At 67.4% G+C, this 57,671-nt stretch carries 46 protein-coding genes and 4 tRNA genes (1 of these 50 only partly in view); 24 read left to right on the plus strand and 26 right to left on the minus strand.

Annotated features, from left to right (window positions below; all coding sequences use genetic code 11):
- Together F4554_RS29095 and F4554_RS29100 are read left to right on the plus strand one after the other, a co-directional pair.
- Positions 1 to 340, plus strand: partial view of a globin domain-containing protein gene (locus F4554_RS29095; RefSeq protein WP_238341435.1) — the end only. The gene continues 824 nt to the left of window position 1, outside the view; only the last 340 of its 1,164 coding nucleotides appear in the window; the start codon falls outside the window, past its left edge; it ends in the stop codon at positions 338 to 340.
- A 329-nt stretch (positions 341 to 669) separates the two neighbouring features.
- Positions 670 to 3,720 (plus strand): DEAD/DEAH box helicase, encoded by a 3,051-nt coding sequence (locus tag F4554_RS29100; protein ID WP_179791847.1) that lies wholly within the window; start codon positions 670 to 672, stop codon positions 3,718 to 3,720.
- An 80-nt stretch (positions 3,721 to 3,800) separates the two neighbouring features.
- On the opposite strand, the gene gdhA is transcribed toward F4554_RS29100, so the two are convergent.
- Positions 3,801 to 5,150, minus strand: coding sequence for an NADP-specific glutamate dehydrogenase (gdhA, locus tag F4554_RS29105; protein WP_179790804.1), 1,350 nt, complete (start codon positions 5,148 to 5,150; stop codon positions 3,801 to 3,803).
- A gap of 142 nt (positions 5,151 to 5,292) precedes the next feature.
- Positions 5,293 to 8,055, minus strand: a complete 2,763-nt coding sequence (locus F4554_RS29110; protein WP_179790805.1) for an MFS transporter — start codon at positions 8,053 to 8,055, stop codon at positions 5,293 to 5,295.
- Between the two features lie 385 nt (positions 8,056 to 8,440).
- On the opposite strand from F4554_RS29110, the gene F4554_RS29115 reads away from it, so the two are divergent.
- The gene (locus tag F4554_RS29115) at positions 8,441 to 9,706 is read left to right on the plus strand and encodes an FAD-dependent oxidoreductase (protein ID WP_202889506.1); all 1,266 of its coding nucleotides are present in this window, start codon (positions 8,441 to 8,443) and stop codon (positions 9,704 to 9,706) included.
- A gap of 44 nt (positions 9,707 to 9,750) precedes the next feature.
- Here the strand turns inward: F4554_RS29115 and F4554_RS34185 are convergent, their stop codons facing one another.
- Entirely contained in the window at positions 9,751 to 10,293 is a 543-nt protein-coding gene (locus F4554_RS34185; RefSeq protein ID WP_420360737.1) for a hypothetical protein, read from the minus strand.
- A gap of 26 nt (positions 10,294 to 10,319) precedes the next feature.
- Here F4554_RS34185 and F4554_RS29125 point away from each other — a divergent pair, with 26 nt between their 5' ends.
- Positions 10,320 to 11,549 (plus strand): hypothetical protein, encoded by a 1,230-nt coding sequence (locus F4554_RS29125; protein ID WP_179790808.1) that lies wholly within the window; start codon positions 10,320 to 10,322, stop codon positions 11,547 to 11,549.
- Between the two features lie 297 nt (positions 11,550 to 11,846).
- On the opposite strand, the gene F4554_RS29130 is transcribed toward F4554_RS29125, so the two are convergent.
- Positions 11,847 to 12,182 (minus strand): WhiB family transcriptional regulator, encoded by a 336-nt coding sequence (locus F4554_RS29130; protein ID WP_179790809.1) that lies wholly within the window; start codon positions 12,180 to 12,182, stop codon positions 11,847 to 11,849.
- 243 nt (positions 12,183 to 12,425) lie between these two features.
- Positions 12,426 to 12,776, minus strand: coding sequence for an STAS domain-containing protein (locus tag F4554_RS29135; protein ID WP_179790810.1), 351 nt, complete (start codon positions 12,774 to 12,776; stop codon positions 12,426 to 12,428).
- Positions 12,777 to 13,149: 373 nt separating this feature from the next.
- Here F4554_RS29135 and F4554_RS29140 point away from each other — a divergent pair, with 373 nt between their 5' ends.
- Both F4554_RS29140 and F4554_RS29145 read left to right on the plus strand, forming a co-directional pair.
- Entirely contained in the window at positions 13,150 to 13,476 is a 327-nt protein-coding gene (locus tag F4554_RS29140; RefSeq protein WP_179790811.1) for a plasmid stabilization protein, read from the plus strand.
- 116 nt (positions 13,477 to 13,592) lie between these two features.
- A complete protein-coding gene (locus F4554_RS29145) occupies positions 13,593 to 14,609 on the plus strand; it encodes an MASE1 domain-containing protein (protein WP_202889507.1) in 1,017 nt (338 codons plus the stop codon).
- Between the two features lie 80 nt (positions 14,610 to 14,689).
- Here the strand turns inward: F4554_RS29145 and F4554_RS29150 are convergent.
- Positions 14,690 to 14,765, minus strand: a tRNA-Lys gene (locus F4554_RS29150).
- A 220-nt stretch (positions 14,766 to 14,985) separates the two neighbouring features.
- Between F4554_RS29150 and F4554_RS29155 the strand changes: the two genes are divergently transcribed.
- Entirely contained in the window at positions 14,986 to 15,930 is a 945-nt protein-coding gene (locus F4554_RS29155; protein ID WP_179790812.1) for an alpha/beta fold hydrolase, read from the plus strand.
- Between the two features lie 22 nt (positions 15,931 to 15,952).
- Here the strand turns inward: F4554_RS29155 and F4554_RS29160 are convergent, their stop codons facing one another.
- Positions 15,953 to 19,504, minus strand: a complete 3,552-nt coding sequence (locus F4554_RS29160; RefSeq protein ID WP_179790813.1) for a BTAD domain-containing putative transcriptional regulator — start codon at positions 19,502 to 19,504, stop codon at positions 15,953 to 15,955.
- Positions 19,505 to 19,628: 124 nt separating this feature from the next.
- Between F4554_RS29160 and F4554_RS29165 the strand changes: the two genes are divergently transcribed.
- Positions 19,629 to 21,092 (plus strand): dihydrolipoyl dehydrogenase family protein, encoded by a 1,464-nt coding sequence (locus tag F4554_RS29165; protein ID WP_179790814.1) that lies wholly within the window; start codon positions 19,629 to 19,631, stop codon positions 21,090 to 21,092.
- A 53-nt stretch (positions 21,093 to 21,145) separates the two neighbouring features.
- Here the strand turns inward: F4554_RS29165 and F4554_RS29170 are convergent, their stop codons facing one another.
- Positions 21,146 to 21,679 (minus strand): flavin reductase family protein, encoded by a 534-nt coding sequence (locus tag F4554_RS29170; RefSeq protein WP_337796244.1) that lies wholly within the window; start codon positions 21,677 to 21,679, stop codon positions 21,146 to 21,148.
- A 259-nt stretch (positions 21,680 to 21,938) separates the two neighbouring features.
- Between F4554_RS29170 and F4554_RS33875 the strand changes: the two genes are divergently transcribed.
- The gene (locus F4554_RS33875) at positions 21,939 to 22,412 is read left to right on the plus strand and encodes a GreA/GreB family elongation factor (RefSeq protein ID WP_179790816.1); all 474 of its coding nucleotides are present in this window, start codon (positions 21,939 to 21,941) and stop codon (positions 22,410 to 22,412) included.
- Between the two features lie 126 nt (positions 22,413 to 22,538).
- On the opposite strand, the gene F4554_RS29180 is transcribed toward F4554_RS33875, so the two are convergent.
- Positions 22,539 to 22,940, minus strand: coding sequence for a metallopeptidase family protein (locus F4554_RS29180; protein WP_202889509.1), 402 nt, complete (start codon positions 22,938 to 22,940; stop codon positions 22,539 to 22,541).
- 101 nt (positions 22,941 to 23,041) lie between these two features.
- On the opposite strand from F4554_RS29180, the gene F4554_RS29185 reads away from it, so the two are divergent.
- The 4 genes from F4554_RS29185 to F4554_RS29200 all read left to right on the plus strand — a co-directional run bounded on the left by F4554_RS29185 (position 23,042) and on the right by F4554_RS29200 (position 25,406).
- Positions 23,042 to 24,907, plus strand: a complete 1,866-nt coding sequence (locus F4554_RS29185) for a metallophosphoesterase family protein (RefSeq protein ID WP_179790817.1) — start codon at positions 23,042 to 23,044, stop codon at positions 24,905 to 24,907.
- 186 nt (positions 24,908 to 25,093) lie between these two features.
- Positions 25,094 to 25,166 (plus strand) — tRNA-Glu (locus F4554_RS29190).
- Between the two features lie 54 nt (positions 25,167 to 25,220).
- Positions 25,221 to 25,294 (plus strand) — tRNA-Asp (locus F4554_RS29195).
- Between the two features lie 35 nt (positions 25,295 to 25,329).
- Positions 25,330 to 25,406, plus strand: a tRNA-Phe gene (locus F4554_RS29200).
- A 699-nt stretch (positions 25,407 to 26,105) separates the two neighbouring features.
- On the opposite strand, the gene F4554_RS29205 is transcribed toward F4554_RS29200, so the two are convergent.
- The 4 genes from F4554_RS29205 to F4554_RS29220 form a co-directional block, all read right to left on the minus strand.
- A complete protein-coding gene (locus F4554_RS29205) occupies positions 26,106 to 26,732 on the minus strand; it encodes an NAD(P)-dependent oxidoreductase (RefSeq protein ID WP_179790818.1) in 627 nt (208 codons plus the stop codon).
- Positions 26,729 to 27,949, minus strand: coding sequence for an FAD-dependent oxidoreductase (locus F4554_RS29210; RefSeq protein WP_179790819.1), 1,221 nt, complete (start codon positions 27,947 to 27,949; stop codon positions 26,729 to 26,731). Before F4554_RS29210 ends, F4554_RS29205 begins: the two co-directional genes overlap by 4 nt.
- Complete coding sequence (locus F4554_RS29215) at positions 27,946 to 28,593, minus strand: helix-turn-helix transcriptional regulator (protein ID WP_202889510.1); 648 nt, start codon at positions 28,591 to 28,593, stop codon at positions 27,946 to 27,948. The genes F4554_RS29210 and F4554_RS29215 overlap by 4 nt, the downstream gene beginning before the upstream one ends.
- A gap of 925 nt (positions 28,594 to 29,518) precedes the next feature.
- Positions 29,519 to 30,250, minus strand: a complete 732-nt coding sequence (locus F4554_RS29220) for a formylglycine-generating enzyme family protein (protein ID WP_179790820.1) — start codon at positions 30,248 to 30,250, stop codon at positions 29,519 to 29,521.
- Between the two features lie 1,062 nt (positions 30,251 to 31,312).
- Here F4554_RS29220 and F4554_RS29225 point away from each other — a divergent pair.
- The gene (locus tag F4554_RS29225) at positions 31,313 to 31,846 is read left to right on the plus strand and encodes a pyridoxamine 5'-phosphate oxidase family protein (protein ID WP_179790821.1); all 534 of its coding nucleotides are present in this window, start codon (positions 31,313 to 31,315) and stop codon (positions 31,844 to 31,846) included.
- 250 nt (positions 31,847 to 32,096) lie between these two features.
- Here the strand turns inward: F4554_RS29225 and F4554_RS29230 are convergent, their stop codons facing one another.
- Complete coding sequence (locus F4554_RS29230) at positions 32,097 to 32,324, minus strand: hypothetical protein (RefSeq protein WP_179790822.1); 228 nt, start codon at positions 32,322 to 32,324, stop codon at positions 32,097 to 32,099.
- A gap of 347 nt (positions 32,325 to 32,671) precedes the next feature.
- On the opposite strand from F4554_RS29230, the gene F4554_RS29235 reads away from it, so the two are divergent.
- Entirely contained in the window at positions 32,672 to 33,274 is a 603-nt protein-coding gene (locus tag F4554_RS29235; protein ID WP_179790823.1) for a hypothetical protein, read from the plus strand.
- A gap of 863 nt (positions 33,275 to 34,137) precedes the next feature.
- Here the strand turns inward: F4554_RS29235 and F4554_RS29240 are convergent.
- A complete protein-coding gene (locus F4554_RS29240) occupies positions 34,138 to 35,115 on the minus strand; it encodes an ROK family protein (protein WP_179790824.1) in 978 nt (325 codons plus the stop codon).
- A gap of 430 nt (positions 35,116 to 35,545) precedes the next feature.
- On the opposite strand from F4554_RS29240, the gene F4554_RS29245 reads away from it, so the two are divergent.
- Positions 35,546 to 38,542, plus strand: a complete 2,997-nt coding sequence (locus F4554_RS29245; protein ID WP_179790825.1) for a glycoside hydrolase domain-containing protein — start codon at positions 35,546 to 35,548, stop codon at positions 38,540 to 38,542.
- Positions 38,543 to 39,098: 556 nt separating this feature from the next.
- Here the strand turns inward: F4554_RS29245 and F4554_RS29250 are convergent.
- On the minus strand, positions 39,099 to 39,923 hold the full coding sequence (locus F4554_RS29250; protein ID WP_179790826.1) for a hypothetical protein: 825 nt from the start codon (positions 39,921 to 39,923) through the stop codon (positions 39,099 to 39,101).
- A complete protein-coding gene (locus F4554_RS29255) occupies positions 39,920 to 40,105 on the minus strand; it encodes a helix-turn-helix domain-containing protein (protein WP_179790827.1) in 186 nt (61 codons plus the stop codon). Before F4554_RS29255 ends, F4554_RS29250 begins: the two co-directional genes overlap by 4 nt.
- A gap of 61 nt (positions 40,106 to 40,166) precedes the next feature.
- On the opposite strand from F4554_RS29255, the gene F4554_RS29260 reads away from it, so the two are divergent.
- Positions 40,167 to 40,835, plus strand: a complete 669-nt coding sequence (locus F4554_RS29260; RefSeq protein ID WP_179790828.1) for a hypothetical protein — start codon at positions 40,167 to 40,169, stop codon at positions 40,833 to 40,835.
- 1,424 nt (positions 40,836 to 42,259) lie between these two features.
- Positions 42,260 to 42,607: a hypothetical protein gene (locus F4554_RS29265; protein ID WP_179790829.1), complete on the plus strand. Its 348-nt coding sequence runs from the start codon at positions 42,260 to 42,262 to the stop codon at positions 42,605 to 42,607.
- A gap of 108 nt (positions 42,608 to 42,715) precedes the next feature.
- Here F4554_RS29265 and F4554_RS29270 read toward each other — a convergent pair whose 3' ends face one another.
- On the minus strand, positions 42,716 to 44,182 hold the full coding sequence (locus F4554_RS29270) for an MFS transporter (RefSeq protein WP_179790830.1): 1,467 nt from the start codon (positions 44,180 to 44,182) through the stop codon (positions 42,716 to 42,718).
- A gap of 115 nt (positions 44,183 to 44,297) precedes the next feature.
- Here F4554_RS29270 and F4554_RS29275 point away from each other — a divergent pair, with 115 nt between their 5' ends.
- The 5 genes from F4554_RS29275 (at position 44,298) to F4554_RS29295 (ending at position 49,372) form a co-directional block, all read left to right on the plus strand.
- On the plus strand, positions 44,298 to 44,876 hold the full coding sequence (locus tag F4554_RS29275; RefSeq protein WP_238341436.1) for a TetR/AcrR family transcriptional regulator: 579 nt from the start codon (positions 44,298 to 44,300) through the stop codon (positions 44,874 to 44,876).
- A gap of 2,110 nt (positions 44,877 to 46,986) precedes the next feature.
- A complete protein-coding gene (locus tag F4554_RS29280) occupies positions 46,987 to 47,886 on the plus strand; it encodes an alpha/beta fold hydrolase (protein ID WP_179790832.1) in 900 nt (299 codons plus the stop codon).
- Entirely contained in the window at positions 47,883 to 48,386 is a 504-nt protein-coding gene (locus F4554_RS29285; RefSeq protein ID WP_337796245.1) for an RNA polymerase sigma factor, read from the plus strand. The genes F4554_RS29280 and F4554_RS29285 overlap by 4 nt, the downstream gene beginning before the upstream one ends.
- Positions 48,383 to 48,871: a hypothetical protein gene (locus tag F4554_RS29290; RefSeq protein WP_179790833.1), complete on the plus strand. Its 489-nt coding sequence runs from the start codon at positions 48,383 to 48,385 to the stop codon at positions 48,869 to 48,871. The genes F4554_RS29285 and F4554_RS29290 overlap by 4 nt, the downstream gene beginning before the upstream one ends.
- Before the next feature lie 147 nt (positions 48,872 to 49,018).
- The gene (locus F4554_RS29295; protein ID WP_179790834.1) at positions 49,019 to 49,372 is read left to right on the plus strand and encodes a DoxX family protein; all 354 of its coding nucleotides are present in this window, start codon (positions 49,019 to 49,021) and stop codon (positions 49,370 to 49,372) included.
- A 411-nt stretch (positions 49,373 to 49,783) separates the two neighbouring features.
- On the opposite strand, the gene F4554_RS29300 is transcribed toward F4554_RS29295, so the two are convergent.
- The 3 genes from F4554_RS29300 to F4554_RS29310 form a co-directional block, all read right to left on the minus strand.
- A complete protein-coding gene (locus F4554_RS29300; RefSeq protein WP_179790835.1) occupies positions 49,784 to 50,242 on the minus strand; it encodes a hypothetical protein in 459 nt (152 codons plus the stop codon).
- 76 nt (positions 50,243 to 50,318) lie between these two features.
- A complete protein-coding gene (locus F4554_RS29305; protein ID WP_179790836.1) occupies positions 50,319 to 50,816 on the minus strand; it encodes a hypothetical protein in 498 nt (165 codons plus the stop codon).
- Between the two features lie 883 nt (positions 50,817 to 51,699).
- A complete protein-coding gene (locus tag F4554_RS29310) occupies positions 51,700 to 52,128 on the minus strand; it encodes a YtxH domain-containing protein (RefSeq protein ID WP_179790837.1) in 429 nt (142 codons plus the stop codon).
- Positions 52,129 to 52,535: 407 nt separating this feature from the next.
- Between F4554_RS29310 and F4554_RS29315 the strand changes: the two genes are divergently transcribed.
- A complete protein-coding gene (locus F4554_RS29315; protein ID WP_179790838.1) occupies positions 52,536 to 53,594 on the plus strand; it encodes an AI-2E family transporter in 1,059 nt (352 codons plus the stop codon).
- 133 nt (positions 53,595 to 53,727) lie between these two features.
- Here F4554_RS29315 and F4554_RS29320 read toward each other — a convergent pair whose 3' ends face one another.
- The 5 genes from F4554_RS29320 to F4554_RS29340 all read right to left on the minus strand — a co-directional run bounded on the left by F4554_RS29320 (position 53,728) and on the right by F4554_RS29340 (position 57,670).
- A complete protein-coding gene (locus tag F4554_RS29320) occupies positions 53,728 to 54,072 on the minus strand; it encodes an HAD family hydrolase (RefSeq protein ID WP_179790839.1) in 345 nt (114 codons plus the stop codon).
- Positions 54,073 to 54,089: 17 nt separating this feature from the next.
- The gene (locus tag F4554_RS29325) at positions 54,090 to 54,524 is read right to left on the minus strand and encodes an NUDIX hydrolase (protein ID WP_179790840.1); all 435 of its coding nucleotides are present in this window, start codon (positions 54,522 to 54,524) and stop codon (positions 54,090 to 54,092) included.
- A gap of 338 nt (positions 54,525 to 54,862) precedes the next feature.
- A complete protein-coding gene (locus F4554_RS29330; RefSeq protein WP_202889511.1) occupies positions 54,863 to 55,888 on the minus strand; it encodes a zinc-binding alcohol dehydrogenase family protein in 1,026 nt (341 codons plus the stop codon).
- Between the two features lie 125 nt (positions 55,889 to 56,013).
- Entirely contained in the window at positions 56,014 to 56,466 is a 453-nt protein-coding gene (locus F4554_RS29335; RefSeq protein WP_337796313.1) for a winged helix-turn-helix transcriptional regulator, read from the minus strand.
- Between the two features lie 844 nt (positions 56,467 to 57,310).
- Positions 57,311 to 57,670: a nuclear transport factor 2 family protein gene (locus F4554_RS29340; protein WP_179790841.1), complete on the minus strand. Its 360-nt coding sequence runs from the start codon at positions 57,668 to 57,670 to the stop codon at positions 57,311 to 57,313.
- Between the last annotated feature and the right edge of the window lies 1 nt (position 57,671).

The raw sequence follows: 57,671 nt of genomic DNA on the forward strand, positions 1-57,671 counted from the left end.
CCTCGCCGCAACGAACTCCACCCGGCACGTCACCGTCGCCCACGGCGACTACTCCCCCGCGGCGCATGCGTTCCGGTCCGACCTGGAGCAGTTGGTCGTCAAGCTGGGGAACGCCCAGGCGGCGGTGTGGTACGAGGCGCCTGAGGGAGAGTGGCCGGTTGAGCGGACGGGGTTCGTCGACCTCGGCGGGTTGTCGATCCCGTCCGACGCGACCGCGTACCTCTGCGGGCCGCTGCCATTCCTGCGAGCCGTACGAGGCCAGCTGCTGGCTCTCGGACTCGCACCGGAAGCCATCCATTACGAAGTCTTCGGCCCCGACCTCTGGCTCGGCCAGCAGTAGTTGCATGGCACCGGCGCAGGGGGCCGTCCAGATCCCCTGCGCACGAGCCACTCGGGCAGACACCGCCCGGCAGACGAGCCGTCACCGTCGACTCTGCGGATCCTCGATGCGGTGATCTGGATGTGCCACAGCCAGTCCCGCGCGGTTCGTCGATATCGGAACGCCACCTGCCCATTAGATCCGGAGAACGCTGCCGCACTTGTCAGCGGCTGAACCACGAAACGACGGGCTGACTCGTGGTCCGACCAACCGGTTGTGATATCACCGGCACGGTGGACGAGGGGCTATTCGAAACACTGGTGACCACCGGGCTGCGAGCCAAGGTCGAGATGCTGGCTGCGGAGTTCAAGGCCAGCACTGCGGTGGTCGACAAGGCCGACCAGCCAGAGGTCCTTGCTCGCTACCTTCGCGAGGTGGCGACGCGAGTCCTCTCATCAAAGAGCGACTTGCAGGAACGCGTGCAGCTGCTGAACGAAGCTCTGCGGATCCTTGAGCCGGATGGCGCCGACCCAGTTGTCGAGCCGCCGCAGCAGCTCACCCGGGTTTCGAGACTCGCCGCCCCCGGGGTCTTAGCCCTGCCTGACACCAGACCGACGACGCCGCTGTCGGATGCAGCTTTGCTGACCAACTCCCCCGGCGAGCCGTCCCTGGGGTCAGAGCTTCGGTCTGAGATCGACACAGCGGATGGCGTCGACCTGTTGTGCGCCTTCGTGAAGTGGCACGGTCTGCGAGTGCTGGAGTCGCAGCTCGCCCTCTTGCGTGAGCGCGGCGTCCCGCTTCGGGTGATCACGACCGCGTATATGGGCGCGACTGACCGTCCCGCTCTCGACCGACTCGTTCGCCACTTCGGCGCAACGGTGAAGGTCCAGTACGACATCAAGCGCACCCGGCTACACGCCAAAGCGTGGCTGTTCCGCCGAAGGACGGGGTTCGATACCGCTTACGTAGGATCCTCGAACCTCTCACACGCAGCGCTGCTGGACGGCGTGGAGTGGAACGTACGGCTGTCCCAGGTCGCGACGCCGTCCCTGATGGCGAAGTTCGCGGCTACATTCGACACGTACTGGAACGACGCAACGTTCGAAGACTACGACCCGGACCGAGACCGGGATCGACTCGACGACGCGCTGGCTGAGGCGAGCGGACGTCGCACAACGGATCGCGTGACGGTATCGCTATCCGGGCTCGAGGTACGGCCCTACCCACACCAGGCCGAGATGCTCGAGGAGCTTGAAAGCGAGCGCGTCGTTCATGGCCGCCACCGCAACCTCGTCGTCGCGGCAACCGGCACTGGGAAGACCGTCGTGGCGGCGTTGGACTACCGACGCCTCAGCCTGGCCGCCGAGGCTGCGGGCAAGCCGCGACCCTCGCTGCTGTTTGTAGCGCACCGGCGAGAGATCCTTCAGCAATCGCTTCGCACCTACCGCGAGGTGCTCGCCGACGCATCCTTCGGAGAGCTTTACGTCGGTGATGCCCGCCCAGAGCGCTGGCGGCACGTGTTCGCTTCGATCCAGTCCTTGTCCGCATATGGTGTGGCCAACATCCCGCCTGATGCGTACGAGATCGTGGTCGTTGATGAGTTCCACCATGCCGAAGCACGGACCTACCGAACGCTCCTCAGCCATCTCGCACCCCGAGAACTCCTAGGGCTGACGGCTACTCCGGAGCGTACGGATGGCATCGACGTCCGCAGATACTTCGATGGACGGACCGCCGCGGAGTTGCGCCTGTGGGACGCTCTCGAGGCCGAACTGCTGTGTCCCTTCCACTACTTCGGCATTGCTGACAACACCAAGCTCACCGACATCACGTGGGCTAGGGGCCGCTATGACGAGGCCGCACTGTCCAACCTCTACACCGGCAACGACGCCCGTACCGCCATCGTGCTACGCGAGCTCCACGACAAGATTGCCGACATCTCATCTATGCGCGCGCTCGGCTTCTGCGTCTCGGTCGCTCACGCCGACTACATGGCCGACGCCTTCAACAAGGCCGGCATCCCGGCGCAGGCTGTCAGCGGTGCGACTGGGCAACGTGAACGCGAGAATGCTCTCAATGATCTTCGAGACCGACGCGTCAACGTCCTCTTCGCCGCCGATCTGTTCAACGAAGGCTTGGACATCCCTCAGGTCGACACGGTCCTCTTCCTGAGGCCGACGGAGAGCGCGACCATCTTCCTGCAGCAGCTTGGCCGAGGGCTTCGTCACGCCTCAGACAAGCCCGTTCTGACCGTGCTGGACTACGTCGGCCACCAGCACAAGAACTTCCGCTTCGACCAGCGGTACAGCGCTCTCACCGGCGCGACCCGCCGTGGCCTCAAGCATCAGATTGAGCGTGGCTTCCCCTTCCTTCCGTCTGGTTGCCAGATCGTGCTTGACGAGGAAGCTCAGGAAATCGTCCTCGACAACATCCGCGCTCAGGTGGACCAACGGTGGCGGTACCTGGTCCAGGACCTACGTCTGCTAGGTGACTGCGACCTCCAGACCTACCTCAGTGAGACTCAACTCGAACTCAGCGACGTACTCCGCAAAGGCAGCAAGTCTTGGACCCAACTGCGGCAGGATGCAGGTGCGCCAACGCGTCATGCTGGTCCGCGTCAGGCCCAACTCCTCAAGCGCATCCGGGCGCTTGCACACGTCGATGACCCCGACCGACGTCGCGCCTACGCAGATCTTCTGGCCGACGGCGCGCCGAACTACGACGACCTCGATGTACTGCGGCAGCGGTGGGCGAGAATGCTGTTCTTCTCACTGTGGCCGGACGGCGGAGGCTTCGCGTCCTATGCCGCCGGCCTGGCTGCCCTACGCGACGAGCCGGCCGTGCGAGACGAACTGCTCGCAGTTCTTGCGCTCAGCTTCGAACAAGCCCGACATGTTCCTGTCAGGCTTCGTGGCGGACTTGCTCAGCTCCCGCTGCGGGTCCATGCTCAATACCAGCGAGAAGAGATCCTTGCCGCCCTCGACTACGCGAATCTTCAACGAAGGCCAGCAAGCTTCCAAGCAGGCGTACTTAGGGCCCCAGACTGGAACGCTGACGCGTTCCTTGTGACTCTCCGCAAGTCTGAGAGCGACTTCTCCCCAACCACCATGTACCGCGACTACGCGATCAGCCCCACGTTGTTCCACTGGGAGTCGCAAAGCAGCACGTCCACCGCCTCACCCACGGGTCAGCGCTACCTCCAGCACAGCGCCCTCAATCACAACATTCTGCTCTTCACACGGGAACGGCAGAGCAACGACCTCGGAACTGCTCCCTACCTTCTCCTCGGCACCGCCCAGTACGTCAGTCACACTGGGGAACGCCCGATCGCCATTACCTGGCGGCTGGACCATGCCATGCCCACCGACGCATACACCCATGCGTCAGTCGCCGCTGGGTAGGCGTCGGACGCAGTAGGGACCTGACCGCGGGAAGGGTCCGGTCCCTACTGCGTCCGACGTACCACAGAACCAATTCTTGATCAGATGATGCCGAGGGCGAGCATGGCGTCGGCAACCCGGATGAAGCCCGCGATGTTCGCGCCCGCGATGTAGTTGCCGGGACTGCCGCACTCTTCGGCGGTCTCGGCACAGCGATCGTGGATGGCGCGCATGATCTCCTCGAGCCGCTCCTCGGTGTGCTCGAAGCTCCAGCTGTCGCGGGAGGCGTTCTGCTGCATCTCCAGCGCGCTGGTGGCGACACCGCCCGCGTTGGCGGCCTTTCCGGGAGCGAACCCGACCCCGGCGTCGTCGAAGACCTTGATCGCGTCCGGCGTGGAGGGCATGTTCGCGCCCTCACCCACGACCCGGCAGCCGTTCTTGACGAGCGTGAGCGCGTCGGCGCCGTTGAGCTCGTTCTGCGTCGCAGACGGCAGAGCGATGTCACAGGGAACGTCCCAGATCGTCCCGCCCGACACGTGGTCGACCGCGCTGCCGCGCGCCTCGGCGTAGTCACGGACGCGGCCCCGGCGTACGTCCTTGATCTCCTTGAGCAGCTCGACGTCGATGCCCTTCTCGTCGACGACGTAGCCGTCGGAGTCCGAGCACGCGACCACGATTCCGCCGAGCTGGTGCACCTTCTCGATCGCGTAGATGGCGACGTTGCCGGAGCCGGACACGACGACGTGCCTTCCGTCGTACGTCTCACCACGCGCTTTCAACATCTCGTTGACGAAGAAGACCGCCCCGTAGCCGGTGGCCTCCTGGCGTACCTGCGAGCCTCCCCAGGCCAGGCCCTTCCCGGTGAGTACGCCGGACTCATAGCGGTTGGTCAGCCGCTTGTACTGGCCGAACAGGTAACCGATCTCGCGCCTGCCGACGCCGATGTCACCGGCCGGAACGTCGACGTACTCACCGATGTGCCGGCACAACTCCGTCATGAACGACTGGCAGAAGCGCATGACCTCCGCGTCCGAACGACCCTTCGGGTCGAAGTCGGAGCCACCCTTGCCGCCGCCGATGGGCATCCCGGTGAGAGCGTTCTTGAAGATCTGCTCGAAGCCGAGGAACTTGACGATGCCGAGGTAGACGCTCGGGTGGAAGCGCAGGCCGCCCTTGAACGGACCGAGAGCGGAGTTGAACTGCACCCGGAAGCCGCGGTTGAGCTGTACCTGGCCGGCGTCGTCGACCCAGGGCACGCGGAAGATGACCTGCCGTTCCGGCTCGCACAGGCGGCGGATGACGGCCGAATCGGCGTACTCCGGATGCTTTGCGACCACCGGCCCGAGACTGCTCAGGACCTCTCGTACAGCCTGATGAAACTCCTGCTCGCCGGGGTTGCGGCGGAGTACTTCGGCGTAGATGTCGTGAAGCTTCTCGTCGAGGTCACTCACGGCGCATCCTCCAGGCACACGTCGTCCCGGCTGTGGACGCCAGCCGAGTGCGGATGTCGAGAACGACGGCGCCGGTGCCGTCGCCCGTCGAGGCTACCTGGCCCCCGCAGCCCGTCCGTGAGCGAGCCTGCACCGGATCAGATCAGGCGTCCGGGTAACCGAGTTCGACATCGTGCGTGCCGTGAGCCGCGGCGTCCACCCGGCCCGAGCTGGCCACCGGCGGGAAGCCGCTGGCGATGATGGTGTAGTCGCCGGCCGGCAAGTCCTCGAGGGTGTACGCGCCTTCGGCATCGGTCACCGTGGTCGTGAGCACCGCACCCGAAGCGTCGACGAAGGTGATCAGCGCCTCGCGTACCGGATGCCCGTCCCGCCCCGACCGCGCGACACCGGTCAACCGGCCACCGCCCTCCAGGTGCAGGTCCAACCGCTCCTCGCCACCCTGCGGCACCATGACGCTCGCCGCGATCGGGCGGTAGTTCGCGGCGCTGGCGACAACGGTGAAGTGGCCGCCGCCCAGACCGTCCATCGCATAGCTGCCGTCCTCGCCGGTGACCAGGGAGGTGACGACCTCGCCGCTCTGGTCGGTCAGGGTCACCGTGGCGCGGGGCACCGGGGCGCCGGAGCCGCTGACCGAGACCGTTCCGTACAGCCGGGTGCTCCCGGAGAGCACCAGGTCGAGCGTCACCGGGCCCCCGGTAGTGGTGATCGTCGACGCCTGCGGCTGGTAGGCGCCGGCCGAGGCGATCAGGACGTGCGCGCCGGCCTCCAGGACCGGAACGACGTACGCACCGGACTGGTCGGTGAGAGTACGTGCGACCTGGTGGCCGCCGAGGTCGATCAGGGTCAGAGCGGCGCCGGAAACGGGGCTGCCGTCCGGGCGGAGGACCTTGCCGCTGACTTGGTGGCCGTCGTGGCCGTCGCGGTCGTCGTGGTCGTCGCCGTTCGGCGTCGTGGATGATCCGTTGCTCGTCGGTGCGGCTTCCGGCTGGGTCCGCGGCATCCGAAGGAGCTGGGCGAAGTCCTCCCCCGCCGCCAAAGCGTGCCGACCGTTCGTGCCGGCGTGACCGTTGGCGCCGGCGTGGCCGTTGCTGGTCGCGTAGCCGTTGGCACCGACGTGACCGTTGGCGCCGACGTGCCCGTTGCCGAGCTCCGCCGCCGCCCGCAGTGACTTATCGGTCTCCGGGGCCTCCGGAGTATCCACCTCCGCTGCCGGACCCGCCTCCTCCGCGGCCCGTGCCGCCATGCCGGACTGCGTACGCAGCGGGATTTCCTTCATGAACACCAGCAGCAGGAACGCCACGATCGGAGCGACGGCGGCGGTCAGGAACACCAGGTCCATGGAGTCGGAGAACCCCATCCGGAACGGCACGGCGAGCCGCGGGTCGAGCCGCTGGATGAAGGAGGAGTCCTGGAGCACACCACCCGTACCGCCGCCACCGGAGCCGTGCAGCATCGCCAGCACCGGCTGGTTCGCCTTGTCGGCCAGCACCTTCGGGTCGTGCAGCGCGGCCTGGAAGGCCGGTGTCTGGCTGACCGTACGGAACGCGTCCGCGATCTTGTCACCGACCGTACTGAACAGCAGCGAGAGGAAGACGGCCGTCCCGAGCGTGCCGCCCATCTGGCGGAAGAAGATCGAGGACGAGGTGGCGACGCCCATGTCACGGGGCGGGACGGCGTTCTGGATGGCGAGGGTGAGGGTCTGCATGCACAGGCCGAGCCCGAGGCCTACCACCGCCATGTAGATGTCGGTCTGCCACAGCGGGGTGTCCCACGCGACCTGGTGGAACAGCACCAGGCCGGCGGTCATGAGGAGGGTGCCTATGAGGGGGAAGATCTTGTAGCGGCCGGTCTTGGCGGTGATCTGCCCCGAGGACAGCGAGCCCGTCATGATGCCGGCCATCAGCGGCAGCATCAGCAGTCCCGAATGCGTGGGCGTGGCGCCCTTCACGATCTGGAGGTACTGCGGCACGATCGCGATCGCCCCGAACATCGCCATGCCGATGAAGAAGCCACCCGACGAGATCAGCGAGAAGACCGGGGATCGGAACAGCCGCAACGGGATCAGTGCGTCGTCCTTCATCCGCTTCTCGGCGAAGATGAACGCGATCAGACCGACTCCACCGAGCACGTAACAGATCAGCGCGTCCCGGGACCCCCAACCCCAGTCCCGGCCCTGTTGGGCCACGATCAGCAGCGGTACGACGCACACCGCGATCGTGATCGCGCCGAGCCAGTCGATGCGGTGGTCGCGGCGGGTGTGTGGCACATGCAGCACCCGGCCGACCACGATCAGCGCGATGACGCCGATGGGCACGTTGACCAGGAACACCCACCGCCAGCCGGCCAGGCTGATCAGCTCGGACTGACCGGCGAAGAACCCGCCGATCACGGGGCCGAGGACGCTGGAGGTCGCGAACACGGCCATGAAGTAGCCCTGGTACCGAGACCGCTCGCGAGGCGGCACGATGTCGCCGACGATCGCGAACGCGAGCGACATCAGGCCGCCGGCGCCGAGTCCCTGGAACGCGCGGAACCCGGCGAGCTGCCACATCGACTGCGAAAAGGTGCAGGCGAGGGAGCCGATCACGAAGATGGTGATCGCGGTCAGGAAGAGTGGCCGCCGGCCCCAGAGGTCGGACAGCTTGCCGTAGAGCGGGGTACTCACGGTCGACGTGATCAGGTAGGCAGTCGTCGCCCAGGCCAGCATGTCCAGGCCCTTGAGATCATCGGCGATGGTGCGGATCGCCGTGGAGACGATCGTCTGGTCCAGTGCGGCGAGGAACATCCCGAGCATCAGGCCCGAGATGATGGTGACGATCTGGCCGTGACTCAGCTGGCCCGGTGACCGCTGCTCGGGCCCCGCGACCGCTCTCCGGGTCGCCGTACTCTGCACCGCGTTACTCATCGGTCCCTTCCGCCCCTGCCGCGCGCCTGCCGACCCACCCCGATGCGGCTGGTGTTCCTCCGCCATCGGCGTCGCTCCGGTAGTACGCCTACCCACTTTCTGTTGCTTGCTCCATGCAAGTTACGCCAGACCCAACTATGCGGGGCGGCCGTTGCTTAGACAACACAACTACTTGTGAACTGGCGCACAGTTAGGCAAAAGAACTCTTTACGTAACCCTGTGTCGGGCTACCCTCACCCATCCGGAGCAGGCGGGCGTTCCACCCCATCGGCCCGACGACATCCGCCCCAGCAGATCCGCTCGTTTCTACACCGCGAACCTGGAGATCCCGTCGGCCACCGGATCCGCTCCTGTCGGCTTCTGACCACGTGAGATGGTGTGCCGCATGACCTACGACGTTGTCGTGATCGGGGGTGGCCCGGCGGGGGCGACCGCGGCCATCCAGGCGGCCAGGCTGGGTGCGCGGACCCTGCTCGTGGAGAAGAACGCCATGCTCGGCGGCACCACCACCGCCGCGGCGATCGACATACCGGGGCTCTTCCACGCCTGGGGTACGCAGGTGATCGCCGGCATCGGGTGGGAGATCGTGAAGCGTGCCGTCGAGGTCGCAGGCGACGACCTGCCGGACTTCGCCGACTTCGACCGGCCGGCGTACAGGCTGAGCGTCCAGTTGCGTCGCGAGATCTACGCCGCGCTGCTGGACGAGGCCGTGCTCGACTCGGGTGCCACGCTGCGCTTCCACACCATGCTCGGCGCCGTGCGGCGCGACGACGCCGAGTGGCACATGACGCTGTGCGGCAAGGAAGGCCTGTTCGAGGAGCGAGCTCGCGTCCTGGTCGACTGCACCGGCGACGCCAACGCGGTCGCACTGGCCGGGTTCGAACGCGAACAGAACGTGGAACGCCAGCCCGCGACGTACAGCGCGTGCTTCAGCGGGTACGACGCCGGGTCACTGGACTACGACGCACTGCTGCAGGCCTGCGCCGAAGCCGTTACGCGCAAGGAGTTGCGGCCCACCGACCTGACGATGCACAAGGACGGCGTACGTGGATTCCTGAGGTTCCGCGGGCGGAACTCCATGCACATCCCCGGCGTCGACGGCAGCACGAGCCAGGGTCGCTCCGAGGCGGAGGTCGAGGGCCGAGCGGGCCTGATGCGGATCTTCCGTTTCCTGCGGGCCCAGCCAGGTCTCGAGGGCCTGACGATCGACTACTTCGCCTCCGAGTGTGGCATTCGGGAGACGTACACCATCGCGGGCAAGCGGAAGATCACCGTCGACGACTACGTGAGCGGACGGGTGTGGGACGACGCGGTCTGCTACAGCTTCTACCCGATCGACGTGCACAGGCCCAGCGGCCACGGCATCGACTACCGGGTCCTCAGCAAGGGCACGTTCCCGACCATCCCGCGCGGGGCGCTCCTGCCACGCGACAGCAGCTGGCTGATCGCTGCCGGGCGTTGCGCGTCGGGCGACCAGGAAGCCAACTCCGCCTACCGCGTCCAAGCATCCTGCATGGCCATGGGGCAGGCCGCCGGGGTGATGGCGGCACTGTCCGCCCAGTCCGACGTCGAGCCGGAAGACCTCGCCCTGGCCGACATCCACACGACGCTACGCGCGCACGCCGCGATCGTGCCGGGCGATATCGGCTGACCGCTGAGACCACGGCAAGCGCGAGAGTGCGCCGGTCGTGCCCGCTATGTGCTCGGATGCTCGTCGGCGGCCGTGTCGCGCACGTCGGCGGCCGTGTCGCGCACGTCGGCGGCCCGGTCACGCTCGTCTGCCGCCCGGTCGCGTTCCTCGGCCAGGCGCTCACGTTCCTCGGCCAGGCGCTCACGCTCGTCGGTAAGGCGTTCACGCTCGTCAGCGAGGCGATCACGTTCGTCGGCATCGGCTTCGCGTCGGTCGGCATGGGCTTCGCGTTGGTCGGCGTCCCTGTCGCGCTTGTCGACGACTCGCTGGTGTTCCTTGGGATCGATGGATCCCAGTTCGGCGAGTCGACGGTGGGACTCGGCGGCGAGACGCCGATATTGGGTTTTGAGAGACCGGTCGACCTGGGCCCGGTACGCTGCGGCGCGGTCGGGCCGCAGGTACGCCTGACCACCTTCCGCCAAACGGGCCGCGCGGCTCCGCTCGGCCTCAGCGCGTTGCCTCGCCGCCTGCGTACGCAACCGCGCGGCAAGCGCACGCTTCTCGGCGGCTCGCTCGCGCAGATTCTCCGCGGTTTGCTCCTGGGACATTTCGGGTCGAACTAGCGGTTGTCGGCGTGGCGTTTGCTGGTTGGTCGTTCTTGTTCGTCGGCGGCTCGTTCGCGCTCGTCGGCGGCTCGCTCACGCTGGTCGGCGGATCGTTCGCGCTCTGTGGCATCGCGGTCGCGGTGGTCCGCGTCGCGGTCGCGTTCGTTGGCCATCCGTTGGCGGTCGTCGGCGACCCGTTCGCGTTGGTCGGCTTCGCGGTTGCGTTGGTCTTCGATGCGGTCCCGCTCGTCGGCGCTCCGTTCGCGCTTGTCAGCAAGATGGTTGCGTTCGTCGGCCTCGTGGTCGCGTTGGTCGGCGAGGTTGTCGCGTTCTTCCGCGGCGCGCATCCGTTCGGTGCGTGCGACGAATCGCAGTTCCTCCAGCCGACCGCGAGCCTGGGCCGCGAGGCCGCGAAGATAGGCCGTCCGACTCCGTTCCTTGGCGGCATGTTCACGTTCACCGGCGGCGCGTGCTCGTTCGTCGGCGGCGCGAAGCCGCAGCGCAGCAGCCTCACCGGCATGGGCCGCGAGGAGCTTGCCTCTCTCCGCCGCTCCCCTGCGCAACCGCGTGGCGAGCGCACGTGTCTGGGCGGCTCGCTGCCGAAACTCCAGGGCGATTCGCTGCAGCCGGGGGATTTGGTCGGGTTCATGCTGCCACCCGTCTGTGGCGGGCATGTCATCGACTCTACGCCGCCCCCGCCGAACCATCCTGGCCAGCAGCCTGCCTCGACCGTCGCGCTTCTGCCGCGTCGTCGCCCCAGCTGTGGCGGCCCACGGTGCTCTGCCGGAAGCACGCGGACCGGCCCCGCGAGTAGGAACCGCACTATCCGAGGACTCGACAGGCCGTCAGCGGTCGGGGCCGGCGGCCTCGTCAGGTTCGTCGGCATTGGCTGGGCGGTGACGGTCGGCCGACCAGCAGTGCGGACCGCCCTGGAAGGGGTGGTCGGGGCCGATGTATCCCAGGTCCTCAAGCTGGCGGTGCGCCTGCGTGGCGAGGTGATGGGCGTGGGCCTTCAAGGCCTGGCCGAAGTCGGACGGCCGGGTGTCGTCGGTGACGTGTTCATGGTGCTGCTTTTCGGCGGCATGATTATTGTCTTGTGCCATTTTCGGGGCTCTGTTTCGGTATTCACCGGTTCAAATGGGAGACCTTCAAACTCTACGCGGACTGTTCAGTGGACGCATTTGCTGCTAAAGAATTCACTCGACACCCCGACGGCGACACCAAAGTCAACGCCGCATCACCGAACAGGCAGTGCGTAGCATCAAGGGACAGCGGCCGCGGACCGCCAGAACCCCAGGTTCCCAGGCGAAGCGTCAATCAGGTACTGACACAGATCCGTCAAGCACCTCCTGCGTCAAGACAAGGACGCAATGAGTCCGCTGTGGAAGGGTCAACGGTTCCCAGTCGCCGACTGCGTAAGCGGCTGGGCCGTGCTGAACCGCCGCACGGTCGTTATCGTCGACATCCGACGTGACAACCGGATCCCGGCCGAATCATGGTGGACATCCACGACGTTTGTCGACGCTGGTGCGCGTGTTGTGGCGCGTGGTGCGTGTTCACGATGCACGTGTGGTCTTGCCGTAAGCGGGAGCTACCACCCGGTGCCGGTGGTTCCTTCGGCTTGCTTCGGTGGTGCCGCCCCACACTCCGTAGGGCTCGGGCATGGTGACGGCGTGCGCTTCACACTGGCAGCGGACCGGGCACTGTTCGCACACTGCGGTGGCCGCTGCTTCTCTGGCGGCACGATCTGCAGAGTTTTCGGTCTCGTGTCCGTAGAACAGTTGGGAGGGCAGGTCGGCGCAGGCTGCGTCTTCGTGCCAGCGAGTCCACGCCTTCGGTGGTCGGGAGGTGTTGCCCCGTCCGCCAGGGATCGCTCTTCGGCGCTTGGGCATCGTGGTGTCTCCTCGTCTGAGGCGCACGTCGGGTCGAGATGACAACGGCGCGAGGTCCGACGTGCTGAGTGGATGGGATGTCGTTCTGCTACGTGAGGTCGCCGGGGGCGGGTGGGACGTCGAGCGGGGTGGAGCTTCGTCCTGAGGCGCGGGGTGGTGCGGGCAGGCGACGGGGCGGAATCGCCTGCCCGGTCAGGGTTTCGCGCTGGGTTCAGCAGCGGGATCTGTAAGGTCGTGGGGAGATCAGGACGTCAGCGGATGGCCTGGGTAGGTCATGTGGAGTACCCGGATGTCGCCGCTCGCGGGTGCTGCCACCCTCATGTCCACGCCCAGCTGGCCTGCACGCTTGTGCGCGGCAGCCAGGCACCGGACTCCCAGCGGGCTGACGAAGCGTGCCTGGTTCAGTTGCAGAAGCAGTACCGGCGGCTGGCTCAGCAGTAGCCATTGGAGCTGGCGCTTCAACTCCCACGCGTTGTCGTCGGTGACGTTCCCGGCGACGGATACCAGTGTGTGGCCTCGGGTGTCCGCGCTCCAGGTCACGTCGAGTGTCGAGGTGTTTTCCGGTCGTGGGCCTGCCACCAGCGGGTCATCCAAAGGCGGTTGCGAGGACCTGACTGTGTTGTGACCACCTGGCTCGCAGCGAAAGTACTGCCTGGGAAACGACCTGTCCAACGGGCCGAGGTTGGCAGGGGAGAAGGGGTGTCGGGTCATAGCTAGCCTCCCGGGGGACGATCGGCGACAATCCCCCGTAGGTGTCCAACCCGACCGGCCCCTACCCGTACTGATCAAGGCGAATCGTTTGTGACCGGATCAGGACTGCAAAGCGAGGTCCGCAAAGGCCGCCTCGTGTCGGATCTTCGAGGGGTTCGCGTTCCGCGTCTTGTCTGGTACGCCTCGTATGGGTCGTCGGCGCTAACGTGGAGAAGTCCGTCGATTGAGATGTGACGGTTCGCGAGGAGGCGTGCCCATGCCGCAGCGACAGTGGGGAAGCAAGCGGGAAAGGCAGTACGAGCACGTCAAGAGCAGCCAGAAAGCGCAGGGGCGCTCCGAAGAACGCGCCACCGAGATAGCTGCACGCACCGTGAACAAGGAGCGCGCTCGTTCCGGCGAGGCCAGCCAGAAAAGCTCCACCTCGACCAAGGACATCTCCTCCGGCCGGCGTGGAGGTCAACGGTCCGGAAGCGGCCCGGGCGGGCGCACGAAGGCGCAGCTGTACGCGGACGCGAAGCGGCAGGGAGTCCAGGGTCGTTCGAAGATGAGCAAGGCCCAGCTCGAAAGGGCCGTCGGCCGCTGAGGCGGCCGCCCTTCTCTGCCTTGAACGAGCCCATGGGACCGTTGGCGCTGCAGTAAGGGGTCTGATGGCCCCCGGGGTGGTGGACCTGTGCGGGGCCGGTCTAGCGTTGGGTTGTCGTGGAGCGCTATGAAGGGCTGCTCCGGCGACCGTTGATGGTTGTCCTGTTGAATGTGGGGTTGGCGGCCGCCTTCTACGGGTCTGCGCAGATCGGTTTGATGATCGGGCTGGCTCGCGGACATATCAGCCCGTTCTGGCCACCCACCGGGATCGCCGTGGCCGTCCTCCTCCTCCTGGGAATCGATATGTGGCCCGGGATCTTTCTGGGAGCCGGCGTCGTCAACCTGTCCACGGGTCCCGCCGTCATCGCGCTCCCTGTCGCAGCTGGTACGACTCTGGCATGCCTGGGCGCGTACTGGGCGCTGCGGAAGTTCGACTTCCGGATCGAACTGGACCGGCTGAAGGACGCACTGGCGCTGGTGTTCGTTGCCGCGCTGGGCGCGATGCTCATCAGCTCCACCACCGGGACCGTGCAGCTCCTGCTGACCGGTGTGGTACCGCTCAGTTCCTTCCTGCCGACCTGGCTGACCTGGTGGACCGGCGACGCCATGGGGGTGCTCGTCGTGGCGCCGCTGCTGCTGACTCTCGTAACGGTCCCCTGGCGCCGATACCGGTACGTCGACTCCGAACGGCTCGCGGAGATCGCGGCCGTGCTGGTTGGTTCGTTCGGAATCATCCTGATCGGCCAGAAAGTGTTCGGAGTGCTGTTCCTGGCGTTTCCGCTGGTGGTCTGGGCGGCCTGGCGTTTCCAGTTGCCGGGAGCGGCGCCGGTGGCGCTGCTCGCTTCGGCAGTGGCCATCCACGCCGCCATGCATGGATACGGCACGTTCGCCGGAAGGCACCTGTCCGAAACGATGGCGATTCTGCAGCTGTTCAATGGCTCGATCGCTCTGACCGGACTTCTGCTGTCGGTAGCCATCACCGAAAGCCAACGCACACGCGAGGAAATCGAACGCAGCTGCACCCAACTCGGAAACGTCATCGAGCACCTCGACCGCGCCATGCGACCGGACGACACGTCGTCGCTTCGACAGTGGGCAGAACACAAGCAGGACCGCTCACCCGGCGAACCCTGACTTGTTTCCGGGCTCGCGCTCGGGTTGAGTGTGGCGATGATCTCGGAGGGATCAGAAGCGATACCACTGACCTGCGGGGATGGTGGGCCGCCTGGGGATCGAACCCAGAACCCGCGGATTAAAAGTCCGCTGCTCTGCCAGTTGAGCTAACGGCCCGGTGATCCGGCAGCCTACCGGGCGCGACGGCTCGGATGCTGCCTGGGCACACGCTCGGCGCCGCCGCGTCCGGACCGACGCCGATCACCTCGCCGGTGCCCCGCTGACGGCGTACCGGACGTGATCGTCAGCGGGCGTCAGCCGGTTGTACGGGGTTTCTCAGCGACTCCGGCCACCGTTGGGCTCGGACGTCGTCCACCCACGCCCGAGAGGAACCCGGATGACCAGCCAGAACGCCGGCCCCGTCGCGACCCGCCCACGCAGGACGGCCGGCACGCTCGAGGTGCCCGGCGCGCACCTCTACTACGAGACCTGGGGTTTCGAACGCCGTGACGCCCCGCTTCTCCTGATGATCCCCGGCGGTCTCGGCGACGCCGGCTTCTTCAGCTCGGTAGGCCCGGCGCTCGCGAACGACTACCGCGTCGCGACGTACGACCGGCGCGGCAACTCCCGCAGCACCGTCGCCACCCCCTACCCCGAGGCCCGGATCGACGAACAGACCGCGGACGCGCTGGCTCTCCTGGACCTCCTCGGCGACCCCGGCCACGACGACCGATCCCGCGCCGAGGACGAAGGTGAGCGAGAACCCGCCCCGGCGTACGTCTTCGGCGGCAGCGGCGGCGCGATCATCGGCCTTGACCTCGTGGCTCGGCACCCGCACCGCGTACACACCCTCGTCGCGCACGAGCCGCCGGTCGTCACCGTGCTCCCGGACGCGGCGGAGCACCTGGCCCGCTTCGAGGAGATCCGCGGCCTGCATCGCACCGAGGGCACCGAGAAGGCGATGGCCGCGTTCGTCGCGGACTACGCGGGCGGCGACGAGCAGGACTTCGAATACGACCCCGAGCTTCCGCCCGACCGCGACATCGAGCGACGGTTCGCCGGCAACTTCGACACGTTCATGGGTACGGAGCTGCTGCCGTTCGTACGCTTCGAGCCCGACCTCGCGGCGCTGCGAACCGCGGCGAACGCCGGCACAAGACTTGTCCTCGCCGGCGGCGAACGCAGCAGCGCGCACTACCCCTACCGCGCGAGCGCGACGCTGGCCGAACGCCTCGGACCGGAGTACGCGGAGTTCGTGGAGTTCCCCGGCGACCACTCGGGATACCTCGGCAGGCCGCGCGCGTTCGCCGAGAAGCTCCGGGCAGTGCTCCGCGCCGGCTGAGCTCGAGCACGGGTCCAGCGGCTCAGGAAGGAGACTCCTCCGGCCCGATCAGCTCGACGATCTCCTCCTCCGACATCCCCGCACCCCGCGCGTACGCCGCGTCGTAGGCCTCCGGTCCCAGCAAGGACCGGACGCCCTCCGCCGTACGACCCGGGTCGTCACCGCTGCGGTCAGGACCGCCACGCACCGCCTCGGCGACCCCCAGCAGCAAGGCGGCCCGCGAGGGATCATCCGACCGGTACGCCACCGCCGCCAGCGCGTGGACGACCATCGCCCGCATCGGCCGGTCGTGACCGGTGGCGGCGAAGCCTCTCGCCCCCTCCAGGACCTCCGCCGCCGCGCCGACCTCACCAGCCGCGGCCAGCACCAACCCCAGCCCGGCCGTGATGACGATCTTCATCGGCAGCGGCATGGGCCCATGTCCGGCCAGCTCGGCGCGCGCCAGGTCGGCCTGCCGCCGAGCCTCGACAAGATCGCCGCTACGGGCCGCGAACTCCGCCTCGCCCAGGCGTACCCACACCGCCAGCTCCGGCGTCTGCCCGGCGTCCACCAGGGCACGAGCGCGGCCGAGGTCGGCTCGCGCGCCGGCGAGGTCGCCGGAGCGGGCGCGGTCGCCGGCGATCTGGGTGAGCGCGATCGGAAGGTCGGCGTCGCTGCCGAGCTCCCGCAGCAGCGCGAGCGCCTCCTCCCGCGCACCGAGCGCCCGGGCGTGCCCGCCGGCCCGCCCCCACAACCCGGCCAGGCTGCGCAACGCGGACGCCCGCCCCCACCGGTCGCCGAGTTCGGTGAACCGGTCCAGGGCGCTGCGCAGGTGCGCCTCGGCGGCCTCGGTGTCGCCGGCGTTGTCCTCGATGTTGCCGAGGAACAGCTTCGCCATCCCCTGCCCCCAGGGCCGCAGCGCGGGGAACACCGCCTCCAACCGGCGCCGGCCGGCCTCGCCGTCGCCCTCGAACGTCAGCGCCATCGACTCCAGCAACCCGAGTTCGGGGAACTCGTCCCGGATCCTCGACCCGGGCGCGTCGACGAGCGCGAGCGCCTCCTGCAGCGACCGCTTGCAGGCGTCGGGCTCACCGGTCGCGAGGTAGCCGAACCCGGCGAGCATCAGCAGCAGGGCGCGCGGCCCGGGCGGCGCCTCCCCGGGTACGGCGAGCGCGGCGCGGGTCCAGTTCGTGGCGGCCGCTCGGTGGCCTTCGAGGAACCAGAACCACGAGAACCCCGTGACCAGGCGTACCGCGAAATCGGCGTTTCCGGAGTCCACGGCCGTACGCATCGCCGCGAGGACGTTGTCGTGCTCGGAACGCAGCCGGGCCATCCACTCCACCTGCCCGCCGCCGCGCAGGTAGGGGACGCCTTCCTCGACCAGGCGGGCGAAGCACTGCGCGTGCGCTGCGTGCATCGCCTGGGACTCGCCGGCCTCGGTGAGGCGTTCGAGTCCGTACGCCCGAACCGTCTCCAGCAGCCGGTAGCGCACCTCCCCGCCATCGCCACTCGCGCCACTCGCGCCACTCGCGCCGCCCGCGCCGCCCGCGCCACCCGCGCCACCCGCGCCACCCGCGCCACCCGCGCCACCCGCGCCACCCGCGCCACCACCGTCGCCGTGCCGCCGGTCGAGCACCGCGTCCACCAGCGACTTGTCCACCAACGCGGCGAGTACGTCGAGCACCGCCTCGCGCGGCAGGTCGCCACCAGCGACGCCGACCGAAGCCTCGGCCGCAGCATCCGCGCCGTCGCCGGCACAGTCCACGTCGTCCGCGCAGATCAGCTCGGCGAACTCCAGCGTCGCGCCGCCGTGGAACACCGCCAGCCGCCGCAGCAGGATCCGCTCCGGCTCGTCCAGCAGGTCCCAGCTCCACTCCACCACCGCGCGCAGCGTCTGGTGCCGCGCCAGGACGGTACGCCGGCCCGCGGTCAGCAGCCGGAACCGGTCGTCCAGCCGCGCGGCGATCTGGCCCACCGACAGTGACCGCAGCCGGGCGGCGGCCAGCTCGATCGCCAGCGGGATGCCGTCCAGCCGCCGGCAGATCTCCACCACCGAGCCCAGCGTGTCCGGCGTGACCTCGAACTCCGGGCGCACCGCGACCGCTCGGTCGGCGAACAACCGCACCGCGGGGTACGCCAGCGCGCCGGCCACCGGGTCCGGCTCGGCCACCTCGGGTTCGGGCGGCAGGCCGAGCGGCGGGATCGGGTAGAGACGTTCGCCGGGTACGCCGAGCTGCTCCCGGCTGGTGGCGAGCACCCGCAGCCCCGGGCACGCGCCGAGCAGCCGGTCGACCAGCGCGGCGGCCGCGTCCACCAGGTGCTCGCAGTTGTCCAGGATCAGCAGGATCTGCTTGGCCCGGAACGCCTCGACCAGCACGGTCACCGGATCGCGTACCGGCACCGACTCCAGCTGTTGCCCGGTGAGCTGCGACGACGCCAGCAACGCCAGGTCGCGTACGCCAAGCGTGGACAGGACCGCCTGCGGCACCTCACCCGGCTCGGCGATCGCTGCGAGCTCGACGAACCACGTCTCCTCCGCGGGGCGGGGCGTGGTGCGGGCGGCGAGCTCGAGGGCCAGCCGGGTCTTGCCGGCGCCGCCGGAGCCGACCACGGTGACCAGGCGTTCCTCCGTGATCAGCTTGCCGAGGCTGCGCAGCTCGGCGTCGCGGCCGACGAAGCTGGTGAGGGGTACGCGCAGGTTGGTCCGCGCCTGCTCGCGGGCCGAGCCGTCGGAGCCGGGATCTGAGTCGGAGCCCGCCTCAGCACCCCCACCGCCGACCGCACCCGGCGACGAACCGTTCGAACCGCCCGCCCCGCTCACGCTCGCCGGCAGCAGCTTCGGGTCCTGGCGCAGCATCGCGAGGTGGAGGTCGGCGAGTTCGGCGCCGGGGTCGACGCCCAGCTCGTCGGCCAGCGCCGCCCGGACCCGTTCGTACGTCGCCAACGCGTCGGCCTGCCGCCCCACCGCGTACAACGCACGCATCGCCTGGCCCTGCAGCCGCTCGCGCAGCGGATGGGTGGCGGCGAGGCGTTCGAGCTCGGCGAGCGCGTCGGCGTGCCGGCCGCAGGCGAGGTCGGCCTCCAGCCGGTCCTCGGTGGCGGACAGTCGCAGCGCGGCGAGCCGGGCGGCGGCCACCTCGGCGAACGGCGCGTCCAGCGCGTCGGCGAGCGCCGGCCCGCGCCAAAGATCCTCGGCGGTACGCAGAACCGCCGCCGCCTCGGCGTACTCCCCTGCCGCCAGCGCGGCCCGCCCCCGCGCGGCGAGGCGTTCGAACCGGTACGCGTCCACGTGGTCGGGAGCCACCGCCAGCCGGTATCCGGCGGGATGCGACTGGATCAGCGCCGGGCCGCCCGCCCCCGGGCTGCCGGAAGGCAGCGCGCGCCGGAGCCGGGACACCAGCGACTGCAGCGCGTTCAGCGCGCCGGACGGCGGCTCCTCACCCCACAGCCCGTCGATCAGCGCCTCGACCGTGACGATCGCGTCCGGGTGCAGGGCGAGCCGGATCAGGAGTGCACGCAGCCGCGACCCGCCGATCTCGACAGGTCGCCCGTCGTCGTCCCGCAGCTCCAGCGGGCCCAACATCCGAACGTGCACGCACCAAGCCTTTCAGGTCCCGACCTCTACCCGACGCTCACTGGCGCCTGAGTGGTTGGTCGCAGGATGAAACGGTAACTACTCTCATAACCTTGATCTCTCCCGGAAGGCGGGTCGTTCACCGATGGCTGACAACACCTACGACGTGATCGTCATCGGCGGCGGCGCGGTGGGCGAGGTTCTCGCCGAGCGCGTCGTCAAGCGGGGGCTGTCCGCCGCGATCATCGAGGCCGAGCTGCTCGGTGGGGAGTGCTCCTACTGGGCGTGCATGCCGAGCAAGGCGCTGCTGCGCAGCGGCGAGGCGCTCCGCGCGGCGAAGAACGTCGAGGGCGCGACCGAGGCGGTGACCGGTGAGCTCGACGTGGCGGCGGTGCTCGCACGCCGCGACTCGTTCACCAACAACTGGGACGACTCCAACCAGCGGGAGTGGGCGAACGGCGCCGGGATCACCGTCCTGAAGGGCCGCGCCCGCCTCGTCGGCCCCAAACGGATGGTCGTACGCATGAACGACAGCGGCGACGGCGACGGGGCGGAACGCACGCTCGAGGCCCGGCACGCCGTGGCCGCCTGCGTCGGCTCGTTCCCCCGCATCCCCGACATCCCCGGCCTGCGCGAGGTCCGGCCCTGGACCAGCCGGGACGCGACCAGCGCGAAGGAGGCGCCGCGCCGGCTCGCCGTCATCGGCGCCGGCCCGGTCGGCAGTGAGCTGGCCCAGGCGTGGAACGACCTCGGTTCGCAGGTCACGCTGCTGGTCGCCGGGGACCGGATGCTGCCCACGCTGGAGCCGTTCGCCGGTGAGTACGTCGCGAAGGCACACGTCGAGGCCGGCATCGACGTCCGTACCGGCGTCACCGTGCAGTCGGTCACCCGGCTCGCCGGCACGGGCGGCGGCGAGGGGGACGAGGGCCCGATCAGCATCCAGACCGACCAGGGCGAGATCGTCGTCGACCAGATCCTCGCCGCCACCGGCCGCGAACCCTCCACCGGCGACCTCGGCCTGGAGACCGTCGGGCTGGAGCCGGGCACGTGGCTCGACGTCGACGACAGCTGCCGGGTCAACGGCGTCGAGGGCGGCTGGCTGTACTCCGCCGGCGACACCAACCACCGCGCGCTGTTCACCCACCAGGGCAAGTACCAGGCGCGGATCTGCGGCGACGCCATCGCCGCCCGGGCGCAAGGCGAGCACGCCGCGCCGGTGGCCTGGTCGCCGTACGCCGCGACCGCCGACCACGGCGCCGTGCCCGCGGTCGTGTTCACCGACCCGGAGGTGGCGATGGTCGGGCTGACCGAGCAGGCCGCGATCGACCAGGGGATCACGGTACGAGTCGCGGAGTACGAAATCGGCAACGTCGCCGGCGCCTCGCTCTACGCCGACGGCTACACCGGGCACGCGAAACTGGTCGTCGACCAGGAGCGGCTGGTCCCGGTCGGATTCACCGCCGTCGGCCCCGGCGCGGGCGACCTGCTGCACGCGGCGACGGTCGCGGTGGTCGGCGAGGTGCCGCTGGACCGGCTGTGGCACGCGGTTCCGGCGTACCCCACGGTCAGCGAGGTCTGGCTGCGACTGCTCGAGACGTACGGCATGTAGGCCCGGAGTTCGGCGGCGGTTCTCGCGCCGCCACCCCTCGGGCACTCCCCTGGCTACTCCCCGGGCGGAGTGAAGTACCGGCCGCGCCGGTGCAGGAGCGGGTCGTTCTCCTCGCCGAGCTCGATGTGTTCGAGCTCGGCCTCCACAGCGAGCGCCCAGCCGATCGGCCGGGTGTCCAGCACGCGGCAGCCGGCCCAGGTCTGCACCGAGGCCGGCACCGGGCCCCAGTCGGTGTCGCGCCACTCGGTGAGCCGGAACGCCCCACCCGGTGCGGGCATCAGCCCCGCGAACGCGTCGGCCAGGGACCGGTGCTCCCAGCGCAGCACCGACAACGCGAACCTGCCCGCGGCCTCGGCCACCGGCCACAGGTCGGAGTCCTCGTCGACCAGGCCGAGCACCTTGCCGGGTTCCCCGTCCGCGACGACCAGCCCGGACACCGGCAGTCCAGCGCGCCGCGAACCCAGCGCTGCCGTCCACAACGTGACGGGTGCGGTCAGCCGGCCGCGGAGCCGGCGGATCGGGTTGCGTTCGTGCGGGGGTGGCAGGAACGGGTGCTCGGCGTGGATCTCGCCTCCGGTCTCGGACACGCCCTCACTCTGCCCGGTCCGGCCGCGACATTTCACCCCGGGCGCCGGTTCCGCGCCGGTTGCACTCTGTCTCATTTCGGTTCCAGCGGTGCGTAACCGGGTACTCACGTACGGCGTCCAGGCATTGATACGTAGCAGCGCGAACGCCTTTGCCGTGAGAAGATGGGTGCCTTCATCGACGACGGGGTACCGGGGTCTGAACAGGTGTGTGTACGCCTGCCCGCGGGCACGTCTGGGGGTAAAAGGGAGTGTGGTCGCCGTGAGTGTCCTCGACCATCAAATACACCAGCTCTCCGCATCTGCGCGCAAGCGGCTGCAGCAGGACGAAATCGACCTCACCGCCCGGCGGGCCGAGCTCGTCGCCGAGCAGGGCAGCGAGACCGGTGGCGATCTCGTCGACCAGGCGTCCTTCGCGACGCAGCAGATCGAGATCGAGTCCATCGACCGCCGGCTGAGTCGCATCCACGAGCTGTTGTCCGCGACGACCGTGGCCAGTGACGCACCCGAAGACACGGTCGCGGTCGGATCCGTCGTCACGCTTCGCTTCGACGACGGCAGCACCGAGGCCTACCAGGTGGGTCTGATCGAGGAACAGGCCGACGACGTCGTCGCGCTCACCCCGACCAGCCCGCTCGGTCGCGCGTTGATGGGCCACAAGGTGGGCGACAAGGTCACCTACGCCGCGCCCGTCGGCGAGCTCAGTGTCGAGATCGTGCAGGTGGCCGGCAGCTGACGCGCCGCCTGAGAGGCAACACCGGCACCCGCCGGTCGAGACCAACGAGGGTCTCGGCCGGCGGGTGCCGTCGCGTTCGCGTTCGGTCGCAGTCCGGTTCGTAGCCCAGCTCAGTCGTAGCCCGGCTCAGTCGTAGCCCAGCTCGTGCAGCCGGGCGTCGTCGATCCCGAAGTGGTGCGCGATCTCGTGCACGACGGTGACGTGCACCTCGTCCACCACGTCGTCGTACGTCTCGCAGATCCGCAGCGTCGGGAGCATGAAGATCGTGATCCGGTCCGGCAGTACCCCGGCGTAGGTGTGGTCCCGGTCGGTGAGCGGCGTCCCGTCGTACTGCCCGAGCAGGTCGTCCGGCTCCCCCGCCGGCGGCTCGTCCTCCACGAACACCGCGACGTTGTCCATCAGCGCGGCGAGTTCGGGCGGCACCTCGTCCAAAGCGATACCGACGAGTTCCTCGAACTGCTCTCGGGAGATCTCCAGCACGTACTCATTCGAGCACAACGGAACCGTCCAGGCTGGGCGCTTGATCATGCTCGGGAAAACCCGCCCAGGCACGGCAAGCTGCCCGACCCGACCCCGACTCCCCGCCACTCCGGACGACGGCGGGGGCGACGTGGGGTACAACGGTGGGGATGCCTGACCAGCCCCAGCCTCCCCCCGGATCCGATCTCGCCGCCCGTACGGACGCGCTCAGGCGCAGGGTGACCACCGCCGTACGGGCGGTGGCGCAACTCCTCGTCCTGCTCGGGGCGTACCTCCGAAAGCCCGCCATGGTCGCCGGGGTCATGCTGCTCGCGGGCGCCGGCGCGTGGTTCGGGATGGCGGTGCTGGGTACGACGAGCCGGCCGATCGGTCCCGTGGAGACGTCCATGCGGCTGGTGCCGTCCCTGCACGGCCAGTCGGTTCTGTCGCTCCCGCCACTCGGGACGCTGGCGATCAACAGCCACGACGGGCCGCTGCAGTTCGACGTCACCGTGGACCGGATCAACCAGGACGCGGCCAAGAAGATCTTCGAAGACCCGACCGTCCTCGCCGGGCTGGAGGGCGAGGTGATCAACGACGTCCGCAAGGGTGTGTACGCCACCGCCGGGCGTGGCCTGGTCGCAGGGACCGCCTGCGCGATGCTGGTGACGCTGATCGCGGTCCGGCGTCCCCGCCCGACGCTGGTGGCCGGCGGGGCGGCCGCGGTGGCGATCACAGGGATCTACTCCTTCGCCGGGCTCACCCTGCATCCCCGGGCGATCGCCGAGCCCCGCTACACCGGGCTGCTGACCGGCGCCCCGTCGCTGATCGGCGACGCGGAGGATCTGGCGCACAACTTCGACGCGTACTCCAAGGAGCTCGTCCGGCTGGTCACGAACGTCACCAAGCTGTACGACGTCACCGCCACGCTGCCGGCGTACCAGCCGGACTCCAACGTCACCCGCGTCCTGCACGTTTCCGACCTGCACCTCGGCGAGCACGCGTGGGACGTGATCGCGTCGGTGGTCAAGCAGTACCGCGTCGACGTCATCGTGGACTCCGGTGACATCACCGACCACGGGACGAGCGCCGAGAACGTCTTCCTCAACCGCATCCCGTCGCTGAAGGTGCCCTACGTCTGGGTGCGCGGCAACCACGACTCGACGGTCACCGAGGACGCGATGAAGGCGCTGCCGAACGTCGTGGTGCTGGACGGCTCGGTGCGCAAGGTGAAGGGAATCACGTTCCTGGGCGCGGGCGACCCGAGGTTCACCCCCGACCGGAGCAACCGGAACATCCCGGCCGAGACCGAAGCTGTCGTACGCCAGGCGATCGGGATGGGCAGGGTCGCCGACAAGTACGACGCGTCGCACAAGGAGAAGCCGTCGTCGGAGCTCGGGGCGACTCCGGGGCGAACCGCCACGCCTGGCGAGACACCCGGGGAGACGCCCGGAGCGACACCCTCCCCCGGGCAGACGGTCGGACCGAACGGCGAGCCGATCCTCAACCCGCGGCCGGCGATCGACGCGATCGTCTACCACGACAGCGCGGGAGCCCCGATCGTCGACGGCAAGGCGTCCCTGATCCTCACCGGGCACGCCCACAAGCGGCTGAACCTCACGCTGCCCAAGGGGAGCCTGCTGATGCAGGAGGGTACGACCGGCGGGGCCGGGCTGCGGGCGCTGGAGAAGTCCAAGCCCGCGCCGATCGAGATGTCGGTGCTGTATCTCGACAAGTCGACGCAGGAACTCGAGGCCTGGGACGAGATCACCCTCGGCGGGCTGGGGCTGACGTCCGCCCAGATCGAACGCCACCAGGTCAAGCCGGAGAAGGCGACCACGCCGAGCCCGGTGCCCACGCCGACCGGGCCGTACCCCGACTCGCCGCTGCCCACTCCGACGATCACCCGATGGCCGACCGAGGAGCCGTCGCAGACCCCGGGCGAGACCCCGGCGGGATCGCCGCCCGCCACTCCGTCAGACACCTCGTCGCCGGCCGGGGCGCCGGCCAGGCAGGGCCGGCCGAACCCGGGATGATCGGGCGGGTGATCCCTGGGTGTCGACCGACCCTGATCCGCCCCGATCCGCCCTGATCGGACAAATCGCAGGTCATCAGGGTTGGCGTGGGCGATGCAGGCACCCGGGGGTGCCCGGTTTGGCCCGCCCGACGGCCTACCCATACACTTGTGCGGTCCCTGACGGCGGAGAGATCCGGCTGGACTTGCCCTCATCGTCTAGAGGCCTAGGACGCCGCCCTTTCAAGGCGGTAGCACGGGTTCGAATCCCGTTGGGGGCACGCGCGATGGGTGCGATAGCATTCAACGTCGCAAGGCAACAAAGCATGACGCATGGCCCCGTAGCGCAGTTGGTTAGCGCGCCGCCCTGTCACGGCGGAGGCCGCGGGTTCGAGTCCCGTCGGGGTCGCTGGGTGATCGGCACAGCCGATCACCTTGTTGTATGGGCAGGTAGCTCAGTTGGTACGAGCGTCCGCCTGAAAAGCGGAAGGTCGGCGGTTCGACCCCGCCCCTGCCCACCACATTCCCCCAGGTCAGTGACTTCAAGGCTCCCGGCAGATACCTGCCGGGAGCCGTCGCAACTGAGACCAGGGCGCCCGAAAACTGAGACCGCCGACGGCATCGTGCCTGTTCAGCGGCCTGCGAGGCTCCGCCTCGGAAGCGGACGGTGTAGAGGCCGTCGAGCCTCTCAGCTGTGACTACGCCGATCTGCAGCCCACCGGCGAACACTGTCGCGAGCGGACGTTGCATGGGCGACCTTGGTTCGGCCGTCCCACCCACGTGTCTCAGACCTGGTCTCATTCGCCTGCGTTCACCGACGCCGGCAACAAACCCCGCACGCAGACTGACCCTCCTCACGCTCCCGGCCTGGCCACGAGCCACATGACGGGCGTGCCACCTTTCACGAACCTGGCTACTCAAGCCGCCCGAGCCTCGTTCTGGCGATTGCGTCCAATGAGTCCAGCACCGCTCGCAGCTCTAGGCTCCGCATGTGCGGCGGATAACGGCATATCCGTCGTGGTGATCGGCGTCTTGGTCTCGAGATCGCCGGAGGTCTCGCCGCGCTCGACCACGACCGACTCCTACTCGCCGGCGTGTTCCTCGTAGGGCTGCTGGTGACCGTCGCCGGCGCACTCCTGACAGCCGTGAACACAGACAGCGCACTGATGCGAACGGGCACCAGGACGTGAATCTGGCCAGCGAGAGTCAGCGGTATCGGGTCACTTCCTGCCGTTCTGCCCGCGGACGTTGATGGCACGTCGTGCATGGTCACCGTTTTCGGCGAGGTCTACGAGCAGGGTGGCTGCATCGGCTCTGGACAGGCCGATGGGCCGGTCGAGCATGCCGGTGGAGGTGTGCGGCGCGCCGACCGAGCGGTGGTCGGTGAGCCGGTTGAGCCGTGCGATGGTCCAGGTCAGGTCGCTGGCGGTGACGATGCGTTCGGCCTCGGCGGTGTCGGCGTACGGGGTGGCGAGCAGTTTTCGCATCAGCCACATGATCGCCTTGGGGTCCGTGGCGACGAGCGGGTAGGCGCTGGTGATCACCAAGCGCTGCACGCCGTGATCCTGCATCGATGCGGTGACGGTGCGGGTCACCTCAGTAAGCTGGTGCGGGTCGTTGCGGCGCCCGCCGGAGACGGTGATGACTACCGCCTCCGCTCCGCCGACCGCCCGGCCGACCGCTTCTGGGTCCCGGCCGTCACCGGAGGTGATGGCCGAGAACAGGCGTGGGTCGGGTAGCCGGTCGGGGTGTCGGGCAAGGCCGGTGACCTGGTGGCTGCGGCGGCTGGCCTCCTGCGCGACGTGCCAGCCAAGCCGGCCGGCGGCGCCAATAACGGTGATCTTCATCGAGTAACTCCCGTTGTCGACTCTGTCGGCGTCTGCCAGTCGAGGTGGTGCTCGTAAACCTCGCGGACGCTCTTGGCGTTGGCGGTGGCACGGAGGATCGGGGGCAGCATGAGGTCGCGCATGAATCGGCCGAGCAGGCCAGGCGCCTTGTTGTTGTTGATCCTGGCCGCGGCTTTGATGATCTTCTCAACCCGCGGGCGGCGGACGGCCTCGAAGTGCCGGAACGCCGTCGTGGGGGCGTCCAGGTCACGCAAGGCCGTCGCCAATACGACGGCGTCCTCGATGGATAACGACGCTCCCTGCCCAGATGTGGGTGACGGGGCGTGCGCAGCGTCGCCTACGACGACCATCCGGTCGGAGTACCAGCGGGCCAGGTGCGGGTAGGTGTGGATGGGCGTCATCGGAGCGAACTTCTCGGTGGCGGCGATGAGCTCGAAGGCCGGGCTGGCGTCGTCGGCGTACAGCTCGGCGAACGTCCTCCGCCAGTCTTCGGCTCCCATGGCTTCGACCTCGCCCAGGGCGGGTTCGGTCTTGCGGGGGAGGTTGACGAACCACCAGACCTGTCCGTCGGGGGCGACGGCATAGCCGAAGAACGCGCGTTTGCCGAAGATCATCTCGTAGTCGCCGGGTGCAGTCGGGACCGTGACGCCGGAGGCATAGCCTCCGGTGGTGAGCAGCCCGGCATAGGACGGTGCTGGGGCGGTGGGGTCGATCAACCGGCGCACCGTGGAGTGGATGCCGTCGCAGCCGACCAGGATGTCTGCCTCGGCGCTGGTGCCGTCGGCGAACGCTGCCCGCACGCCGGCCAGGGTCGTGGTGGCGCCGACGAGCCGCTTGCCGTGGACCACCTGGATCCCGCGCGCGAGGGCCTGTCTGTGCAGGGCCTGGTACAGGTCGGCGCGGCGGATGGTGTGGCTGAGCGTTCCGTCGGCCAGCGCCCCGCCTGTGGCGGTGAGGCCGAGGCGCTTGCCGGTGTGGGTGCGAAGCGTGATGCCAGGAGTCGGGAAGCCGGCCGCGATGGCGGGTCGATCGGCGTCGATGGCCCGCAGCGCGTCGATGCCATTGGTGGCAAGGGTGAGCATCACCCCGTTGCCGTCGGCGCCGTCTGGGCGGGCCTCGTAGATGGTGGTCTCGATGCCGGCCTTGGTGAGTGCCATCGCGGTCGCCGGGCCGGCGATCCCACCGCCGATCACGAGAGCTGTGCGGGTGGATGTCATGTCGTAGGTCCTTCCTCGTCGCCCGGCCCGGACGCGTCGTCGCCAATGGTTGTGTTCGGGACCGCCTGGCCGGCGTGGTAAGCCGCCCAGGGCTCGAACAGGCCGGCCTCGGGATCTTCGATCCGTACGATGAATGTCTTGATGAAGGCCGACTCGGCTTCGAGCAGGGCGATCCGGTAGTCGTCCTCGACCAGGAACAGGGCCGAAACTCCCTTGGCCACTGCCGCGTCGAGCTGGTCGCGGATGGCGGCGGTCTCGGCAGCCAGGCTGCCCACGCGGTCCCGCAGCAGGCTCACAACCGTGTCCGGGGGCAACACCGCGACCAGCGAGAGGGCGGCGGCGAAGGCCGGGTACTCGTGACGCGGCTCGCTAATGAGTTCCTGGAGCCAGTCGCGCATCTCGGCGCGGCCGAGGTCGGTCAGCTCGTACATCGTGTGCTTGGGCAGCTTGCCCGACTGGCCGGTCCCGGCGGCTCGGATGAACCCGGCCGCGTCCATCTGGCGTACGACGCCGTACAGCGCGCCGTAGCTCAGCTTGAAGGTCCGGGCCGCGTCATGGTCCTTCAGCATCCGGTTCAGCTCATAGGCGTGCATCGGCCGTTGCGTCAGGTACGAGAGCACGGCCAGCGCCAGCAGGTTGTTCACGGTCCGCGTCACAACATCACCTCGAACCCGAGGATAGTCTCTCAAAACTAGTTTCGCAAAACTACTACCTGCTTGCCAGCCTGAGAAACTGCCCCCACGTGGGCGGTCAGCGACCATCGCCGAACAGCCATTCGGCCCGCCGTCGACGTTCCCCAAGCTGAAAAGAGGAAGTGTGGTGCGCGCCGTCGTTGGGTCGTCCGTGACGCATCCGCGACTCGGTGAAGCTGCCCCCGTGTACGACCTGCAGCCGACGATCCTCGACGCAAAGCTCCGTGCTTGTGGTCTCAGACGTGGTCTCATTCGTGCGCGTTCGCCGATGGCCGGCGACGGCCGGGGACCACGCTGACCTGCGCAGACGTACCCAGACGGAGGATGGTGAACGTGGGTCCGTGGCCCTGAAAAGCGGAAGGTCGGCGGTTCGACCCCGCCCCTGCCCACCACATTTCCCCAGGTCAGCGACTCAGAGGCTCCCGGCAGATGCCTGCCGGGAGCCGTCGCAACTGAGACCAGCAAGCCCGGAAACTGAGACCAGCGACGGCATCATGCCTGGTCAGCGGTCGGCAAGGCTCCGCTTCGGAAGCGGACGGTCGGAGGCGTCCTCCGCAGCTCTCTGCTGGGATGGGTCTCTCTGCAGCGCATCGGCGAACACCGAACGAGCGGGCGGTACATAGGCGATCTTGTTCGGCCATCCCGTCCCACGTGGTCTCAGACCGGCCCTCATTCGCCTGCGTTCGCCCACGCCGGCAACGAACCCCGCACGCAGACGGACCTTCATCGCCCCCAGCACTGGCGACAGAGCCACGTGAGTCGAGGCGTGGAACGCCTCCCCGAGCTGCGTGGTCTGATCACGGCTTGAGTGCCTGCACTGCCTTGGGAGGGAGCCATTGGGTCCTGGTGGTGGTGCACGCTTCGGCGCGGGCGAGGCTCACGAGGCGGCGATGCGGAATCCCACGACGGTGGGCGACTCGTCGTAGAGGCCATGCCGTCTCGCGCATCGTGCGAGGTCCCGATCGTGCAACCATGCACCACCCCGGGTGAGGTGGGGGTCGTGGGCGAACGGATCAACCTGCGGCACCTCGGTTGGCGCCCCCGGGTAAGGGTGGTAGACGGTGGCCGTCCACTCGTCGCAGTTGCCTGCCAGGTCGAGGACGCCGAACGGGCTCGCCCCGTCTGGGAAGGAACCTACCGGGAGGGTTCCGCCGGCCCTGACGTCGACGAGGTTCGCGAGCCCTGGACGGTAGGCGTTGCCCCACGGGTACTCCCGTGCGTCGGCGCCACGGGCGGCGCGCTCCCATTCGTCCTCCGTGGGCAGGCGTACCTGCGCTCCGAGCTGCTCACTCAGCCATGCGCAATAGGCCACGGCATCGTTCCAGCGAATGCCAGTGACCGGATGGTCGGGCAGTCCGGGCTCGGCGAGGTTCGTGAGGCCGGTGTCGCGGGCGAAGAATTCCCAGTCCGCATGGGTCACCGGCGTACGCGCAATGGTGTAGGCCGGCATCGGGACCTCCGCACGAGGGCACTCCTTGCGGAACCACGCGATGTCAACGGGGAGATCGTCGTGTCGGGCGAAGATCGCGGAGACGTCCTCGCACGGCGTACCGCGAACGAGCGTTCCGGCGGGTATGTCGATCCAGGGTTGGTGCGGTGGTGTCGGCATGTGAGAAGCGTCGCAGCTCCCCCCACGGCAGGCATCGGTCCTAGGACGGGCACGGTCTCAGTCATCCGGCCTACGTCCCACAAGGAGGTCCTGAGGTTCCATTGCAAGCGGTGTACCCGGAACCTGCACAGGGCCGCAAGGCCAAGCCTGACGGTCGACGCGTCGAGCCTTGCGGTGGCCCTGTGCAGAACTCGGGTGCGGACAAGCTGTCCGACCGATAAGTGTTCCGGCGGCTGTGGAGGCTGCCTTGGCATCAGCGGACGCCAGTTGTCCGCCGATCTGGTTGAGCGTGGCGTTTAGTTTTCGCCCAGTCGGCGTGGTGATGGACACGTTCTGCACCTGGAGGCCGACCTGGTATGTGCCACTGTTCAGGTCACCGAGATTGCCGCACTGCTGGTCTCAGACTTGGTCTCATTCGCCCGCGTTCGCCGATAGTCGGCGATGGCCGTAGATGGCGCTGACCTGCGCAGAGGTACTGCGGCGGTGGGTGGAGAACGTGGGTCCGTGGCCCTGAAAAGCGGAAGGTCGGCGGTTCGACCCCGCCCCTGCCCACCACATTCCTCCAGGTCAGCGACTTAGAGGCTCCCGGCAGATGCCTGTCGGGAGCCGTTGCAAGTGAGACCAGAAGGCCGGAAAGTGAGACCACCGGACGGCATCGTGCCTGGTCAGCGACTTGTGAGGCTCCGCTTCGGAAGCGGAAGGTCGCCGCAGGGTTCTGGCCATTGCGTCCAATGCGTCCGCAGTCGGAGCGCGCCCTCGCCGAGTCACACCGGCGGAGTCCTGTCACGCGGGTCGGTGCGTGGTCACCGCCGTCCAGTGCAACGCGTGACGGCAGTGCGGTTCCGGGCATCTGCCGTCAGGGCAGCACGGTTGAGCGTGCCGGGACCATTGGCCTTAGGCCGCCCGGCATGTTCAAGGGCATTGCGGACAGCTTCTGCACAGCAACACGACTCCTGGATTGTGTGGCGGAGCGACGACCCAGTCGGGGCTATGCGCCCACCCATCCCCTCGAATCGCCGCGCACCGTGGATAACGCACCCGGGTCGTCACCAGGGGGACGCCATGTACGACGCGTATGGACTTGAGGTCCTTGACCAAAGTGAGTGTCTCGAGCTTCTAAGACAGAACAAGGTTGGACGATTCGTCTTTGTCGACCGCCTGCTTCTTGCTGTACATCCAGTGGCATACGTCTTCGATCAGGGCAGCATCGTCTTTCAGACCAATGGCGGCGCCAAGCTCGACGCAGCCACCAAGCACGACCTTGCCGCATTTGAGGTTGACTACATAGACCCTGATCTTGGATGGGGATGGACTGTCACGCTCAGCGGACATGCCGAACCAGTCACCGATTCCTACGAGGTCGCACGTCTGCACGAACGGCTACCCGAGCCGTGGACGAATTCCGGCAGAGTCGACGTCATCCGGATGCACGGCGAGATCATCCAGGGTCGGCGCAAGAAGCCTGATCAAGTCGATCCGAGTCATCTGATGCCTGACAACAGCGGCCAAGCAGTCCACGGCGACTCACCAGACCGCCGCCACCAGGCCGAAGGGGAACACGCCAAGACGCAAGGAAGCGCCCCTATACAAAGCTGAGGTCATGGGAGTCTGCCCCGACTAAGCCTTTCGCGCCAAGCCAAGCCCGGGATGTCAACGACGCAGCCAACCCTCGATGCCTACTCCGACCCGACGGACCTCGGTACACCGAAGCGGCGCATGGCGACCGCGGTTAGCGTCGCCACCTTCTCCAGCGTGGCAACAGGCTGTGCATTCGAAACGCCCGCGCGCGTCCAACATGCACGCGCGCACGAGGCGGCAGTGCTGTTCGCAAAGTCGCCCGTTCCCATCACAGCACCGCACCACGCGGAGTCACTTCGAGGGCGGCCACGCCGCGGCCGTACAGCACGACGAGCCGGTCTCCATGCCTCGTGCGAAGCACTCCGGAATCCTGCGCCAGTTGTGTGACGACGTGTTCGATGACCTGATCAACCTCGGCGATGTGGGGCTCGTCGTAGGTAAGGTCGATGTGCTCGCCGCCACCGGTGAAACGGACACGTAGGACAACCTCTGCCATGTCGATGCAGCTTAGGTCCTCGGCGGTCGCGTCGCGTCTAGCCGCGCGGATGGGGGCTTGCGCAGGCCAGCACGACCCCCATCTCCCCAAGCTGTTCACGGCTGTTCGCCCAGACTTCCGCGGGCGCGGGCTGAGGCCGGTCGTTCCTGCGTGAACGGCGGCGCGAACACGGACGAATGGGACGGAGTGTCTGCCAGCCGGCTCGTTGTCCCTCGACGGCATCACGGTGCGAGTATGGATGAAGCGAGGCTTGCCCGTGCACGCCTCGCCCTCGCGTACCGCCCGTCGGCGGGACCTCACAAAGCGACCAGTTCGGTGGCGGGACCGCAGGGAAGGCGGTGGTCAGGATGGCGCTCTTGTTCAAGTTCGAACTGGCCATCATGACCGTCGAGACGTACGACCGCCTCGTCGTAATGCTGGAGGAAACCGGCGCCGGCTCTCCCCCAGGCCGCCTTTACCATGTCACGTACGGGCCTAAGGACCGGCTGAAGGTTGTCGACGTCTGGGATTCGCCGCCCGACCTGGGCCCGGGGCAGTTCCAGGAATTCGCCGAAACGCTCGTTCCTACTCTCAAGGAACTCGGAGTCGTCCTGCAGGAACCCGATGTCTACCGAGTACACAGCATCATCAAGCCTCAACGGACGGCTACTAGGGTGGCTAGGCGTCTCTTGGTCAAGTTCGATCCGCCCGGGATGAACGTCGGACAGTCGAACGAGATCGCCAAGTCCCTCGATGAAGCTGGGCTCGGCGCACCGGCCGAGCGGCTCTACCACGTCTGCTACTGCGATGGCGACGAACTCCGCATGATCTCCGTCTGGGAAAGCGAAGAAGCTCTCCGGGCCTTTTTCGATCAACTTGCCCGTACCGCTGTCGATCGCGAGATGACCGAGATTGCACGAACGGAGCCTGTGATCGAAGAGGTCCACCACATCATCGACGGGTCACAGTGACCGATCCCCCCGCATCCGCCTCGTAACCAGCCAGATTGAAAGCCGAAGCAGAGCGGTAAAGGGCCGAAGATCACGGAGCGACGCGATCGACGTTCGAATGGTCCGCGTCACAGCCTGAGTGTGGTCTCAGACTTGGTCTCATTCGCCTACATTCGCGACCGGTCGGCGAGGACCGCGGATCGTGCTGACCTGCGCAGACGTACCGAGGCGGAGCCGCGCGAACGTGGGTCCTTGGCCCTGAAAAGCGGAAGGTCGGCGGTTCGACCCCGCCCCTGCCCACCACCTCTGACCTGCGGATTCACTTTCCACGTGAATCCGCGCTGGTCGGAATGACGCCAACGATGACGCCAACAGCGTCCGTCGGCGTCACTGGAGTCGCTCATCGAGCCTCCTCAGCGCTGCCCGCTTCGGAAGCGGACGGTCGGAGGCACCCCCCGAAGGTCTCGGCTGTGATGTGCCTCGCTGCAGTGCATCGGTGAACGCCGTGCGGGCGGGCGTTACATTGGCGATCTTGTGCGGCCATCCCGTCCCAACCTGGTCTCAGACCTGGTCTCATTCGCCTGCGTTCGCCGACGCCGGCCACGCGCCACGTACGCAGAAGAACCCTTATCGCTCTCGTCCTGGCAGTTACGTCCAATGAGTCAGCCGGGTGACCGTCCCTGAGGGCTCGCCGCGTTTGGAGCACGGTCCTCGATCCGCGACTTCATGCCGGTCGGGCCGCCCGACGGCTCGGTCCCCGTCGACCATCTCGCTCCAGGGGGGCGTCTGGACGTCGTTCGCGTGGGTGGCGAAAGTGCCGGGCCCGGGGTTCGTCCATCGTTGGAGGTGTGGGCGTTGACTGCGATCAGGTCAGTCCCGCCCTCCTACGCAAGCGCGTCGAGCAGTGTCGCTTCAACAAGGTCGAGTGCCTTGTGTGCGGCGCCGAGAGCGACAGCACTCTCGCCCAACGACGAGACGACCACCTGGGGCGGTTCGACTCCGGCTCCGGAGATCCCGTGCAGAACCTCGACGATGGGCGGCAGGATCAGCTCCTCCGCGGCTGGGGCGCGTCCCCCGAGGACGAACAGCTCCGGGCTGATCAGCGTCGTCACGGCAATAGAGACGGCGCAGAGCCGAGCCAGGGCGGTCTCCAGTTGACGGAGCGCGGTGGCCTTCCCGCGCTGGACTGAGGCGAGCATCGTGTCGAGGTTGCCGACGTGGACACCGTGGAGCGGTTCGAGGTCGCGGACAAGGGTCCGTACCGCATCAGACCGCGCATCCCCGCCAGCGACCAGATGGTCGACCTGCCGACGGGCCGCGGTATGAACGAACTCTTGGATCCCCTCGGTCGGATTGCTGTCTCTGAGCATCCCAAGGAACGTCATCTCGCCGGTGCCGCCGCGCTTTCCTCGGACGAGTGAGCCACCGATTACGATGCCCGCACCGATGCGTTCGCCGGCCATCAGCAGAACCACATCGTCAAAGCCGCGAGCGGCACCTTTCCAGCACTCGCCGACGACGGCGAGGTTGGCGTCGTTTTCTACAGCGACGGTGCAACCGAACGCGTTCCGTACTTCCGCGGCGAGGGCCAACCCAGACCATCCCGGCATAGCGTTGCAGAACGTGACTGAGCCGGTCTCCCCGTCGACGATTCCTGGCGTTCCGACACCGATGGCCCGCAGATCGGCCGCGGTCGCGTCGATGTCCTCCAGGACCGCAGTGCTCAACTGCCGGGCCGCGCGGAGCCGCCGCGGCCGGGTCATCGTCGGATCGAGCTGACGCACACGAGTCGCGAGGGGCGTGCCGACCAGATCGGTGACGACGACCTCCAGCCGGTACACACCGATGTCGATGCCAAGCAACCTGCCACCTTCGGCCCGGAACCGAAGGCGCCGTGGCGGACGCCCACGGCCGCGCGCCCCGTCGCCCGTCGGGCTTGTGGCCTCCGCGACAAGACCGACGCGGATCAGATCGTCGGCTACGGCATCGAGGGTCGCGCGGGAGAGGCCTGCTCGTGTCGCAACGTCGGTGACGTTCTGCGGTCCGTGCGTACGCAGCACATCAAGGACACGGCCCGCGTTAAGTCTACGCAGTAGGGGCGGTGTCGCCGGCTCGACTCGTGCCATGCGGCGCCTCCTTCGTGGCTATTTTTCATAGAACCCTTGACTTATTATGCCCGACCGTCCCACTCTTGTCGCGCAGACCTTCGTTCTCGCCTCACACGCAATACACACTCACCCGTCGTACTCCGCGCGGTTCCTCGTGCGCGCCGGACCTGCCGGAAGGACAGCGATGCGGACCAGAGCACACGCCGTCATCGTCATCGTCGGACTTCTTCTGCTTCCGCTCGGACCGCTGGGCGCCGCGCAGGCGAAGTCGACGGTGGTCGACGTTTGGGTGGAGAATTCGCTGCGCACCATCTATCAGGCGAGCACGCTGCCGCAGAACGCAGCAACTGAGATCGGGCTCGTCTCGGGGCGAAACGAGTACGAGAGTGCGCAGATCGCGCTGCGCAGCACCGAGTCGTTGACGATCAACAAGGTCGCGTTCACAGACCTGGTCTCCAGCACTGGTCATCGCATCACGGCCAAGAATCTCCGTGCGCATTTCGAGGAGTACGCGGACTCGGCGACCGTCCAACCGAACGGGTTCTTTCCCGACCGGGTGGGCATGCAGCTGTATCCAAAGTCCGCGCTGCCCGATCCGCTGTCCAACGACATGGCCGTCCGAGTCGCAGCAGGCACGACGCAGCCCATCTTCGTCACCAGCTATGTGCCTACGAGTACGCCGCCAGGCACCTATGCCGGCACCGTCACCGTCAATACGACGGGCGGAACTCGAACCGTTCCGATCCGCGTTGCCGTCGCCAATGCGACAATCCCCCCGATCGATGACGCCAACTTTGTGCAGTACCACTGGACCATGACCAACGGCTTCACCTGGGACGGGCTGCAGTGGAAGGGTGAGGGCAGTAAGGCGTACGACGTAGGTAAGTACTACTACGGCGTGAAGACCTACAGCGACGAGTGGTTCAAGCTGATGGACAACTTCGCCAAGGAGCTGGCCGACTATCGGACGAACATGGTCTGGATCCGCACAGACCTTCTCCTCCAGGCGGCCGGCACGCAGCTCTCCGACTTCACCACGGGAATCCCCGACAACATCGACTGGTCTCTGTTCGACCGCTACGTGGAAACGTTCCGTCGGCACGGAATCACCAACTTCGCCAACCAGCATCTGATCCACACGCTCAACAAGATGCCGGACGACGAGAAACCCAACGACTCGTGGAACACCGCGTTGCCCGATCATCTCCCGGTGACAGACGCCTACCTCACGAACTACCTGACCGCGCTGAATCGGCACCTCAAGAAGAAGGGATGGACCGAGCAGAAAGGTGTCAGGTGGTACCAGCACATCCTCGACGAGCCGATTTCCAATGACCAGCGCAACTGGTGGACGTACGTCGCGCGCAAGATCAAGCAGATCGACGCGGACACGGGGGCAGAGTTTCGCACGATGGACGCCGATCCCAACGGGATCCTGCTGGGCGACCAGACCAGGCCGTACGTCGATACCTGGGTGCCGATGACACCCGCCTTCCAGGCGAACAAGGCCGCGTACAAGGCACAGCAGGCGACCGGTCAGGACCTGTGGGCCTATACCTGCGAGGTCAACACCCCACCGTGGCTGAACCGGTTCTGGTCCCAACCGACACTTACCGGCCGGCTGTTGTTCTGGAACCTCGAACGCCAAGGCATACAAGGACACCTGCACTGGGCGTGGAACGCATGGTACGTCGGCCCCTGGAACGGCGACTCCTACATCGTCTATCCCGACCGGGCGCACCTGACCGTCAAGAGCAGCCTGCGTTATGAGGCACTACGCGACGGGTTGGAAGATTACGAACTCCTGCACCAGGTGGAGCAGTCCAACCCTGACCTCGCGCACAAGATCGCCGACAGCGCCGTGAGCGTGCAGGACCCGAGGAAGTACACCCTCGATCCTTCCTACATCAAGACACTGCACGACTATCTCGTTCGAGCGGCCGCAGGCGAGAACGTTGGCGACGTGCCGGAGTCGACAAGTCCGTACGACGGTCAGGACACCCCCCGCACCTACCTCGTCGACGACACTGACACCAACATCACCTATACGGGAGACTGGTTCACCCGGAAGCGGCAGTACGCCTACGCGGGCGGCGTCTCGATGAGCACCACTGCCAACGACGCGATGACATACAGGTTCCAGGGTTCGGGAATCGACGTCATCGTGGAGAAGGGCAACACGTCCGGAAAGGTCGCGATCTCCGTCGACGGCGGTCCCGCCCAGGTCGTCGACCTCTACGAGGCACCGGAGTACGACTACGTGACGGTCTACGGCGCACGCAACCTCGCTCCCGGCGTCGCACACACGATCAGGGTCGAGAACCTCAACGGCAAGGAACTACGCTTCGACGGGCTCCGCGTGCACATGCATCCCGGCCAGCGGCACTACGACGCTTCACTAGCGAGCCTGGACGTCACCGGCGCGAAGGACTACCTGTTCGACCCACGCCTCACGACATACAGACTCCTGATCCCAGAAGGTACCGATACCGTCTCCGTAACGCCGACCCTGACCGACAGTGCCGGCTCGCTGACAATCAACGGGACGTCGATGGCCAATGGAGCCACAGCCACGGTGCATGTGCCGGACGGCAAGAGCACGCTGCACCTACGTACGACAGCCAGCGACGGAGCCACATCGTCCCTCTACACGGTCGAACTGGTGAAGGGCGCTCTCAACACGCCCGACGCCAATGTCGCACGGTCGTACTCCGCCATCACCGCTTCGGCAACCCGCTCCGGCGACGGCGGCGTGACGTACGGGCCACAGAAGATGGTCGACGGTGACGACGGGACAATGTTTGCAGCGCAGCAGGGATACACCGACACGCACCCGTTCCCACACGAAATCGCCCTCACGTGGAGCGAGCCACAGAACCTGAACACGATCGTGATGCAGACACCCTCCGGCGTGCTGCAGGGCATCACCGACGCCGACGTCCAGACCTCCCCCGACGGCATCACCTGGACGACGGTGGCGCGCGGCGTTCAGTTCCGCTGGACCCGCGACAAGGACGACGGCGTGATGGAATCGATCGCAGCCGATCTGCCCAACCTCAGTAACGTCACGCACCTGCGACTGCACATCAACGACGCCAACTACAAGACGTGGAGCATGTACGCCGTCTACGAACTGCAGTTCTACAACCTCACCGACCACGGAGAGGTTGCCATAGGTTGACCGCTAGCCGGCCGCCCGCGAGATGATCATCTGGCGAGCGGCCGGACACGTCAGCCGTCGGTGCCCTGGTCGACCCGTCACCTGTTTTGCCGACCCGCATGTATGAGGATCGAAGCTCTCGCGAGTGGCTGCAATCTTGCAGTGCGACCGGGGCGAGTCACCGCCCTGTGATGCCAATTGTCGCGGCGAGGCGAGGCCGACCAGGAGTGCGCCGCAGGCGCTGATGATGCAGCAGTGCCTGCGCCCGGCGCTTCCGCGGGGGCACCTGTCCTCGGCTCCCAGCCGAGCTCCAGGAGCAGGGTGACGCAGCTGTGCCGCAGATCGTGAAAGCGCACCCCGCCCAGCCCGGCCACCTCCCGGATCGGGTACCAGCTGCGCCGCAGGGTTGTCCGGCTCCACCGGCGTCCCGGTCCTGCTTGTGAACACGTGCCCGCAGTCCACCCAGGTGCCGCCGGCCAGCTGCCGCTCCCTGGCCTGCCGCTCCCGGTGATCCTTCAACGCCTCGACGCAGACCCCGACCAGCGGCACCGTCCGCCGCGACGTTCTGGTCTTTGCGTCACCACCTGAAGCTGACCGTCGACCCGCTGCAGGCTCCGACGAACTTCGAGCGGGCCCGCGTCGAGGTCGAGGCATCCCAACGGGGCCCGAGCAGCTCGCCACGGCGCAACCCGACGTAGAGCGCCAGGACATACAGCCCATGGTCAGGTTCGGCGACAGCCCGCAGCTTCCTCGCCTCGGCGACACCGACGCCGCGGTTCACCTCATACGTCGGCGCGGACACTTGGACGAGCTTCGCGACACTCCGCGCCAACAACTCCTCTCTGACTGCCGCCTGCAGCGCGTTCCGCAACACCGAGTGCACCTGCTGGACCAGACGAGCCGACGGGACCCGCTCACAACACCGCCCGATCGCGCAGCCCCTCCGCTCCCCCACCGGCCGCCGGCCGTCGACACCATGCAGGCGGCACAGGCAGGTGCTGCGAAGCCTGGCCAGGAACTGCCGGACGTCGACACCGATCAACCGATGCAGCCGCTTCCGCCCCAGCTGTGGGATCAGGTGCACGCGCACCACCACGCCACAACCCTGATGCGTCTTGGGCTTACGCGCGGGCCGGACGACGTGTTCGAGCCAATAGAGCAGGAACCGCTCGACAGTCCAGCCCGTGGCCTCGGCCGGGATCCCCTGATGCGACCTGGACATCGCCTCGACGAGCTTGCGGTTCGCGGCCTTCTCACTGGTGGCGTAGTAGTCACGGCGCGCAGTACTGCCGTCTGGCATGAGCACGTACGCCCGCGCCACCCAACGCCCGTCGCTGCGCTGGTAGACGGTGCCATTGCCGTTCGCACGACGCTTGCGGCTCTCCCGCTGCCGCTCCGTCATGCCACCGACTCCTCCTCGACCAGGAGCGCGATCACCTCGGGCAGCGCGTCGACGGGCACGAGCCGGCGCTTGCCGATCTTCACCGTCCACAGGCACCGTGACCTGATCAGGTCGCACAAGGTGCTCTTGCCGGTGCGGAGACGTTCCGCAGCCTCCGCCGTCGTCAGTAGTAGCTGTTCCATGCGGCGTTTCTCCGCCGACAGGCTCGCCGACTTTACGCGCGGACGGTCTAGCCTTGAGGCCGTGGCGATGCTGATCGCGGTGTGGGGAGCATCGGCTGGCATGGGCAAGTCGACGCTGTGTGCGGGCCTGTCCTATTGGCTGGCCGACGCGGGCCTGAAGGTGGACCACTTCCGTGAAGAGGAGATCCTCACCCGGCCGCAGTTCGGTGCCGTGGCCGACATGTTCCGGGCGACCGGCACCGTCGACGTGGAGACGTTGATGGCCGCGTCCGCCGAGTTCGTGTCGGCGGTTCTGGAGAGCGGCGATGATGTCGTGGTCGCAGACGCCTTGGTGCCGTTCGTCCCGACGCTGCTGGCCATGAACTACCCCGACGAGACGATCGACGCGTTCCTGACCGAACTCACCGAGGTGCTCGCACCGCTCTCTCCCGTGATGGTCTTTCTCGACGGGCGCGCCGAGATCGGATTGTCCCGAGCAGCAGCAAGAGAAGACGATAAGTGGCTGGGCTGGTACGTCGACAAACTTGGTCGGTATGAGGTCAGTCCTCCGGTAACCGACGTCGCGTCGGCGGTGAGGTACCTCCAGCGGGAGCGTGCGGTGACCCTCGACGCGGTTCGCCGTAATGGCTGGCCCCTTGTGCTGATCGAGCACGCCGACGAGCGGTCACCAGTCGAGGTGCTCCAGGTCGCGCAGCGCGGTCTAGCTCCAAGGGTGGGCGGCATCGTCTGAAGCATGTCGGCGATCCTCGTCTGCGCGATGGAAACACCGTCCGCAGTGCGTGTCAGTGATCGGTGAAGACTTTCCCACGTCTTTAAAGGCGGCCTCACGGCCGCCGCGCGCCCGCCTGACGGCGCCGGCCCTCCCTCCGCGCCTTCGGCGCCCGGTCGGCCGGCGCGGCTGGGCGCGACAAAAGGGCCGCCAGAACACTGGCGACCCTCATCAGCTCCCGCTCCGCGGGAGGTGTCTGTGGCTGGTGGCGGGCCGGAGGCTTTAGCCACCTCGCTTGGCCCGGGACCCTAAGGTCGGCGGCCCACGGTGGGCGGTCAAGGGCGGGCAGCCAAGCTGCCCACCGAGCCGGACAAGGCTATGGGCCGCCGACCTCCCGGACCAAGCCAGGTCACCGGCCAAACCCTCCGACCCTCCGAGCGCATTCCGGCCTGGTGATCGCCCCAGCCACCCGCGCTTGACCATATAAGGCCGCTCCGCCGGGTTGTGGCTTAGCGAGGGCCGCCGGGACGATCGCAAGGGACCGTAGCGGACTTCGAAGCCATTCGCTGGCCGGCATGAACCGGTCGCAGCCCCATCCGCGGGCATGCGCGGGCTGCTGGGGGGAGGGGGCCGCGCCAGTGCCGTGGACCAACGAGGTCGGCTGAGTGGACGCCAGGGGAACGAGCTCTGACCGAGCATCCGAAGTCGATCGTGAGGCCGAATATGGCCACGCCCGCGGCTGGCGGGCGCGCCGCGCAGAGTCCGGCCCGCTGGACCACACGGGAGCTGACGATGGCCTCCGGCAACGGGGGATACCGAAGACCGCTCGAAATGTGAACCAGCGGGCCGACCGCCAGAAAGCTAGCGGACGGTGGTCTAGCCGAACAACCCGAACCCACTCTCCGGACAAGAACTGCCAAAACGGACTGCAGTCGACCTAGATTCAGCGACATCAGGCAACACCGGTCAGCACGCCGATCACGTCGGCATCGGGTCATCGGGGGACACACCTGCCCAGTCGGCGCCAGGAGTTTGCGAAAGCCAGGAGCCACGCAGTCTCGACGCCATCGCACGTACGTGCCTAGGCTTGGCGTCATCCCAGCAGGTAGCGACGCAGTAAACCCCCCGAAATGCACGCAAGGCTGTATTCCACTGAGGATCTGCACGAGCGAGCCGCAGATGCACGGACGCTCGCCGTGCAGCTGTGCCACGGTGAGGACGAGCCACGTGCTCGCACAACGGGTGAACGCAGTGAGCAGCTCAGCGACCAGGGCGAAGCGCATCACTTCCACCAACTCGCCGCTGCCGAGCGCGTCCGCGCAGTCGCCGGGCGAAGCGTCGCGAACCTCCTCCGACAGCTGTCCGCCGACACACGTCGCCGACTCATCGAAGAAGGGCCTGCCCTCAGCCCGCACGAGCGTGACCAAGCCGCCGCAGAACGGGACATGGCCGCCCACTACCGAGACTGGATCGCCGATCAACGCAAAATAGACGCCGACAAACGCGATCGGATCGCCGACGAACGAGATCACGCCGCCGACGAACGCGGCCGCCGCACCGAGCACCAACAGCGCCACGCCGACGAGCGCGAACGCCTGCTCAACGAGCGCGAACACCTCATCGCCGAACGCGAGCGGATCGCCGACGAGCGGGACCAGGCCGCCAGCCCCCAAGCCCGACAGCCGCCGCGCTCTACGACCCGCACACCTGAGCACACCACGTCTCAAGCAGAACGTGCTCGGCCTCCAGCGGTGGGCGACAAGGACGGTGACGGCGCCGACCTGTTGTCCTAGCCAGTGGACGGCGGTGGACAGCTGACCTCGACAGCGTCCCGGAGAGCATGGCACCGGCGGGTGCCTGCTGATCGTTGGCAGGCGCCCGCCGGTGGCGACAGGAGATGGTCAGGCCCCTACGGCCTCCGTGCGCTTGCTGCGGATCGCGATGACGATCACGGCGAGGGTCAGCGCGAGGAACACCGTCGAGCCGGTGAAGGCGGTGGCGATAGCTTCGGCCAGCGTGTGGTGTTGCACCGCCAGCGGAGACGCGCCGACCGGGTGCCCGGCCGCGTGTCGGCTGGCCGTGCCGAACAGCGTCACCAGAATGCCGAGCCCGAGCGCACCCCCGACCTGCTGGGTCACATTGACCAGTCCGGATGCGGCGCCGGCGTCGCGTGGTTCGACGCCTGCCAATGAGGCGGTGGTGAGCGGGATGAACACAATGCCGATACCGAGGCCGAGGAAGACCATCGGCACCACGATGTGGGGGAAGTACTGGCTTGTAGAGGAGAGCCGACTCAGGAACGCCATGCTCGTCAAGGCGACCGCGGTTCCGACGATCATCAGCCGCCTGCCACCGAGACGCGGCACCAGCCTCGGCACGATTCGAACCATCGCGAACAGTCCGACGGTCATCGGCAGGAAAGCGAACCCGGCTTTGACGGGACTGTAGTCGCGTACCCCTTGCAGGTACTGCGTGAGGAAGAAGAACATCCCGAACATTCCGCCGACGAGCAGCAGGCGCGCGACGTAGGAAGCGCTGCGCTCGCGGTCGGCGAACAGTCGCAGCGGAGTGATCGGGTGCTCGGCCCTCCGCTCGGTACGTACGAAGGCGGCGAGCAGCGCGGCACCGAGAACGAACGCCACCAGCGTCACAGTGTCGCTCCACCCGTCGGACGCCGCTCTGACCAGCCCGTACACCACCGACGACATGCCCAGGGTCGAAGTGACCGCGCCCGCGAGGTCGAAGTGTCCCTGCCTGCGTTCGGTCTCGGGCAGGAACCGCGGTGCGAGCAGGATGATGGCGACCCCGATCGGAATGTTGATGAACAGCGACCAGCGCCATGACACCCAGTCAGTGAGGATGCCGCCCAGGACGAGCCCGACGCTGGCACCGCCGGAGCTGACCGCGCTGTACAGTCCGATCGCCCGCAACCGCTGGGGTCCTTCGGGGAACGACGACGTGAGTAGGGCAAGCGTGGACGGAGCGGCTATCGCCGCCCCGATGCCCTGCGCGGCACGGGCGGCCAGCAACCATTCCGCCGACACCGCGAGACCGCCGAGGAACGACGCGAGAGTGAAGACGGTGATGCCTGCGACGAAGACCCGGCGCCGCCCGAGCAGGTCGCCGGCGCGGGCGCCGAGGAGGAGGAGTCCCCCGAAGGCAAGACTGTAGATGTTCTGCACCCAGGAGAGGTTGGTCGGTGAGAAGTGCAGTGATCCGCTGATCGTCGGGAGTGCGATCGTCACGATCGTCGCGTCGAGGATGATCATGAGTTGGCAGGCGAGGATGAGTACGAGAGCGAAGGTCGTGGCGTGGCGCCCCACCCCCAACCTGGGGATAGGGTCTGCCGCGCTGACGGACGTCGTCATGAAGTGACTGATCCCTTCGGATGACATACAGGAAGTGCTAAAGTGGAGGCGCCCTCCAGAACTATACGGAGGCACCCTCCGGTTTGCAAACGATTCGGAGACCGTTTCGATGACCATGAGCGAGCAGGCGCTGAACAGCCGTCGCCCGAAGCGTGCCGACGCCCGCCGCAACTACGACAAGGTGCTGGGCGCGGCCCGCGCGGCATTCGCCGAACAGGGCACCAATGCCTCACTGGAGGAGATCGCGCGCCGTGCTGGCGTGGGCATCGGCACGCTGTACCGACACTTCGGGACTCGACAGGATCTGCTGGAGGCCGTGTACCTCGACGAGGTCGAGGCACTGTGCCAGTCAGCGGAGGACTTCGCCGACCTGCCGCCGTGGGAGGCGCTCGTCAGCTGGCTGAACCGGTTCGTTTCCTACGTCTCGACCAAGAGGGCCCTGGCAGAGGAACTCGCGGCGACCGTCGGCATGGAGACCGAAGTCTTCAAGAAGTGCCACGACGCGATCTTCTCCGCAGGCGAGCCCCTGCTAGAGCGCGCCCAGGCGGCGCGCGCCGTCCGCTCCGACGCGGCCTTCGGTGACGTGATCCGCCTGGTCAGCGGGGTGACGATGATCAAGGGCGCAAAGCCGGAAGACATCGAACGAATCCTCGCGATGGCCCTGGACGGCCTGCGTTACACACCGCCGGCTTGAGTCAGGCTCAGCCTCGGACCACTCCTGGGTTCTACCCGACGGGCTCGCGCTTCTGGCCTGGGACCGGCCTTCGCGGGAGACGCCAGCGACGACGTACCCGTCGAGCAACTGGTCGCGGAGTTGCCGCGCGGCGTGACGTACCGCGTCGCATTCGCCGCCGGCAGCCGCACAGTTCCACAACCTTCCTGAGCACGCAACGCGATGCCGTTGTCCACCGGGCTGCGGACCTCGCCGAACGTAGCTCGAGGACTCGCTGGTCGACGCTGTCCTCGCACAGCAACCGGTGCACGTCCACGCGGCGCACCTGGCCCATCCTGTGCCCCCGAGCGACAGCCTGCTCCTCGATCGACGGCGTCAGCTGCGGCTCGGCGATGATGATCACCGACGAGGCCTGGATGTTCAGGCCCACGCCGCCCGCCTGGATCTGGGAGATCAGCCCCGGCAGGCCCCCGGGCGGCAGTGAACTCGTCCACCATCGGCTGGCGGTCCGTCGGCGAAATGTCCCCGGTCAGCGAGCCGACGACATGCACGTCTGGTATGCCATCACGCCCAGAGCCCAGCACCTTTGTCACCGTCTTTCAGCACGTCGCGGAAGTACGAGAACACCACGACCTTGCGCCCGCCGTCCGCGACCTCGCCGACGATCCGGAGCAGCCTTGGTGGTCTCAGACGTGGTCTCATTCGCCTACGTCCGCCGATGGTCGGCGGCGGCCGCGGATGGCGCTGACCTGCGCAGACGTACCTGGGCGGAGGCCGGTGAACGGGCGTCCTTGGCCCTGAAAAGCAGAAGGTCGGCGGTTCGACCCCGCCCCTGCCCACCACATTCCCGCAGGTCAGCGACTTTGAGGCTCCCGGCAGATACCTGTCGGGAGCCTGTCGTAACTGAGACCAGCAGGCCGGAAACTGAGACCACCGGCGGCATCGTGCCTGGTCAGCGGCCTGTGAAGCTCCGCTTCGGAAGCGGAAGGTCGGCCAAGGGTTCTGGCCACTGCGTCCAATGCGTCCATGGTCGATGCGGCTGTTCGTCCTGTGCGTCACGCGCTCCACAGGCGACAACCCGTGCGCCAGCGCCGATCGCCTTATCGCCAGGTGAGCCCGAGGATGGCGCCCCACCGTAGCCATGTCTGAGCGTGTGGCGGGGCACTGCCCAAGGTCGCGGGCCTGCACGCAGGACGGTCCGCCGCTCACATGGGTCTGCTCCTCCGGCCTGGGCCGGTGGTCAGCGTCACCCGCCGCCCGCGAGCGGAGCCCCAGGTCCGGGGGACCCGCCCGCTGGGCGGCAGCGTGACCCCGCGTTCCCAGGGGCGTAGGAACGCGGGCGGCGTCGGTAAGCCGCTCGGTCGGGCCATCAGCGGGGGCGACCATCGGCCAGGCCTGCACAGCACCGACGCTAGCCCTACTAACGAAATGCGGCCCGACTGGTTACGGCGGCAATCTCGTCCGGACGTGGCGCCGCCGGCTACTTCCGTCCTGGACTCCGGCTGCCACATCACAGATCGCGCGCGCTCGCGCCGAGCCACATGATCACGAGCCAGTACCAGGGCACCGCCTGAATCTACGTGCCGCAGCGACAGCGCCCCAAGCTGACAAGCCCAGCGCCATCTCCGCTGTCCAGTCGTTCTGCGCCGATGCGGCCGAGGTCGGTGCGATCACCGCGTCGCCAGCGGAGCTCACCGCCGAAGGTCGCGAACCTCGGCCGCACCTCGGGCCTGTCGGTGGCCGCGATGGAAGCACTCCTCCGGACCGTCCGAGCTTCGGGCATCACCGACTACGCCCTGGCGATTGCCATCGATTCCTCTTCAGAGGCATCGATGGCAATGCGTCTCGACGAGCAAGAGCAAGCGTGCCAAGCAGACGTTCCCTGTGACCTGCATCACGGCAGAAGATGCTGTGAGCTGCCCGAACACGTGAAGGAGGCCTGGGCCGTGATCGGCCCAAGTGAGCAATGACCCCGGATGGCTCAGCGACCTCCGGGGTTGTTGCTCAGTAGCGGTTCGGAGCGCTCGGGTACGAGCCGAGCTCCAAATCGGCGGGAACGTTCAGGCGGATCGGCGCCTCCTTAGGGATGAAGTGACTCATCGAGTCGGTAGCCGTAGGGAAGAGAGCGCGGATGCGAGCGATGCCGTATGTCGAGGGAGTGGAGCACCGGTTTGTCGAAGCGGGCGGGGTGCGCTTCCACGTGGCCGAAGCGGGTCCGGCGGAGGGAACGCCGGTCCTGTTCCTCCATGGGTTCCCGCAGCACTGGTACGCGTGGCGGCACGTGGTCCCGCTCCTGGCCGGCCGTCACCGGCTGATCATGCCCGACTTCCGGGGTTTCGGATGGTCCGACGCCCCATACCGGGGCTATGACACCGGCACCCGAGCAGACGACGTGCTGGCGCTGATGGATGCGCTGGAACTGGACCGAGTGCTTCTGGTCGGCCATGAGTGGGGGGCGTGGGTCGGCTTCATGGCCTGTATCCGGGCACCCGAACGCTTCGACCGCTTCCTCGCGCTCAGCATGATCCATCCGTGGCCGGAGCATCGGCGCCTCATTCGGCACGCCTGGCGGCAGTGGTACACGATCGCGTGGGAGTATCCGGTGATCGGCGGCGCGCTGCTGCGACACTGGCCCACGTTCACCAGATACATCCTTCGCAGAGGAGTGACCAACCCGGATGTGTGGCGACGTGCCGACCTCGACGAGTTCACTGAGTCCGTACGAGCGCGGGCGCGGGCCCATGCGGGCCGAGCGCTGCACTGGCAGTACGTCTTGCGGGACATCCCACGGCTCCTCATCGGCCACCACCGGGCGCTCCGGCTGACCGTGCCGACGACACTCCTCTTCGGCACAGACGACTTCGCCATGTCGCCCGAGGCACTGGCAGGAGGCGAACGGCACGCCACCGATCTGGTTGTTCGCGTCGTTCCGGGCGGCCACTACCTCGCCGATGAGCAGCCCGGCCTCGTCGCGGACGCGATCAGGTCGCTGTCCGCCGGATCCGCGCACGCGCAGGAACCGGTCGGGTGAACGGCGACTCCGAGCATGCCGCCGCTCTGGTCCGGGCCGCCCAGCGGGGCGACCGCATGGCCATACACGATCTGCTCGACCTGCTGGCCCCCTACGTCGGCCGGATCTGCGGCCCGATCGCGCTGGATGACGGGCCCGACGCCGCACAAGAAGCGCTCATCGCGATCTTTCGTGGCATCCGGGGGCTGCGCGATCCCGCAGCGGTCTTCGGGTGGGCACGGTCGATCGCGATCCGGGAGGCGATACGGATGGCGCGACGCTCGCAACACACCCGCGCCACTGACCTGGACGACGTGCCACAGCCCGGCGATCCCCTCCTGGCCGCCGACGTCCGCGATGTCCTGTGCCGACTGTCACCAGAGCACCGCGCCGTCCTCGTGCTTCGTGATCTGGAGGGTCACGGCGAACGGGCCGTGGGCGAACTGCTGGAGATATCGACCGGGACGGTGAAGTCCCGGCTGCACAGGGCGCGGCTCAGCTTCCGGAAGGCATGGAGATGACCGACACGATCTGGCCCGAGGCCGACCTCGACCCCGTACGCCGCCTACGCGTCATGGCAGCGGTCATCCCCGGCGCGGTGTACGCCGAAGACGTCCTACCCCTGTCCTTCGACGAGGTCTGGGCGGTCGCCGCCGACCTCGAAAACGAATTCCCGCGGCTGCTCACCGACGTCCGCACCATGCGGATCACCCGGGCGGACGGAGAACGGCTGGAGGCCTTGGCACGAGGACGCTTCGGGCAGCGAGCCCGGTTCGATGTCGTGCTCCGGCCGGGATGGTGCTGGATGCAGAGCCGGTTCCTGCTGGGAGGAATGGCGGCTGCGGCCGAGGCGGACCGGACAAGGTTCGCGTTCATGGGTACGCTCCGCGTACCCGGCGCCCGCCTCCTCCACCCGTTGTCACACGCCCTCGGTGCTTCCCCGGGCTCCAGGGTGATCCACCGAATGGCGAGGCGAGCCTCCGCGCGTGCGCAGGAGCCCCAGTAGTACTGCAGAAAATCCAACGGATATGGGATCGCGCCGCCGGAGGTGTGGGGTCCCCCTCAGCGGACACCCGGAGTGCGACGGCGCTGCCGTCGCGACCTGCGAAGGCGCCGTCTCAGATAACTCCTAGCGTCCCCGGAAAGGGAGACCATGTTCATCGCCTACGTCACGGTGACCATCCTGGCCGCCGTCTTCACCGGCAGCGCCGCCGTCACCTACCTGATCGGCCACGACTACCCCAAGGCGCAAATGGCGATGAAGCGGCTGCCACTCTCGTGGGGACCGAAGCTGGGCAGCCTGCTGGCGGCCGGAGCCGTGGGCCTGGTGGCCGGGTTCGCGGTGCCACTGCTGGGGCTGCTCGCCGCAGTTGGTCTGGAGCTGTACTTCATCGGCGCGCTCATCGCCCACCGGCGGGTGGGCTCCCGGAAGCTCGTCGGCTGGGCGGTCTTCTTCGCCACCGAGTCCGCCGCCCTGGCCGTGCACCTCGGCTACCACGGCTTTTAGTAACTCAGCACCGCGCGGACTCTCGGGTGCAACGGGCCCTCGCGTCAGGGTTGACGCGTGAGACAAGCAGAAGGGTGCGCGGCATGAACGTGCTGCTTAAGCCGCCCGAGCCTCGTTTTGGGCAGTTACATCCAATGAGCTCCACAACAACAGCGAGCCCCGACGCGCTGTCGTGGCGCAGATCCTGGCATACACGGCCCCGACCGCCATGGGCACAGATACGGCGGTGCCCTTCTCCGTGTCTTCGGCCGGGGCGCCCAGGACCGGAGCATGCCCGGCGCGCGCGTCTCTGGCGTGGTCTCAGACGTGGTAGCCGTTGATCACCTTCTTTGACCGCCCGCTGTTGCACGTGGATTGCACGACAATCCAACGAGCGCCGTTGGGAGTCGCCGCGGCCTCAGCGAGCGGACATCATCGACGTCTTCTCGGCGGCTGGTAGGTGACTGCATTGGGTTCGGCGCCACGCTCAGTCAGCCGCCGGCGGAAGTCGGCTTCCTCTGCGGGGGTCAGTGCCAACCACAACCCGCGGCCATTGTCGCTCGCACTGTAGATCTCCTCGTCGGTCTCGCTGCGACCCTCCACACCGATCGTGAACGGCGACACAGCCACCACCAGCTCGAACTGCTCGTCATCGTCAACGTCCACCTCGATGTCTACTTGGCCGCAGTGACGACGCTCGGCAAGCTGCCCCAACGCGCGTACGGCGCCTTGTACCTGCGCGGGCCAGGGCAGGTCAGTGATGACGTCGACCCACACCCGTCGAAGTGCCCCCCGAAGAACCCGCAGTCCCTCCTCATGAGCGGCGATCACCGCGACTTCATCCGCGTCATCGTCGAGAACGAATGGGCGTCGGCAGACTGATGTGGACACGCCACCTCCCGGGTCGAGGACGAGCTGTCGATTTAGCGGCCTCGTCGAGCCCACCGGCGAAGTTCGCTGATGTTGTTTAGCCGCAGGAGACCCAGGTTCCGTCGTGGGCCATCCGGTGGAGTTCGCGCCTGGTCACCTGCATGTCGTGTTCGTTCTCGTCCTGGAGGAGCACTTTCCCAGGCGTGATGCGTGCTGCGGTGGACAGCCGGAAGTCAGCGGACGCGACGGCGTAGCTGTTGTCTCGGGTCCAGCCGTAGACGCTGTAGGTGACGTTCTTCTGGAGCTTGGGTGCTTTGCCTTGGAGTTTCCAGCCGCCGGCCGGGTCGTCCACCCGGAAGGAGGTGGAACGTCCGGTGAGTTTCGGCGCGTCGTAGCTGGCGTCTTCGATCCCGTCTGCTCCGCCGTCGTGGTAGATCGTCGCACCGTCCGGTGGCGTCGGACCGCACCAGGCCAGCACGACGAACAGGTGACCCTGCGGGTCGACGCTGATCCCTGCCAGCCCGTTGTCGATCACCGAACAACCCGCCATGAGGACCGCCATCGCCACCGTGGACAAGCCCAGACGCCAGCGCATGCGGTGAGGGTAGTGGCGGCAGACCGACGCCAACGGAACTGTGCCGCGATCGTGATCTCCAGCCCGAGCCGGAGGTGGAGCTCGTCCAGCGACCTGGCAGTGGCGAGGCCTCACGGGCAACCACTCTTCCCCGTCGTCCTCGCAACCAGCCAGATTGAAGGTCGCAGCGGAGGCGGTCAAGGGTCGGCGAAGCCGATCACGAAGTGACGCAGAAGGCGCCCTTGAGGGCCGCAGTGGAGACCGGAGACTGGCCTGCGAGGAGGGCGGGGCGGTCACTTGCCTGCGGCCGGTTCCTCGTGTCCACTTCTCGGCTATGACGCACCGCGCTCCCGGTGGAGACTCCCGGCTGTTGGCGTGGTTCGTCTTCGTCGGTAAGTGGGTCCTCGACGGGCTGGGCGAGGTGGCGGCCAGACTTGTCGCATGTGGCCTGGTCGCGCTTGTGGGCCTTGGGCTCGTAGCGGCTCCAGCGCTCACGGTCGCGGTGGCCGTGCCGGTGCTACTTCTGGCTGGCTACGGTTGCGTCGAGTGGTTTCGTGCGTCGCGGCGAGGCGTCCAGGTTCGGCATCGTCGCCTGGCGAGGGCGTCGGTTGTGACGGCTCTCGTTGTCGGCTGCCTGGCTGCTTATGCGATCACATACTGCAGCTGCACGAGCTGGTGGTGACTGGTCCGCCCTTGACCTAAGAAAGCCGGAATCGGCAAAAATGGCCGATTCCGGGGATAGATCGCGGGAATATGACGGATGGTGCATGCCTCGACGGAGTGCAAGTTCCGGCATTAAGGCCTCCGTCGAGACGTGCGCCGTCCGCACATCGTCCTTGCTCTGAAATGTCTCTTCTGATCGGCGCAGACGAAGCGGTTAGGCGAATCTGCTCGCAGGGGGTAGTCAACGCCGGGCGCCCACGAGTTCGTTTGCTTTCTCGCGTCTGAGGACAGCTTCGAGTGCGGCGTACTCTGCCTCGTCGATGGCTGCTCTGGCGAGGTCGATGGCGAAGGAGGCGTCATCTTCTGCCGCGTCGGCCTCGTCGGCTGCCCTGTCAGCGTCAAACTCCTCTCGTTTCGACTCGATCTTGGACCGGATTTGCTGGACCTGGCTGTCCCATTGCTGCTGAACGTCCCGCCACCATGCGGAGGCTCCGGCCTTGGCCTGGCCGGCGCGTTCCTTGAGTTCGTTGTTACGTTGCTGTGCTCCGGCCCGCACCTTGGCGACCTGCTCTTCCAGTTTGGTGCGCTGGTCGGTCTGCGCGGCATGGAAAGCGTCTTCTGCTTCCTTGGCTTTGGCTGACATAGCGGCCAGCTGTTCCGAAAGTGTCATCTGGTTCTCCTCCAACTCCAGCGAGGCTGAGGTGCAAGTCAGGCTGAGCTACCTCCCGCATATGGACCTGTGCGCCGTTCAGCCCGTAGAAGTGCCCGTCACGGTTGAACTGCTCGCACTCGCCTGCTTCGAACGTACGAAGCCGCAGACATTCGGTTACAGGGACCAACGTCACGGAAGCGGACCGACCCGATGGCCTGACATGACTGGTCCTCCGGTGAACACACGCTAAGGTCCGAACGAGCGATGACTTCGAGCCCGTCCGTCCTCAGGTCCGACCGACGTTTGACTTGTTTGTCTGATCCTCATCGTGGAAACGTCGACCACGAGATGGCTGAAGGAGCCCAGCCACGCTGCTGCGGGCGGGTATAGCCGCCCACACTGACGGCAGGCCCCAAGGAGGGCTTATGTCGGACAAGGCGGTCACGCGATCGGCGATATCGCGACCGATCACGCTCCTGGTAGGACTAGCGGCCACCTTCCTTGTGATCTCGGGTCTGCGAGACACCGCGAACCTCGTTGGGCCAACCTTTTTGGCCTTGGTGCTCACCATCGCGGTGCATCCCCTGCACAGCTGGGCTAAGCGTCACCGGTTACCTGGCTGGGTCGGAACAGTCGGTGGCCTAATCGCCATCTACCTTTTCCTGCTCACCCTCACGGTCTCCTTCGGCATCGCGATTGCACGCTTCGCGATGCTCCTGCCCACTTACCAGGTGCAGATGAGCCGACTGCTTGATCGCGCTCTGGCCTGGCTCTCGGACCTAGGACTAACCCAGCGCCAGCTCGAGAAGATGGCCGGCACACTCGACATCAACAAGCTGGCCACGGTGGCAGGAAGCGTGGCCGGCGGTCTGCTCGGCGTACTGACCAGTCTTGGCTTCATCGCAGCTCTGCTGCTGTTCATGGTCTCCGACGCCGCTGGCTTCGCGCACAAGCTCTCCGCGGTGCCCGCCGAGCGACGTCCGTTGGTCCGTGCGCTGAGCACCTTCGCGTCCGGCACCCGAAGGTACCTCCTGGTCTCCACAGTCTTCGGACTTGCCGTAGGCGTTGTCAACGTCCTCGCCTTGCTCGTGATCGGCGTACCAGCTGCCGTGCTGTGGGGCCTACTGTCATTCATTACCAACTACATCCCGAACGTCGGCTTCGTCCTCGGCCTGATACCACCGGCAATCCTCGGACTCCTCCAAGGCGGCCCCAAAATGATGATCGCCGTCATCGTGGCCTACAGCGCCGCAAACGTCCTCATCCAAAGCGTCATCCAGCCGAAGGTCGTGGGCAACGTCATAGACATGTCCGCCACCCTCACCATGCTGTCCTTGGTCTTCTGGGCCGCAACACTCGGCGCCATCGGTGCACTGATGGCCGTCCCACTGTCCCTTCTGGTCAAGGCACTGCTCGTCGACGCCGACCCGGGCTCGGCCTGGCTACAGCCCCTTCTGTCCGCCCAGAAGAGATCAGCGAGATGAAGCCGCGCGGCTAGGGCGCAGCCTGGCCTAGTGGCTGGATTGTCCGGATGGCTATCGCCATGTCTTCCATGCTGCCGATAACGGCAGCGGGTTCGGCCACGAGGAGGTTGGTCCTACGGTCGGGCGACTTCACTTAGCCGATGCTGTGGACTCCTGTCGCGTGGGCGACGTCCATGTCGGTGAGTGAGCCGCCGATGAGGACGCCCTCCATGCCGGGCGCTGCGACGATCTCCAGCACCTGTTGCACCGGTTCGGGGTGAGGCTTCATCAGGTCCGGTCGCCCCGGCGGTCGTCCCACGATGGCGACGACCAGGCCGTCGACCTCGTGCAGCTGGAGGTAAGCCTCGATGGCCGGCGCGGACTTGTTGCTGACGATGACGACGGGCCGCCCTGTGTCGTGGCACGCCTGCACCGCTTCCGCCGAGCCCTGCGTGGGGATGGCGTCGTCCGCGGCCCGGAGTTCGCCTGCTCGCCGCATAGGAGAGGGTGTGACAGTCAGGGCGTGAGGCGTTGTCCGTCGTGGCTGCGGATCGCTGGCCGGGGCTCGTCCGTGGGGAGGGCGTCGAGGAGGCGGATGGCGTAGGCCTCGTTCATGCGGTCGCGGACCTCGTCCGGGGTGAGCCAGGTGACGCGGTCGGTCTCGACGCTGGTCTGTTCGGTTCCGCCGGCGAGGTGGCAGCGGAAGACGAGGGCGACGATCCCGCGGTTCATGTTCTTGTAGACGCCGGTGAGCGCGTCGGGCTCGACGTGGAGGCCGGTCTCCTCTTCGACCTCGCGGCGGAGCCCGTCGTGGATGGACTCGCCGAGCTCAAGGACTCCGCCGGGTGGTTCCCAGTGGCCGTTGTCGCGGCGCCGGATCGCCAGGACCCGTCCTTGTGGGTCGAGGACGGCGGCCGCGACGCTGACGGAGTGGAGCGGGGCTAGGGACATGGGAGCTCCTCGGGGCTACAGTGACCCAGAGTCCCCGCCCTGCCCACCACATCTCCGCAGGTCAACAGCTTGCCGGTTCTTCAGCAGGCGCCTGCCGACGCCGAAATATCTGAGACCACATAGCCTCGAAACTGAGACCATCTGTGGCATCGCGCCTGGTCAGCGGCCTGCCGGCGGCTGCTTTCGAAGCGGAAGGTCAGCGCTGGTTCTGGCCATTGCGTTCAATGCATCCTCGTTGTCGAGTGCCAGGTTTGACCGACGTACCTACCTGGCGGAGGTGATCGTGACGATCGACACACAAGACATGGAGCAGGTCGTGATCTACGCGCACCAGACTGCTATTCCTCGGCGGTAACGACGACCTTCCCGATCGTGTGGCCGGTCTCCACAATCGTGTGGGCTTCGCGCAGTCGTGTCGCGTCGAGCGGCGCGAGGGTCCGCGTGAGAGTCGTGCGGATGCGGCCGTCGTCGACCAGTTCGGCGATGCGGTCCAGCCCGTCATGCTGGGCAGTGAGGTCCCAGGAGTGGCGGGGGCGGGTGAACATGAACTCCCAGTGCCAGGAGATGCTCTTGTCCTTCAGGGCGTAGAAGTCCAGGTCGCGTTCGTCGTCGATCGCGACGATCTGTCCGAACGGACGCAACACCTTCGCGAACAGCGGGATGCGTCCCCTGCTATGCGCGCTGAACACATAGTCGACGCCGCCGGCCGCAGCATCGAGGATGCGGCGGACGAGGTCGGGGTCGGAGTGGTCGACCACGACGTCGGCGCCGAGCTGCTCAGCCCAGGCACGGGACTCTGGGCGGGACGCGGTGGCGATGACCTTCACACCGGTGAGGACCTTGGTGAGCTGGATAAGGATGGAGCCGACCCCGCCCGCTGCTCCCAGCACCAGGAGGGTGCCGGTCGACTCGGTGGTCAGGCGGAGCTTGTCGAACAGCGCCTCCCACGCGGTGATCCCGGTCAGCGGAAGCGCCGCCGCTTCCACGTGGCTGAGGGAGGTCGGTTTGCTGCCGACGATGCGCTCGTCCACGAGCTGGCGGGAGGCGTTGGAGCCGGGCCGGTCGAGGCTTCCGGCGTAGTAGACCTCGTCACCGACACGGAACAGGTTCGTCTCGGGGCCTGCGGCGAGAACGACGCCGGAGGCGTCCCACCCGAGAATGCGGTCCTTCCGCGCCCCGTTGCCGGAAGCGCGCACCTTCACATCCACAGGGTTCACCGACACCGCGCGCACCTCGACGAGCAGGTCATGCCCGGTGGGTGCAGCCGGTGCGGGGACGAGTGCGTCGACCAGGCTGTCGGGGTTGTCGACGGGGCCTCCGGCGCGGTTGACGACGGCGGGCATCGTCTGCGGCTGATCAGCCATCGGGTGCTTTCCTCTCCACGGACCGTGCACCGTGCCAGCCCGTTGCGGAGACGCTCTCCGCGAGGATGCAGTTACCCGCTAGGGAGACTACGTACCCGAGGGAAAGCAGCACCGGGTCAGGAGGCCTACATGGGCGATTCGTCACCGCTCCCCTGGGCGTGTGCGTGGGCGTAGTTGCTCTCGGCCCACTCGCACAGCGCGAACACCGGTCCGAGCGCGCTGCGTCCGGCAGTGGTCAACGAGTACTCCACATGCAACGGGACCGTGGGGATGACCTCACGATGCACGAGCCCGAACCGCTCCAACCCCCAGCGTCGCAGGCTCCTCGGTTGACTTCCCCCGCCAGCGCTCTCCCTGCACTTGCTATGGAGGCGTCTCGGAGTTGGACGCCGGATGGAACGCGTGAGGATCCAATGACCACAGCGACTCTGCCTCGAGACTGATCCGCTGCGACAGTCGAGATCATCGACGCCTTCCCAACCCAGGCGCGCAACGCTTGGGGAGCCCTCCCCCAGGGACATCGACCCCATCCGCAGGCCCTGCCGGCACTCACACGCTGGTCTCAGACTTGGTCTCATTCGTGCGCGTTCGCCGATGGCCGGCGACGGCCGGGGACCACGCTGACCTGCGCAGACGTACCCAGACGGAGGATGGTGAACGTGGGTCCGTGGCCCTGAGAAGCGGAAGGTCGGCGGTTCGACCCCGCCCCTGCCCACCACATATCCGCAGGTCAACGGCTTAGAGGCTCCCGGCAGATACCTGTCGGGAGCCGCCGTAACTGAGACCAGCTGGCCCGGAAACTGAGACCATCGGCGGCATCGTGCCTGGTCAGCCACCTGCCAGCTGCTGATTCTGAAGCGGAAGGTCGGCACCCGGGGTTGTGGCCATTCCGTCCAATGCGTCCGTAGTCGGAGCGCGCAGTCATCGATCACCGGCGCGTACGGATCGATCGCCGGCCGCGGCCGCCGCGGATAGGCCTTGCGTGGCGGCGGGATCGCACTGTCCAGCGCCTGACGTACCGTGCGCCGGTGCACCTGATGCCGCTCCGCCAACTCCCGGATCGACAGGCCAGCCCTCACGACGTCTGTCCCTGCGGATCCGCTCGAACAACTACACTCGCGAACGCACCTGCCCCGACCTCCACTCCGAAACGAACATCGACGTGCAGATCACAACCAGGGTGGGGCCAACATTGGCGACGACACGCAGGCCCCACAACCCAACGCGCTCACCACCCGAGTGGGGCCAACATTTACGACGAAAAGCGCCCAGCCGGGGGCAGATCAGGTGATCACACGCAGCGGACGGCGGCACGCCCTGCTGGCGTGCGTTGGCGACGGCCTCGGACATGCCGAGCAGCCGCGTTGCTGCTGTTGCTGTACTTTGCTGCCGTCCGCTGTCGCACGGACGAGCGAACTGTGATCAGCGGACCGGGCCCAAGAAGCCGAGTTCTCCATACAAGCGTGCCGATGTGATCACGCCATCTGCCACATCGTAGGCGAGGCACCACGCTATTCGTCCGGCGCCGTTATCGCGCGGGTCGGCACAGTATCCCTCAATGTATGCAGTCCCATCTGCATACACGATCCGATTTTCTCCGTCGGGCATGTTGTTGTGCAACTCCGTTATGTAGTCCCGGACCTTGCTCGGGCCGACAATCGTCGTCGCGCCGTCGAATGTCGTCCAGCGCATATCGTCAGCGTAGAAGGTCGAAAAGTCCTCGCCGCGGCCCATGGTATCGAAATAGCGCTCGATAACGGCTTGTGTATCCGTGGCATTCATG

This window comes from Actinopolymorpha rutila (assembly GCF_013407855.1).
In the GTDB taxonomy this organism is placed as follows: domain Bacteria; phylum Actinomycetota; class Actinomycetes; order Propionibacteriales; family Actinopolymorphaceae; genus Actinopolymorpha; species Actinopolymorpha rutila.

Bases quoted from the DNA above. Each gene is read 5' to 3' on its own strand.
- F4554_RS29205 (WP_179790818.1), bottom strand. From the start codon at position 26,732: ATGAAGATCACCGTTATTGGCGCCGCCGGCCGGCTTGGCTGGCACGTC.
- F4554_RS29315 (WP_179790838.1), top strand. From the start codon at position 52,536: ATGTCGGACAAGGCGGTCACGCGATCGGCGATATCGCGACCGATCACG.
- F4554_RS29310 (WP_179790837.1), bottom strand. From the start codon at position 52,128: ATGACACTTTCGGAACAGCTGGCCGCTATGTCAGCCAAAGCCAAGGAA.
- F4554_RS29185 (WP_179790817.1), top strand. From the start codon at position 23,042: ATGCCTGACCAGCCCCAGCCTCCCCCCGGATCCGATCTCGCCGCCCGT.
- F4554_RS29275 (WP_238341436.1), top strand. From the start codon at position 44,298: ATGAGCGAGCAGGCGCTGAACAGCCGTCGCCCGAAGCGTGCCGACGCC.
- F4554_RS29335 (WP_337796313.1), bottom strand. From the start codon at position 56,466: ATGAGACCAAGTCTGAGACCAGCGTGTGAGTGCCGGCAGGGCCTGCGG.
- F4554_RS29280 (WP_179790832.1), top strand. From the start codon at position 46,987: ATGCGAGCGATGCCGTATGTCGAGGGAGTGGAGCACCGGTTTGTCGAA.
- F4554_RS29155 (WP_179790812.1), top strand. From the start codon at position 14,986: ATGACCAGCCAGAACGCCGGCCCCGTCGCGACCCGCCCACGCAGGACG.
- F4554_RS29140 (WP_179790811.1), top strand. From the start codon at position 13,150: ATGCCGCAGCGACAGTGGGGAAGCAAGCGGGAAAGGCAGTACGAGCAC.
- F4554_RS29110 (WP_179790805.1), bottom strand. From the start codon at position 8,055: ATGAGTAACGCGGTGCAGAGTACGGCGACCCGGAGAGCGGTCGCGGGG.
- F4554_RS29245 (WP_179790825.1), top strand. From the start codon at position 35,546: ATGCGGACCAGAGCACACGCCGTCATCGTCATCGTCGGACTTCTTCTG.
- F4554_RS29270 (WP_179790830.1), bottom strand. From the start codon at position 44,182: ATGACGACGTCCGTCAGCGCGGCAGACCCTATCCCCAGGTTGGGGGTG.
- F4554_RS29250 (WP_179790826.1), bottom strand. From the start codon at position 39,923: ATGACGGAGCGGCAGCGGGAGAGCCGCAAGCGTCGTGCGAACGGCAAT.
- F4554_RS29220 (WP_179790820.1), bottom strand. From the start codon at position 30,250: ATGCCGACACCACCGCACCAACCCTGGATCGACATACCCGCCGGAACG.
- F4554_RS29330 (WP_202889511.1), bottom strand. From the start codon at position 55,888: ATGGCTGATCAGCCGCAGACGATGCCCGCCGTCGTCAACCGCGCCGGA.
- F4554_RS29295 (WP_179790834.1), top strand. From the start codon at position 49,019: ATGTTCATCGCCTACGTCACGGTGACCATCCTGGCCGCCGTCTTCACC.
- F4554_RS29230 (WP_179790822.1), bottom strand. From the start codon at position 32,324: ATGGCAGAGGTTGTCCTACGTGTCCGTTTCACCGGTGGCGGCGAGCAC.
- F4554_RS29180 (WP_202889509.1), bottom strand. From the start codon at position 22,940: ATGATCAAGCGCCCAGCCTGGACGGTTCCGTTGTGCTCGAATGAGTAC.
- F4554_RS29100 (WP_179791847.1), top strand. From the start codon at position 670: ATGCTGGCTGCGGAGTTCAAGGCCAGCACTGCGGTGGTCGACAAGGCC.
- F4554_RS29115 (WP_202889506.1), top strand. From the start codon at position 8,441: ATGACCTACGACGTTGTCGTGATCGGGGGTGGCCCGGCGGGGGCGACC.
- F4554_RS29210 (WP_179790819.1), bottom strand. From the start codon at position 27,949: ATGACATCCACCCGCACAGCTCTCGTGATCGGCGGTGGGATCGCCGGC.
- F4554_RS34185 (WP_420360737.1), bottom strand. From the start codon at position 10,293: ATGTCCCAGGAGCAAACCGCGGAGAATCTGCGCGAGCGAGCCGCCGAG.
- F4554_RS29320 (WP_179790839.1), bottom strand. From the start codon at position 54,072: ATGCGGCGAGCAGGCGAACTCCGGGCCGCGGACGACGCCATCCCCACG.
- F4554_RS29290 (WP_179790833.1), top strand. From the start codon at position 48,383: ATGACCGACACGATCTGGCCCGAGGCCGACCTCGACCCCGTACGCCGC.
- F4554_RS29265 (WP_179790829.1), top strand. From the start codon at position 42,260: ATGGCCGCCCACTACCGAGACTGGATCGCCGATCAACGCAAAATAGAC.
- F4554_RS29225 (WP_179790821.1), top strand. From the start codon at position 31,313: ATGTACGACGCGTATGGACTTGAGGTCCTTGACCAAAGTGAGTGTCTC.
- F4554_RS29325 (WP_179790840.1), bottom strand. From the start codon at position 54,524: ATGTCCCTAGCCCCGCTCCACTCCGTCAGCGTCGCGGCCGCCGTCCTC.
- F4554_RS29255 (WP_179790827.1), bottom strand. From the start codon at position 40,105: ATGGAACAGCTACTACTGACGACGGCGGAGGCTGCGGAACGTCTCCGC.
- F4554_RS29130 (WP_179790809.1), bottom strand. From the start codon at position 12,182: ATGCCCAAGCGCCGAAGAGCGATCCCTGGCGGACGGGGCAACACCTCC.
- F4554_RS29340 (WP_179790841.1), bottom strand. From the start codon at position 57,670: ATGAATGCCACGGATACACAAGCCGTTATCGAGCGCTATTTCGATACC.
- F4554_RS29165 (WP_179790814.1), top strand. From the start codon at position 19,629: ATGGCTGACAACACCTACGACGTGATCGTCATCGGCGGCGGCGCGGTG.
- F4554_RS29235 (WP_179790823.1), top strand. From the start codon at position 32,672: ATGGCGCTCTTGTTCAAGTTCGAACTGGCCATCATGACCGTCGAGACG.
- F4554_RS29305 (WP_179790836.1), bottom strand. From the start codon at position 50,816: ATGCGCTGGCGTCTGGGCTTGTCCACGGTGGCGATGGCGGTCCTCATG.